We start from the raw sequence: 57,239 nt of genomic DNA on the forward strand, positions 1-57,239 counted from the left end.
AAGGTGAGCCCGGACGAGATCACCGGCGGCACGTTCACGCTGACCAACACCGGCAGCCGGGGCGCGCTGTTCGACACGCCGATCCTCAACCAGCCGCAGGTCGGCATGCTGGGCACCGGCGCGGTCGTCAAGCGCCCGGTCGTCGTGGACACCCCGGAGGGCGAGGTCATCGCGGTCCGCTCGATGGTGTACCTCGCGCTGAGCTACGACCACCGCCTGGTGGACGGCGCCGACGCCGCCCGCTTCCTCACGACGATCAAGCGTCGTCTTGAGGAGGGCCGCTTCGAGGCCCAGCTCGGCCTGGCCTAGTATCCGGCGACACCGCGAAGCCGTCCCGCATCCCGCGGGGCGGCTTCCGGCGTATAAGGGGCTGTGGAGACGATGACGACTGTGGTGACCGGTGCGTCCGGTCTGCTCGGCTCGGCCCTGGTGGGCGCGCTGCGGGACGACGGGCACGAGGTGCGCCGCCTGGTGCGGCGCGAGCCGGCGGCGCCCGACGAGCGCTTCTGGGACCCGGCGGGCGGGGTTCTCGACCCGGCCGCCCTGGAGGGCGCCGACGCCGTCGTCCATCTCGCCGGGGCGGGGATCGGCGACCGCCGGTGGTCCGACGCGTACAAGCGGGAGCTGGTGGAGAGCCGGGTCTCCGGCACGCGGACGCTCGCCGAGGCGCTGGCCCGCACGGACGGCGGGCCCCGTGTCCTGCTGTCCTCCTCGGCGATCGGCTTCTACGGCGACACGGGCGACCGGGCGGTGGACGAGTCCGCCCCGCCGGGAGAGGGCTTCCTGGCCGACCTGGTGCGCGCCTGGGAGGACGCCACGGCGCCCGCCGCGGAGGCGGGCCTCCGGGTGGCGCGGCTGCGCACCGGGGTGGTGCTCAGCGGCCGGGGCGGCGCGCTCGCCCGGATGCTGCCGATCTTCAGGATGGGCGCGGGGGCCGTCCTCGGCAGCGGCAGGCAGTACGTGTCGTGGATCTCGCTGCCCGACTGGGTGGACGCGGTCCGCTTCCTGCTCTCCCGCGAGGACCTGTCCGGGCCGGTCAACCTCACGGCGCCCGGGCCGGTGACGAACGCGGACTACACCGCCGCGCTCGCGAAGGCGCTGAAGCGGCCGGTGATGCCGGTCCCGGCCCCGCGCCTCGCGCTGCGCCTGGCGCTCGGCGAGTTCGCCGACGAGGCCCTGCTCGCGGGCCAGCGGGTGCTCCCCCGGCGGCTCCTCGACGCAGGTCACCGGTTCGCCCATCCCGCCATCGGCGACGCCCTGGCCGCCGTACTCTGAAGAGTCAGTCGATCCGGACACGGAAGTGGTGGGGCATGAGCCGCATCGGGCAGTCGCACATCGTCGCCATCGGGGGCGGCTCGTTCCGGCAGTCGGAGCGGTACGGGTTCATCGAGCCGACCGCGCTGCTGCGCTACGTCCTCGACCTGACCGGGCAGGACCGGCCCAAGCTCGGGCTGCTCGCCACCGCCACGGGCGACGACGCCGACTGGCTGCTGAAGATGTACGGCGCGTTCGCCCGGTGGGACGTCGAGGTCAGCCACCTGACGGTGTTCCCGATGCCGAACGTCGCCGACCCCCGTGAGTGGATCCTGGAGCAGGACGCGATCTACGTGAGCGGCGGCAGCGTCGCCAACCTCGCCGCGCTGTGGCGGCTGCACGGCCTCGACGAGGCGTTCGCCGAGGCCTGGCGGGCGGGCGTGGTGCTGTCCGGGCAGAGCGCGGGGGCGCTGTGCTGGCACGTCGGGGGCAACACCGACTCGTTCGGGCCGAGGCTGCGGCCCTGGTCCGAGGGCCTGGCCCTGCTGCCGTACTCGTGCGGCGTCCACTACAACTCCGACCCGCAGCGGCGCTCGCTGCTGCACGAGTCGGTCGCCTCGGGCGAGCTGCCGGAGGGGTACGCCGCCGACGAGGGCGTGGCGCTGCACTACGTCGGCACGGAGTTCATCCAGGCCGTGACCACCGACCCCCGGGGGTTCGCGTACCGGATCGAGCGCGACGGGCCCGCCGTCAAGGAGCTGCGGGTCGAGCCCCGGCTGCTGACCTCCACTACCCTGTCAGCGTGAAGGGCTTGGCCATCGTCCGCCTGGGAGTGGACGTTCCGTACGAGCAGGCCTGGGCCCTGCAGCGGCGGCTGCACGCCCGCCGCGCGGCAGGCGAGATCTCCGACCTGTGCCTGATGCTGGAGCACGCCCCGGTCTACACCGCGGGCAAGCGGACGCTGCCGCAGGAGCGGCCGGCCGACGGCACCCCGGTCATCGACGTCGACCGGGGCGGGAAGATCACCTGGCATGGCCCGGGCCAGCTGGTCTGCTACCCGATCATCCGGATCGCCGACGTCGTCTCCTACCTCCGGCTGCTGGAGGAGGTCCTGATCCAGGTCTGCGCCGACTTCGGGCTGACCGCGCGCCGGGTCGAGGGGCGCGGCGGGCTCTGGGTCCCCGGCGACCCGTCCCACGGGCTGCCCGACCGCAGGCTCGGCACGATCGGGATCCGGGTCACCGGCGGGGTGACCATGCACGGTTTCGCGCTCAACTGCGTGAACGACCTGAGCTGGTACAACCGCATCACCGGAGACCCCACCGGGGACGACGCGGGTGTCACCTCGCTGTCGGCGGAGACCGGCAGGCGCATCACGGTCGACGAGGTCATCCCCTTCGCCGGAAAGCGCCTCGCCGAGGCTCTCGGCGAGGAGCCGTACGACCTGTACGAGGAGGACCTGGGCGAGGCGGGCGGGCACGCGCCGGGCGAGGTCGGGGCGGGTAATAAGCTGGAATGGTGACGGTCGCTCCGGAAGGTCGAAAGCTCCTCCGCCTGGAGGTGCGCAACAGCCAGGTCCCCATCGAGAAGAAGCCGCCGTGGATCAAGACGCGGCTGCGCAACGGCCCGAACTTCACCGAGATCAAGTCGCTGGTGAAGGGCGCGGGGCTGCACACCGTGTGCCAGGAGGCGGGCTGCCCCAACATCTCCGAGTGCTGGGAGGACCGCGAGGCCACCTTCCTCATCGGGGGTGACCAGTGCACCCGGCGCTGCGACTTCTGCCAGATCGACACCGGCAAGCCCGCGGAGTACGACAGGGACGAGCCGCGCCGCGTCGCCGAGTCGGTCCTCCAGATGGGGCTGCGCTACGCCACGGTGACCGGCGTCGCCCGCGACGACCTGCCCGACGGCGGCTCCTGGCTGTACGCCGAGACCGCCCGGCAGATCCACGAGATGGTCCCCGGCTGCGGCGTCGAACTGCTGGCGCCCGACTTCAACGGCGACCGCGGCCAGCTGGAGGAGGTCTTCTCCGCCCGGCCCGAGGTCTTCGCGCACAACATCGAGACCGTGCCCCGGATCTTCAAGCGGATCCGCCCGGCGTTCCGCTACGAGCGGTCGCTCGCGGTGATCACCATGGCCCGTGAGGCGGGACTGGTCACCAAGTCGAACCTCATCCTCGGCATGGGCGAGGAGCGCGAGGAGATCCTTCAGGCGCTGCGCGACCTCCACGAGGCCGGCTGCGACCTGGTGACGATCACGCAGTACCTGCGCCCCACCCCGCGCCACCACCCCGTGGACCGCTGGGTCAAGCCCGAGGAGTTCGTCGAGCTCCAGCGTGCGGCCGAGGAGATCGGCTTCGCCGGCGTCATGTCCGGCCCGCTGGTCCGCTCGTCCTACCGGGCCGGACGGCTCTACCAGCAGGCGATCGCCGCCCGTGCGTGAGTCTCGTTTTCATTAAGTCAGCTCGGCGTTTGTATCCTTCAGGACATGGCCAAAGACGCAGCGGCTCCGGGACGCCTCAAGCAGATCCGGATGGTCGCACAGATCATTCAACAGGCGAATCCGAAGGGCATGCCGATCGTCTACGCGTCGGCTGCGGGGACACTCGCCCTGTTCGTCGTCATCGGCGTGATCTTCGGCTGGACGTGGATCGTCTTCGGCGTCTTCGCCGCCGTCCTCGTGGGCATGCTCGTCTTCAGCCGGTTCGCGCAGAAGTCGCAGTACTCCATGCTGCACGGCCAGCCGGGCGCGTCGTACGCGATCCTGCAGAGCCTGCGCGGCACGTGGTATGTCGAGGAGAAGCCGGTCGCGGTCAACCGCGACCAGGACATGGTCTTCCGGGTGGTCGGCTTCCCGGGGGTCATCCTGGTCTCCGAGGGCCCGCCGAACCGGGTCCAGCGGATGCTCGTCGCGGAGAAGAAGCGCGTGCAGCGGGTCGCGATCGACGTTCCGGTCTACGACATCCAGTGCGGTGACGCCGAGGGGCAGGTCCCCCTGGCCAAGCTCCAGCGGCACATGATGAAGCTGCCCCGCAACCTCAAGAAGGGCGCGGTGTCCGAGGTCAACAACCGGATGCGCGCGCTCACCCCCGCCGTGCCGATGCCCAAGGGGCCGATCCCCAAGGGCATGCGCATGCCGCGCGGCCCGAAGATGCGCTGACCCGGCCGGAAGACTCGTTCGGAAGACGGCGACACATGGACGTCGGACGGCGGCCGGTCTCCCGGTCGCAGACCTCCCGGGCCAACCGGGGCTGGTGGGACGGCGCGGCCGACGACTACCAGGCCGAGCACGGCGGATTCCTGCGCGACGACGGCTTCGTCTGGTGCCCGGAAGGGCTGGACGAGGCGGGTGCGCGCCTGCTGGGCGAGGTCGCCGGCCGCCGGATCCTGGAGATCGGGTGCGGCGCCGGGCAGTGCGGCCGGTGGCTGCTCGGGCAGGGCGCGACGGTCGTCGGCGCCGACCTGTCCCACCGGCAGTTGCAGCACTCCCGGCGCATCGACATGGCGGCCGGGGTGCGGCTGCCCGTCGTGCAGGCCGACGCCGAGACGCTGCCGTTCGCGGACGGCTCGTTCGACCTCGCGTGCTCCGCCTACGGCGCGCTGCCGTTCGTCGCGGACGCCGCGGCGGTGCTGGCCGAGGTGCGCCGGGTGCTGTGCCCCGGCGGCCGGTTCGTGTTCTCCGTCAGCCACCCCGTCCGGTGGGCGTTTCCCGACGATCCCGGGCCGCGCGGCCTGACCGCCGACCGCCCCTACTTCGACCGGTCGCCGTACGTCGAGTACTCCGACGAGGGCGAGCCGTCGTACGTGGAGCACCACCGGACGATGGGCGACTGGGTCGGCCTGATCACCGGCGCCGGCCTGACGCTGACCGGCCTGACCGAACCCGAGTGGCCGCCCGGCCACGACCGCGCCTGGGGCGGGTGGAGCCCGCTGCGCGGGCGCCTGCTGCCCGGCACGGCGATCTTCCAGTGCACCGCGTCCTTCTGAGCACCGTGTCCTTCTGAGCACCGTGTCCTTACAGAGCACCGTGTCCTTCCAACGCGCCGCGTCGTGAGCGCGGCGGGTCAGAGGAAGTACCGCAGCCAGACGTAGACCCAGGCCATCGTGATGCTCAGCACGGTGACCAGGATGCCGTACCTGGTGAACTGCCAGAAGCCGATGCGGTGGCCGGTCCGGGCGGCGATGCCGACGGCCACGACGTTGGCGCTCGCCGCCACCGCGGTGCCGTTGCCGCTGAAGTCGGCCCCCAGGGCGAAGGACCACCACAGCGCCTGCCCGGTCTGCCCGTCCGGCGCCTGGGCGACCATCTCCTCCACGACCGGCACCATCGTGGCGACGTAGGGGATGTTGTCGAAGAACGCGCCCAGCACCCCGGAGCCGAACAGCAGCGCCGTGGCCGCGAGGAAGTAGTCGTCGCCGAGCGCGCCGACCGCCCAGCCGCCGATCGTCGCGATGACGCCGGTGTGCACCAGCCCGGCGACCATGACGAACAGGCCCATGAAGAAGACCAGCGTGCTCCACTCGACCTCGCGCAGGACCTCCGGCATGTCGGCGCGGGACACCAGCAGCATCACCCCGGCGCCCACCAGGGCGACGATCGACGGCTCCACGTGCACCACGGCGTGCAGGCAGAACCCGGCGACGACCCCGGCCAGCACGATCAGGCACCGCAGGAGCAGGCGGGGGTCGGTGATGGCCCGCCGTTCCTGCAGCGCCATCACGGCGGCCACGCGCTCCGGGTCGTAGCGGAACGACCTGCGGAAGAGCACGCGGGTGAGCAGCACGAACACCACGAAGACGACGACCACGATCGGCGCCATGTGCGCCAGGAAGTCGTTGAACGTCAGCCCGGCACGGCTGCCGATGATGATGTTTGGGGGATCGCCGATGAGCGTCGCCGCGCCGCCGATGTTGGACGCCAGGACCTCGGCGATCAGGTACGGCTGGGCCGGGATGCGGAGCCGGTCGCAGACGACCACGGTGACCGGCGCGACGAGCATGATCGTGGTGACGTTGTCCAGGAACGGCGAGGCGACGGCGGTGATGACCATCAGCATGACCATCAGCCGGTAGGGCCTGCCCCTGGATCTCTTCGCCGCCCAGATGGCGAGGTAGTCGAAGACGCCCGTCTGCTTGACGACGCCGACGATGATCATCATGCCGAGCAGCAGGAAGACGACGTTCCAGTCGATGCCGGCGGTCTCGGAGAAGAACACCTCGTCGCCGGGGATCAGCCCCAGGACGGCCATCGCGCCCGCGGCGACGAGGACCACCTTGACCTTGTGCACCTTCTCGGACGCGATGAGGGCGAAGGCCGCCAGGAAGATCGAGAAAGAGGCGACGGCGCTCACGTACGGCGCCCCGGGGGTCCGGCGACGCTCGCGAGGCCGGTGCGGGCGTGATCGGCGGAGGCCCGGCACGGTGTCCCGGCGGGCGGGCGCGACGAGGACGGCGACGGCATGGCGAAGCGGTGGATGACGGAACCTCCGGAGCAGGGACACGCCGCACGGCGCGACGCGACAGCGGGAAGCGACATGACGGCAGGAATCAAGGTGACAGGAAAGCGCGCGGAAGGCGGGACGGCGACGCGGCAGGCGACGTGACAGCCGGGGAAGCCGGAGGCGGCCCCCGCGGCCCGGGGGCTCCGGCCGCGGGGGCCCAGGGGCGCCGCCGAACCCGGCGCTTCGCCGGGCGCGGCGGCCCGCTCGTGGCGGTCAGTCGCCCGGCGGGACGAGTGCCAGGCTGGTGAGCAGCCGCTCCAGCGTGATCGCCCCGGCCAGGGCGCCGTCCCGGTCGACGACCGCGACGATGGGGCTGCGCAGCCGGGTCATGAGGGCGGCCACTTCGAGCAGGGTCGCGTCGAGCGGCACCGTCACCGGCCTGGGCGGCTGGGGCGGCAGGCAGTCGCCCACCGTGATGCCGGCCAGCTCCTGCCAGAAGCGGTCGGCGTGGGCCTCGTCGATCGCCCGGGCGAGCGCCGCGTCCTCCTGGTAGGCCCCTGGGACCGTGAGACGCAGCACCTGCGTGCCGGGCAGCACCCAGCCCGGCCGTCTCCTGTCGTCCACGACGATCAGTCCCGGCATCCGGTTCAGCACCATGATCCGTACGGCCCGGGCGACGGGGTCGTGGACGGTCACCGTCGGCAGGTTCACGACGACTTCGCGCGCTTGCATCAGGTCATCACATCGATCGGGGAGACGGAGGTTCCTTGCGATGGTCATCGGGCCGCCTCGGTGAACGCCGCCTGGGCGAACGCCACCTCGGTGAACTCGGTGAAACGGCGTTCGAGATCGGCGAGCCGATCGAGGACGGGCCTGCTGTGCAGGATGTCGGCGAGCTGGTCGGCCTCGCACTGCTCCAGGCTGATCGCCTGCAGCACGGTGTCGGGCTCGGCGGGGTCGTAGAAGAGGAGCCGCCGGCGGCCGGACTTCTCGACGAGCACCCCGAAGCACCGGCCGTCACGGGTGACGCACTGGTGCACGGTCGCGACGCCGGGCAGGGTGGCGCTGGTCACGTCCATCTCGGATACCTCCCGTCCGTCGTTGCCTGCTGTTCCAGTCTTCGGAACACCCCGGCCGGGGACCATCGGGTCCGGCACCCATATCGGGAGAGGTATGACATGTAGCGGCCCCCGCGAGATGGGGAGCACCCCGCATGGACACCCGCGTACGAGAACGAGCAGGCTGTGAGACGTGAACGAGCCCACTGACCGGCGCACCGACCGGCGCGACGACCGGGGCGACGACCGGGGCGACGACCGGCGGACCGGCCGGCCGGCGGCGGCGCCGCGGTCGCGGCGCCCGGCCCGGGCCCTGTTCTGGCGGCTGTTCGCGATCAACGGACTGGTCTTCACCGCCGGGACACTGGTGCTCGCGCTCTCCCCCGCCACGGTGTCCTCACCGGTCCTGCTCACCGAGGTACCGGTCCTGACCGTGGGGCTGGCCCTGATCATCACGGCCAACGCGCTGCTGATCCGCAGGAGCCTGGCCCCGCTCGACGCGCTCACCACGCTCATGCGGCGGGTCGACCTGCTGCGGGCGGGCGACCGGCTCACCGACAGCGGCAACGGCGACCTCGCCCAGGTCATCGGCACGTTCAACGAGATGCTCGAACGGCTCGAAGCCGAGCGCAGCGCGAGCAGCGCGCACGCGCTGGCCGCGCAGGAGGGGGAACGGCGGCGGATCGCGCGGGAACTGCACGACGAGATCGGCCAGAGCCTCACGGTGGCGCTGCTGGAGCTCAAGCGCGTCGCGGACCGCGCGCCCGAGGATCTCCGGGAGGAGCTGCGCTCCGTGCAGGAGACGGTGCGGGCCAGCCTGGACGAGGTGCGGCAGGTCGCCAGGCGGCTGCGGCCGGGCGTCCTGGACGACCTCGGCCTGCACAGCGCGCTGAGCGCGCTCGGCAGCGACTTCTCCCAGGCGAGCGGGATCCGGATCACCCGCGAGATCGACCCCCGGCTGCCCGCGCTCAGCGAAGAGGTCGAGCTCGTCCTCTACCGGATCGCGCAGGAAGGACTGACGAACGTGGCCAGGCACTCCCGCGCCCGCCGGGCGGAGCTGTCGCTCACCGAGGAGGACGGGCGGCTCACCCTGCGCATCGCCGACGACGGGCGCGGGGGCGCCCGGACCGAGGGCGCTGGCATCCGCGGGATGCGCGAGCGCGCCCTGCTCATCGGCGCCCGGCTGACCGTCGACTCCCCGCCCGGCGGCGGCACGGACGTGCGTCTCGTCGTCCCCCCACAGGTCCCCCCTGTGTCTCGCCGTCCCCCCACACGTCGTCCTCCCCACACGCGGTGAAGGAGAGCTGAGCCGTGGAGAGCGCCAAGACCCGCATCCTGCTGGCGGACGACCACGCGCTGGTCCGCCGCGGACTGCGGCTGATCCTCGACGCCGAGCCCGACCTCATGGTGGTCGCGGAGGCCTCCGACGGCGCCGAAGCGGTCGAGGCCGCCCGCTCCGAGACGATCGATCTCGCCATCCTGGACATCGCGATGCCCCGCATGACCGGGATCCAGGCCGCACGTGAGATCTCACGGCGCGCTCCCGGCATCCGCATCCTGATCCTGTCGATGTACGACAACGAGCAGTACTTCTTCGAGGCGCTCAAGGCCGGGGCGTCGGGTTACGTGCTGAAGTCGGTCGCCGACCAGGACCTGCTGGAGGCCTGCCGGGCGGCGATGCGCGGAGAGCCCTTCCTCTACCCCGGCGCGGTCACCGCCCTGATCCGCGACTACCTCCAGCGCGCCCGGCAGGGCGAGCGGGTGCCGGACAGCATCCTGACGCCCCGCGAGGAGGAGATCGTCAAGCTCATCGCCGAGGGAAACTCCGCGAAGGAGATCGCGGAGACGCTCTACATCAGCGCGAAGACCGTCGACCGGCACCGCGCGAACATCCTGCAGAAGCTCGGCATGCGCGACCGGCTCGACCTGACCCGTTACGCCATCCGGGCCGGCCTCGTCGAACCGTGATCACGGGCCGCGCCGGGTCCCTCGTACGGACCGTCAGAGGGTGACGACCACCGTGCCGGACGCGCGGTCGTGCAGGCCGCGCCGGTCGCGGTCCCAGATCAGGGCGGGTACGGCGAGGCACAGCAGGAGCGTGCGGACCAGCACGCCGAGGAAGCGCGGCCGGCCGCCGTCCAGCGCGGCCACCCGGATGCCGAACAGCCGCATTCCCAGGGTCATGCCGATCGTGCCGAGCAGCAGGACGTACTCCGCGGCGAACACGCCGAGGCCGACCGCGCTGACGTCGGCGCCGCGGACGCGGAGCAGGCCACCGGCGATGGCCCAGGTGCACAGGAGCCAGTCCACGATGACCGCGCCGAGCCTGCGCCCCCAGCCCGCGACCGCGCCCGGGCCGTGCTCGGGCAGGCCGAGCCGCTCGCCGGGGTAGCCGAGGTCGATCCCGGCGGCACGGGTGCCGCCGAGCCAGGTCTGCGTCCAACGCGGCTGCCGGTCACTCATGGTTGACCAGCGTATCGGGGAGGGTCACCGGTCTGGCGTGCGGCCGCGAAGCCGTCCATGATGGGGCAGGTCGAACCCATCAAATGCCCTGTATGGTGGGCCATTTACGACTTAGGCGTTTGGAGGGAACCGTGCGGCCGGCGGACCCCGATGACATCGACGCGCGTTTCGAGGCGCTGGTCGCGCAGTTCGACGAGGACGAGATCCGCAGCATGATCACGGCGGCGGAGCGGGACCCCCTCACCCGCCGGAGGACGCGGCGCCGCCTGCCGGCCGTGCTGGTGGCGATCGCCGCCGCCGTCCTGGTCGCGGGGCTCGTCGTCACCGTACGGCCCGACGCCCTAGAGCGGCTGGGCGTCGGCGGCCAGGCGTCCGGCGACGAGGACCGGTTCGTCACCGGCGCGGTGGTCGCCCGGCCCGGTCCCGTGCTGACGCCGATCCCCGACGGCGAGGAGGGCCTCGCCGACCTCGACCCGGCGCCCGCCGGTCCGTTCACGGGCACCCCGGCCGCCGGATTCGCCGACGGCGAGGAGGGGCTGGTCATGCCGCCCGCGCGGAAGCTGGGCGGGCTCACCGAGGACGAGGTCGGCCGTGCGCTGCTGCGGGTGAAGCTGCTGCTGTCGGCCGCGCACCTCGACCCCGCGACGGTCCGCGGCGGCCGGCCGGAGCGGTTCGCCGCGCTGCTGCACCCCCGGCAACGTGAGTCGTTCCTGGGCGGTCTGGACGAGAGCGGCCCGTCCGGCACCCGCTCGTGGGTGTTCAGCCTCGCGCCCGGCGCCGCCCAGCCGGCCGGGAACGTCGTGAAGGTCTCCGGGGCGACGACGGTCGGCGCGCGGACCGGCGGAGGCGTCACGATCGAGGCCGACTACCTGTTCGTCCATCCCGTCACCCGGCCCGGCGACCCCCTGACCGTGACGAGGGTCGTCGAGCACCACAGGAGCGAGTTCGCCGCCTACCGGGAGGGCGGGAAGCTGGTCGTCTGGCTGGACGGCGACCGGTCGGCGCTGTTCGGCGCGAGCTGCGACACGGGCGACGGGTTCGTCCATCCGTACTTCCCCGGCGACCCGCGCGAGGCGCGGCCCTCCGGCGAGCCCGTCAACCCGTACGACCGCGCCTCCGCGGTCTCACGGCGACCGGCATGTCCGGCCGCGTATGCCACCTGACCTGCGAGAAGGCCGTACGATGGAGGCCGGGGACGAGCGAGGCCGGTGTTAACGCGGCGGCCGCCCGGGTAGCGCTTTCCCTTAACACGCGCGAAACAATCGAGACATGGGGCGGAAACGGCATCGGCCTATTTTCGGGTTGCGCTAGCCCGTGCCCCTGGGAGGTTCGAGAGTGTTCAACTCCGCCGATGACGTCCTCAATTTCATCCGGGACGAGGGTGTGCAGTTCGTTGACGTCAGGTTCACGGACCTGCCGGGCACGACGCACCACTTCACCTTCCCGTCTGAGAACTTCGGTTCGAATGTCTTCACCGACGGCCTGATGTTCGACGGATCGTCGATCCGTGGTTTCCAGGCCATCCACGAGTCGGACATGCTGCTGCTGCCCGACCCCACGACGGCCGTGATCGACCCGTTCCGTCAGCACAAGACGCTGAACATCAACTTCTTCGTGCACGACCCGCTGACCGGCGAGGCCTACAGCCGCGACCCGCGCAACGTCGCCCGCAAGGCCGAGGAGTACCTCAAGGGCACGGGCATCGCGGACACCGTCTACTTCGGCCCCGAGGCCGAGTTCTACATCTTCGACGACGTCCGCTTCGAGACGCGGCAGAACGCCGGTTACTACTACATCGACTCCATCGAAGGCGCCTGGAACACCGGCAAGGCCTCCGAGGGCGGCAACCTGGGTTACAAGCCCCGTTACAAGGGCGGCTACTTCCCGGTCCCGCCGATGGACCACTTCACCGACCTGCGCTCCGAGATGGTCCGCAACCTCATCGAGGCCGGCATCGAGACCGAGATGCAGCACCACGAGGTGGGCACCGCCGGCCAGGCCGAGATCGACTTCCGGTTCGGCACGCTGCTCGAGACGGCCGACAAGCTGATGCTGTACAAGTACATCATCAAGAGCACGGCCATCCAGGCGGGCCGCACGGTCACGTTCATGCCCAAGCCGATCTTCGGTGACAACGGCTCCGGCATGCACTGCCACCAGTCGCTGTGGAAGGACGGCGAGCCGCTGTTCTACGACGAGGTCGGCTACGCCGGTCTGTCGGACACCGCGCGCTACTACATCGGCGGCCTGCTCAAGCACGCCCCGTCGCTGCTGGCCTTCACCAACCCGACGGTGAACTCCTACCACCGCCTGGTGCCCGGCTACGAGGCCCCGGTCAACCTGGTCTACTCCCAGCGCAACCGCTCGGCCTGCGTCCGCATCCCGATCACCGGGTCGAACCCCAAGGCCAAGCGCATCGAGTTCCGGGTGCCGGACCCGTCCTGCAACCCGTACTTCGCCTTCGCCGCCATGCTGATGGCCGGCATCGACGGCATCCGCAACAAGATCGAGCCGCCGGAGCCGGTCGACAAGGACCTGTACGAGCTTCCGCCCGAGGAGGCCCGCAACATCCCGCAGGTGCCGGGCTCGCTGGAGAAGGTGCTCGACGCGCTCGAGGCCGACCACGACTACCTGCTGGAGGGCGGCGTCTTCACGCCGGACCTCATCGAGACCTGGATCTCCTACAAGCGCGAGAACGAGGTCGACCCGATCCGCCTCCGCCCGCACCCGCACGAGTTCGAGCTCTACTACGACGTGTGATCCGCTGAGCCGCCGACCCCGGCGGGAAGGGCCGTACGGCCTCTGCCAGGGTCACGACCGGCGCACTCGCGTCCGCAGGAACGGCCATCGGCCGGCGCCCCACCACGGCGCCGGCCGATGGCCGTTCTCATGCGCAAGAGCACGGGAACTGCGATGCTGTCCAGGCCCGACGCGGTCTCGATTGTCTGTACCGATATCGCGCGGTACTGTCTCGCGGGCGGTCGTCCGAGCCGCCTGCGCCGACCAGGTGGCCCTAGTGAACCTTGTGTGAGGTGCCGTCCATGACTGCCGGGCAGTATCCCCGCCTGGCGGATGTGTTTTCCGGGCTCACCGCTGAAATCATCGCTCTGCTGCGGGAGCAGAACGAGAACGACTCTCTTGTGGACGTGGTTGAGGATCTGCCGTTCTACGGCGTGTGTACCTGTAGCTTCACGTGCACAAATTTATTGACGGCTCCGCCGGGTTCCTCGGGCGCCTGGATTGTGCGATTGGAACGCGACGGTGAGGACGTCATCTGGCTGAGCTTGGCCCCCACCGGGACGACGATCACGGCCATCGAGGTTCTCGACGGACGTGACCTCGGTCCGGCAAGCCGACGGCGAAGCGTTCCGTCAGTGATGATTTCCCAGGCGATCGCCCACGAGTGAAGGAAAGTCAGGGCGCATCGGCCGTTCTCATGCCCGCCGGTGCCATCATGATCGGGTGCATCAGGCGTGGAACGCGTGGGGGCCCGTCGTCGTGGCGGCTGTCGTGGCCCTGCCTGCCGCGGCTCTCCTCGCGTTCGTGCTCGCACGCCTCCGGGACCGGAGGGGGCATCCCTTCCCCCGCCGCACGGCCGTCGCGGATGTCGCCATCGTCGCGGGAACCGCTCCGTGGATCTGGATGATCCTCACGCCCGGGGCAGGCCAGGGCGTGCAATTGATCCCCCTCGTCGATCTGGCGGATCAGATCACGCGGATGGCGCCGGGGGCGGCGTTCGTACAGGTCGTGGGCAATCTCCTGGTGTTCGCGGCACTCGGTGCGATGCTTCCCGTCCGCTCGGCGCGCTTCGCCTCGCTCGCCGCGGTCGCCGCCGTCGCGGCCACCGCCTCGCTCACCGTCGAAATCCTCCAGCACGCCCTGCGGCTCGGGCGGGTGAGCTCCGTGGACGACGTCATCCTGAACACGGCCGGGGCCGTGCTCGCGGCCCTCGCCACCCGCCGATGGTGGATGCCTAAGCGAACGGCGGGCGAGAGCGCGGTCAGGCCGCCTGGTCCGGGAGGCGGTAGACGGACACGTGGGAGGGTGACTCGGCGGTGAACTCGGCGCCGGCCCAGTCCGCGTGCCTGGACTCCAGCTCGAAGCCGGCCAGCTGGGCCATGAGGTCGAGCTCGGCCGGCCAGATGTAGCGGTGCGGGCTGCGGAACAGGGTGGCCTGCCTGCTCTCGTCGAACGTGAAGTGGTGCGACACGAGGTGCTGGCGCAGCACGTCGTAGGTGTCCAGACCGATGTAGCCGGGCTCCGAGTGCCACACCACGGCCTGCCGCCCCGACGGGAGCGCGCGCAGCTCGGGCACCCAGAGCTCGATCACGAACCGGCCGCCGGGCACGAGGTGACGGGCGGCGTTGCGGAAGCACGCGACCTGCTCGGCCTGGGTGAGCAGGTTCGAGATGGTGTTGTAGACGAGGTAGACGAGCGTGTACTCCCCCGGCGCGACGGCCGTCGCCATGTCGCCGACGATCACCGGGATGGCCGCCTCGTCCGCCTTCGTCCGCAGTTGCTCGATCATCGGAGGAGACAGTTCGATGCCGGTGACAGGCACTCCCCGCCCGGCGAGCGGGACGGCCACGCGCCCGGTCCCGATCGCGAACTCGAGGGCCCGTCCGTCCCCCGCGAGTTCGGTGAGTCGGTCCACCGCCGGCCCCAGGACCTCGGGCGCGAACATCCCCCGGCCCGGCGTGTCGTAGCGTCCGGCGGCCTCGGCATCCCAGATCTGCTCTTGACGCATGCGCTCCACCATCGCCCTGGGATATTCGTACCGTCCACTGATTTTCCGGGCCGCTGAGAAAGGACGACGTGCGGGCGACGGTGCGGCAGGACACGGAAACGGGCGGCGACCGTACGCGCTGGAGCCGATGGCTGCTCGCGGCGCTCACCATTCCGGTGATCACCACCGCGATCGTGACCCTGATGGCCGCGACGCCCCCCGGCGGCAGCTTTCCGCTGGTCCTGGCCGCGATACCCGCCTGGCTGCTGTCCGGGCTGCTATGGCTCGGGGCTCTCCTGTTCCGGGGCTACCGGCGGACCCCCTGGGTCCTGGCGCCGCCCCTCGCCGCCCTTGTCACCTTCGCGCTGGTGGCCCTCGACGTACCGATGAAGGCGGCCTTCCTGGTCTCCGAACCCGCCCTCACGAGATACGTCGAGTCCGTGCCCGGCGAGAAGCGCTGGGAGAGCACGCGCGATCACGTCGGGCTGTTCACCGTGAGCCGATTCCTGCGGCAGGACGGCGTGACCGAGCTGGTGACGGCCGATTCCGGCGGCTTCCTGGAGGAGTGCGGATTCGCCTATGTCCCGCAGGGAGCCGCCGGACTTCTCGACTTCTCCACTGTCGACCGCCTGACCGACAGGTGGTATGCCGTGTGCATCGACTACGACTGAACCGGCGCCGCCGTGCCGGTCAGGTGGGCTGGCCGATGGGCCGCACGACGACCGTGTTGACGTCGACGCCGCCCGGCTGCGCGACGGCCCACACGATGGCGTCGGCGATCTGGTCGGCGGTGAGGAGACTCCCCTCGGGCAGAGCGCCCAGCCCATCCCAGAACGGGGTCTCCACGCGGCCCGGAGCGATCAGGGTGACGCCCACACCGTCGGCGGTCACCATGCGCCGGGTGTTCTCGGCCAGGCCTGTCACCGCCCACTTGGTCGCGCCGTAGATGTTGCCCGGGGTGTTGACGAACCCCGCGACGCTGCCGACGAGGACGATCCGGCCCTTCGACCGCTTCAGTTCGGGCAGCGCGGCCCTGATCAGCAGGGCGGGCCCGAGCACGTTGGTCAGCACCATCTCCCGCCACCCGGCCGGGTCTCCGTCGGCCAGGGTGTCGTGGGTGGCGAAGCCCGCGTTGGCGATGGCGGTGTCCAGGCGCCCGAACTCCTTCACCGTCGTCTCGACGGCGGACAGGACCGCGTCGTGGTCGGACGCGTCGGCCGGGATCGTCAGCAGGCGGCCGGGGTCGCCGATCGACTCGGCGAAACGCCTCAGACGGCCCTCGTCGCGGCCGGTGACGCTCACTCGGTGCCCCCGGTCGAGCAGGCGCCGGGCGGTCGCCGCCCCGATGCCGCTACCGCCCCCGGTGATCAAAGCGACAGGAGAGTCCGTCATCCGTGCCCCCATGGTGATCGATGCGTCGCGAGCGTGTTCGCGCCCGATCCGGCATTCCATCACCTGGAGCCCGCTCCAGGTCAACTCCTCACGAAACGACGCTCGTGTCGCGGTAGGTCCACATCTCGGCGAGCAGGCCGTCCTCCACGCGGACCAGCCAGATGAGCCGGGTGCTCGCCGTCCCCTGGCCGGCGGTCGGTGAGGATCAGCCGGACGAGCCCTGGGATCGGCTGCGCATGCCGCTGACGCGGCGCAGGATGTCCCACCAGAACGGCGCGCCGAACAGCACGGCGACGAGGGTGAGCAGCAGGCCCGGCCAGTGGCCCGGGGTCGTGAGACGCCGCCACCAGTCCTCGCCGTGCCACTCCCAGGCCGGGCCGCCGGCGTCCATGCTGACGCTGACCGGGGCGTGCGTGAAGATCTTGACGAACGCCGGGGTGCTCAGCACGTCGGTCACGCACGCGTAGGTGTCCTGGGCGGGCGCGCACCTCTCACGCAGCGGCTCCAGTGCCTCCGGGCCCGACTGGGCGAAGGCGGTCACCTCGCTGCGGTAGGCGTTGTCCTGCAGCAGCGTCTTGCCGTACTCCAGGGAGTCCAGGCCGAACAGCAGCGTGACGAGGAGGCCGAGCGCGGCGATGACCCAGCGCACGTAGCGGCGGTAGAGCAAGGTGAGCCGCTCCATCTCCCCGTCGAACCAGTCCTCCACCCCGCGCCGGAACGCCTCCAGATCGTGGCTGGCTCTGTTCCACACCGCCTTGAGCGGCCGGGAGAGCGGGCTGTTGAGCGCGTCGAGGTCGCGCATGAGGGCCTCGACGCCGCCGTGCTCGGTGGCGATCTCCAGGACGGCGACGGCGAAGCGCGCCGGAGGGATGTCGGCGATGCTCGTCCGGCCGCGCTTGGCGTGATCGATCTCCTGCAGGCGCTCGTGGAGCAGTTCGGCCATCGACTTGCCCTCGCCGGGCAACGCGACCCCGACCCCCGCCGCGCCGTCCGCCGCCGCATCGACCATCCCGCCGACGGCGGCCCCGTCCGCCACGCCCGCGGCCGCCTCACTCGCGTCCAGGGTGAGTACGGCCCGCTCCAGGGGATCGGCCTGCTCGGCGGAGTGCGCGGGGTCCACCGTCGCACCCGCAGAGCCCGCAGCGCCACCAGCAGTGCCGCCCGCCGCCGGGCCGCCGTCCGACGGCCCGGTGGTGGCCTGCTGTACGACCGTCTGGTCGGCGGCCGCCTGCTCCGCGGCCATCATCTGCTCGGCGGCGACCGTCCCGGTCGCGGGGGCGAGCGGCGGGCTCTGCGCGGGCGGCGGCTCCTGGCTGAAGGCGGGCCGCGGGTCCCGGCCGAACGGCAGCCGCGCGAACACCCCCAGCACGGTCGCCGGCAGGCGCGAGCGCCCCTCCCCTGGCGACGGCGCCGCCGTGAGCGGCGTGCTGATCCGGCGCACGAGCCTCTTCAGGAGGTCCACGATCCGGTCGAGCCGGGAGGTCCCGTCGGCCGTCTCCGCGCCGTCGAGCGTGTCGCGGAGGTAGGCCCACAGGAACTTGCTGCGAATGCCGAGCAGCCTGACGATGCCCTCGTTGATGCCGCTGACGAGAAGCGACAGCAGCAGGAAGGCCAGGATCAGCCCGATGGCGAGATCGGCGTAATACGAGATCAAAGAGATCACCCGTCCCCGTTGATACACCGTCACGGGCTGCGATGGCAACGCTCCGATGCGCACACATATGGGTCATATCGCCGCAAGCATCGCCTGAGGGCGGTAATCCCCTACCGCGGGCTCGTAGCCGTCGAGGTGCCCGTAGCCGTGGCGGTACCCCCGCCCCCTGTGATCCCCGCGGACCGCACACGCCCGCCGTGATCCGTCCGTCAGGTCGCACGCCTGCGGCCGTACGCCCAGATACGCGCCCCCGGAGACGGCCGCGCCGGCGCCGAGGAGCGGATTGCCCAGGCGCCGGCGCGGACTGTGAGATCAGGAGGCGGTGCAGGTCAGGGATGCCGGAGCGCCGTTGCTCCCGCTGGAGGAGCCGGTGAAGCCGAACGTGGTCGAGGCTCCGGCTCCGAGGGCGCCGTTGTAGGAGACGTTGCTCACCGAGACCGCGGACCCGCTCTGGGACAGGGTGCCGTTCCAGACCTGGGTGATGGTCTGGCCGCTGGGGAACGTCCAGCTCACCGACCACGAGGTGGTGGCGGCGGCGCCGGTGTTCCGCACCGTTACCTCGCCCTGGAATCCGCCGGGCCACTCGTTGACGACCCGGTAGGCGGCGGCGCACCCCCTGCCGCCAGGCGACTGGCTCGGAGATTGGCTGGGAGACTGGCTCGGCGACTCACTCGGAGACTGACTCGGAGACGGACTCGGAGACTGACTCGGCGAGGACGAGGGAGAGGCCGACGGCGACGGTGACGGCGACGGCGACGGCGACGGCGACGGCGACGGAACGGTCTCGTTCTTGATGTCCTGGTAGGCCGCCTCAAGCCCGGCGGCGGACATGACGGACCGCGCGCCGGTCGGCCAGTTGCCGTTGGTGACCGTGGTGTTGCCGTAGACGGTGTTGCCGCGGTCGCCGTTCGTCACGTCGGTGGAGCTGCTGGACGCCCAGTTGTTGGTGACCGTCAGGGCTCCGGTGTTGTTGCCGCCCTGGTAGTTGCCGTGGGCGAACATCCACCAGCTGCCGTCGAAGACGTTGTTCGTCGCCGTGATGGAGCGGGATCCCTCGTCGAAGTACAGGCCGAACTGGCCCGTGCCCGCCCTCAGGCAGTAGTTGCCGCTGATCTGACCGCCGGGGTTGGCCGACAGCGTGTAGACGCACGCCCCGTCGTTCATCTGCTGCATGACGTCGTGCACGTAGTTCTGCGTGATCTTGTTGTTCGACGCGGTGGTCGCCGTCGAGTACCGCGGCTGGTAGTTGTACAGGCCCCGGTTGGTGTAGTCGGAGCTGCCGCCCGCATCGTTGGAGCCCCATCCATACCCGAAGGCGACCCCCAGGTACGGCATGTTGTAGATCTCGTTGTGCGAGATCGTGGCGTTGGTCACATAGGTGGGCAGGAACGAGGTGATGCCCCGGTAGTCCACGCCGATGTCGTGCACCAGGTTGTTGGTGAAGCTGAGGTCGCGGTTGACCATCCGGGAGTCGCTCGGATGGTGCGCGTCGGCCTGCACGCCGCCCGCGACCACCGCACCCGCCGCGCTGTACGCGAACACGTTGCCCGTCACCGTGATCGAGCTTGCCCCCAGGCCCACGCCGGACGCGTGGGCGTTGGCGTCGTTGCCGATGCCCAGCGCCGTCTGGCCCAGGTTCAGGAACCGGTCGCGGACGAAGCTGATCGTGTTGGCCGCCGACACCTGGACGGCCGCGGGCATCTGGTTCCAGTGCGGACGCACCGACTCGAACTGGGTGCACCCATACTGGCAGGACGACAGCGCGTTGCTCGGCCAGTTCCAGTCGCCCGAGATGTACGCCCCCGTCTGCTGGTCGGCGTACCCCTGGTTGCTGCTGGGCCCCAGCCAGCTCGTCCCGGCGAACGTGATGCCGGAGAAGGTGATGTGGTGCGCGGGCGCGGCGTAGGTGCCGCCGAGCTGCACCAGCGACTGCAGGAGGGGAAGCTCCACGTCCGCGGTGCTCATGTTCTTCCCGGACGGCGGGATGTAGTACAGCACCCCCGTGCCGGTGTTCAGGTACCACTCGCCGGGCGAGTCCAGGAACTCGTACGCGTTCTCCAGGTACATCGGTCCCTTGCGGTAGGGGTTGACGATGGTGTCGTACCCGAAGGTGTTGTTGTTCCAGGCCGGCTGCTTCATCGTGATGAAGTTGCCGGAGATGCTCTGCACGGGCACGTACCGGTCGGTGAACGAGCCGATGCCCTGGAGCTCGATCCGGCTCTGGCCGGCCAGGTTGTTCAGGTAGCTCAGCGCGCTGTTGCTGAACCGCAGGCCGGTGCCGGTGGCGGTGAAGTCGGCCCGGTTCACCGTGGTACGGGCCCGGGTGGCCATGCGGCCGTCGACGTACAGCTGCCGGGTGTCGATCCCGGTGCCGACGCTCGCCTTCCAGATGTTCTTCCCGGAGTCGGCGACGGTCCATCCGGTGACCTGCCTGGCGCCGCTGATGACCGGGCGCGCCCCCGGCTCCGCCTGCCAGACGACCCGGTAGCCGTTGCTTCCGGAGTCGGCGGCGGTGAACCTGAGCGGCGAGGTGCGCCGGTACACGCCGTCGGCGAGCTGCACGACGATGTCGCCGGACATGGAGCCGTTCTGCGACCGGACCGCCGTCTGCGCCGCGTCCAGGGAGCACGGCTCGGCGGAGGAGCAGGCGCTGCCGGTTCCGGAGGGCGACACGTACAGGGTCGTCGTGGCGGCGAGAGCCGGGATCGCCGGGGCGGCTGCGGCGACGGCGGTCGCCGCAGCCGCCGCGGCGATCCCCGTCACGAGCGGTCTCAGCACCGCTGCCCGAGGGGAGAAGCCGTGTCGGCGCGGCTTGTCACGATGGTTCACGTGTTCTCCAGGGAGTGCTCGACGCGTCTCGTGATGGGCCGAGGACGCCGGACAGGCCAGCCAGGCGAGTGCGCGCGAAGCCTCCGCCCGCGGTCGCCGTCCTGGCCGGGCCACCGGGGGCCCAGTGGCTTGAGTACTAATTACCGTGTGATCAGCGAAGTCAGTCAAGGCGCTTGTGCATGCCTATTTTCGGCACCGCGCGCCGAGGCGCGCCGTCCGGACGCGCTCTACCTCCACCAATATCGCGATCCACCTCAGCGTTCGTCCCTCTCGGTCCACCACTGGCAGGCGATGAGTCGTACTCATCGAGGCTCCCAGCCGGGGACTCCGGTATGAAAGAAACCTGAAACGAAGCCGCGGTCGTGCGGTGCCACGGCATGCCGGACCGCCGAAGCCGGGCCGCGCACGCCGGCCCGGCGGGAGAGCGGGCCGAGAAGGACCCGGAGAGTCGCCAGGGATCTGGACAAGGGCGACCGCGACCGCGCCCGGCGGGTCCCGGGAGACGGGGGACCAGCCGGGCGGCGGGGGTCAGTCAGCAGCGAGGGGTCAGCCCTCGTAGAAGACTCGCTCCACGACGGTCCTGGCCCGCCGGGTGGCGCGCCGGTAGTCCTCCACGAAGTCCTCGGTGCCCTCCGGCGGGTAGCCGAGGGCCCGCGCGAGCAGCAGCCGCTCCTTGACCAGGGTAGGGATGCTGTCGGCGGCCCGGCCGCGCACCAGCATCAGCGCGTCGCGGATGCGCGAGGCGAACAGCCACGCCTCCGCGAGCACCGCCTCGTCGGCCGGGTCCAGCAGGCCCTCCGCCGCCGCGGCGCGCAGCGCGTCCAGCGTGCGGGTGGTGCGCAGCGCCGGTACGGCGCCCGCGTGCCGCAACTGGATGAGCTGGGCCACCCACTCCACGTCGGTCAGCCCGCCCCTGCCGAGCTTGGTGTGCAGGGCCGGATCGGCGCCGCGCGGCAGGCGTTCGGCCTCCATCCTGGCCTTGAGCTTGCGGATCTCCCGTACGGCGTCGACCGATATGCCGCCCTCCGGGTAGCGCATCGGATCGACGAGGGCCGTGAACTCCCGGCCGAGGTCGGCGTCACCCGCGCAGAACCGGGCGCGCAGCAGCGCCTGCGCCTCCCAGTGCGAGGCCCAGCGGTCGTAGTAGGCCTTGTAGGAGGCGATCGTGCGGACGAGCGGCCCCTGCCGTCCCTCCGGCCGCAGCCCGGCATCGATCTGCAGCGGCGGGTCGGGGGCGGGCCGCGCGAGCAGCCTGCGCGTCTCCTCGGCCACCGCGTGGGCCGCGTCGGTGGCGTCCCGCTCGGCCACGCCGGGCAGCGGCGCGTGCACGAACATCACGTCGGCGTCGCTGGCGTAGGAGCTCTCCAGGCCGCCGAGGCGGCCCATGGCGATCACGGCGACGCGGGTCGGGAACGGCTCGCGCCGCTCCAGCGTGACCTTGTTGATCGCCGCGGTCAGCGCCGCCTGGATCGTCACGTCGTTGAGCGACGAGAGCGCCTGGCCGACCTCCTCGATGTCGATCAGGCCGGACAGGTCGGCGCAGGCCGTACGGAGCAGTTCCCGGCGGCGCAGCGCGCGGGCGGCGGCGACGGCGGTCTCGGCGTCCTCCGCGTAGCGGCCCACCGCCGCGGCCGCCTCGCCGGCCAGCGTCGCGGCCGGCCGGACGGCGAGCTCGGCGGGCGAGCCCAGCATGCCGACCGCGTCCGGGGCGTGCAGCAGCAGGCCGGTCACGTACTTGCTGGTGCCGAGCAGGTGGGCGAGGCGCTCGGCCACGGCGGTCTCGTCCCGCAGCAGGCGCAGATACCACGGCGTGCTGCCGAGCTTGTCGCTCACCTGGCGGAACCCGAGCAGGCCGGCGTCCGGGTCGGGGGCGTTGGCGAACCAGCCGAGCATGACCGGCAGCAGCGTGCGCTGGATGGCCGCGCGGCGGGAGACGCCGCTGGTGAGAGCGGCGATGTGCCGTAAAGCGCCCTCGGGGTCGGCGTACCCGAGCGCCTGGAGCCGCGCGGTGGCGGCGGCCGCGGACAGGCGGGTCTCGGTCTCCGGCAGGCGGGCGACGGCCTGCAGCAGCGGCCGGTAGAACAGCTTCTCGTGCAGCCTCCGCACCTCCAGCGCGTGCCGCTTCCAGGTGGTGGTGAACTCTCCCACCGGGTCGGTGATCATGCCGAGCCCGCGGCCGATCCGCCGCAGGTCGGCGGTGTCCGACGGCACCACGTGCGTGCGGCGCAGCCGGTGCAGCTGGAGCATGTGCTCGACCTGCCGCAGGAAGGTGTACGCCTCGGCGAGGGCCTTGGCGTCGTCCCGCCCGACGTAGCCGCCCCGCGACAGGGCGGCGAGGGCCGACAGCGTCGCCCTGCGGCGCAGCAGCGGGTCGGAGCGGCCGTGCACGAGTTGCAGGAGCTGGACGGCGAACTCGATGTCCCGCAGCCCGCCGGGCCCCAGTTTGATCTGCCGGTCGGCCTCGCTCACCGGCACGTGCGCCTCGACCCGGCGGCGCATGGACTGCACGTCCTCGACGAAGTTGGGCCGCGCCGCGGCCTGCCACACCAGGTCGTTGACCGCGGCGACGTACTCCTGGCCGAGGTCCAGGTCGCCGGCGACCGGCCGGGCCTTCAGCAGCGCCTGGAACTCCCAGGTCTTGGCCCAGCGGCGATAGTAGGCCAGGTGGCTTTCCATGCTGCGGACGAGCGGGCCCATCTTGCCCTCGGGACGCAGGTTGGCGTCCACCTCCCACAGCGCGCCCTCGCGGGTGCTCGCCGAGCAGGCCCGCATCATGCCCTGCGCGAGCCGCGTCGCGATCTGCAGCGCCTTGGTCTCGTCGACGCCCTCCTTCGGCTCGGCCACGAAGACGACGTCGACGTCGGAGATGTAGTTCAGCTCGCGCGCCCCGCACTTGCCCATGCCGATGACGGCGAGCCGCACGTCGCCGGCGTCCGCCACCTCCGCCCTGGCGATGGCGAGGGCCGCGTCGAGCGCTGCGGCGGCCAGGTCGGCCAGCGCGGCGGCGGTCTCCGCGAGCGTGCACTCGCCGGTCACGTCCCGCGCGGCCAGGTCGAGCAGCCTGGTCCGGTGGGCGACGCGCAGCGCGTCCATCGCCTGGGCGGCCACGCCCGGTTCGGCCGCGCCCGCCGTGGCCCCGCCGGCCACCGGCTCGGCGGCGTCCGGGTCCGCCCCGACCGCCAGCAGCAACTCCTCGCACAGCTCACGGGCGCCGGGCCACTGCGGCGACCCGGCCACCGTCAGGCAGTCCGGGTGCCGTACGACGTGCTCGCCGAGCGCCGCGCTGATCCCGAACACACCGAGCAGCCTGCGGCGCAGCGCGGGATCGGCGCGGAACGTGCCGAGCACGCTCGGATCCCGCTCGACCAGGCGGCTCAACGTGGTGAGCGCGAGATCGGGGTCGGCCGCCCTGACCAGGTCGTCGAGCAGCGCGAAGTCGCCGACCGCCTCGGGGCCGAGGTCGTCCAGCAACCGTTCGGCCCGCGCGCCGTCGGCGAATCCCAGTGCGGCCAGGCGCCCAGCCGTCGTCTGTATCCGCGGCGCCGCGTTCACCGTTCCTTCCTCCACCCCGACGTCGATCACGTCGGTCCCCCGAGACATGCCTTCCCAGTAACCGTACACAGGGATGGACGCCTCCTCGCAGAGATCGGTCCCCCCTCGGGACCCGATTCCCGAACGGACGCCTCCCGGCGTCCACTGATGTCGCAGCTCGGCGCGTGCCGGGCTCGCGCACACGGTAACCCGGTGGGTTGTGCGGCGTCCTTAGCGGTTTCTCTGCGTAATCGGCGCATCACGCGGTTTGCCCGCGTCCCTTTCCCATGCCTCCCGCGCGGCGGGACGGCAGGTCAGAGCCGTGTCACCTGGGCCGCGAACGCCTCGGCCAGCGGCCTCCAGGTCTGTTCGAGCTCCCGCCCGGCCGCCGTGACCTGCATGGTCAGCTCCGCCGCCGCCTCGGGCGCGAGCTCGCCGCTCCCGGCCCAGGAGGCGAAGATCTCGGGCGTGGCCTCGGGGTGGAACTGCACCGCCCAGGCATGGTCGCCGAGCCGGTAGGCCTGGTTGGCGTACCGCACGCCGGTCGCGAGGCGCACCGCGCCGGGCGGCAGGGTGGTCATCGCGTCGTAGTGGTACTGCACCGTCCGCAGAGGCGCCGACCGCAGGTGCTCAGATCGCAGGGGCTCAGATCGCAGGGGTACCGTCCCGCCGGTCGGCGCGGACAGGAGCGGGTCGTCCGCCGCCTCGGGCAGCGGTTCGATCTCGCAGAGGCCGATCTCCGGGCCCGCGTCGCCGCGCTCGACGGTCCCGCCGCAGGCCAGGGTCATGAGCTGGGCGCCGAGGCAGATGCCGAGAACCGGGACGCCGCCGTCCACCGCGCGCGCGAGCAGGTCCCTGGTGGCGGGCAGCCACGGATACCCCTCGTCGTCCCACGCGGCGGCGGCGCCGCCGAGGACGAGCAGCCCGCCGCCCGCGGTCGCGGGCACCGCCTCTCCCTTGTACGGCCGGACGACCTCGACGCCGACGCCGGCGGCCTCCAGCCAGCCGGCGAAGTAGCCCAGACCGGCCTCGGCCTCGTGCTCGATGACGAGCAGACGTTCATCCATAGCGCGCAGCTTAAAGACGCATGACAGGACAGGCGATACCTGGGTCGCACGCGCACAGCCGCCGCACCCGGACGACCACGGCGGGGTCGTCGCCCGGCCGCACGACCGCGGGCGCGGGAGTAACGGCCGGTCCCAAGATGAGTAGTGACTGCTCTATCCGTACGTGCCGGAGGGCCCCGACGCTGATGCGTGCAGACCCCGAGCCGTCCGAGATGAGGCAGAAGTGTCCGAGAACGACGATGTCAAGGTCCCTCAGCCGGGACAGAACCAGGCGCCCTTCCCGCCGGTCGTGCCCATCGGCGTGAACCACAACGAGATCGCGATCGAGGCGTGATCGGCCGCGGAGGAGCGATCGGACCCTCCGGTGACGGAGATCCGATGAGGCGGAAGAGACTGACCCGGCGCGACTTCGGCCGGGTGGCGGGGCTGGCCGGGCTCGGAGTGGCCGGAGGCGTCCTCCTGCCCGGGACTCGGGGGACGGCGCACGCCGACACCTTCGAGCCCGAGTTCCCCAGGCCCGTCTTCAAGGTGACCGGCTCGACCGATCCCGGGCTGGACGCCTTCAACCAGGCCATGAGCAGGTTCATGCAGGACCGGAACATCTCCGCCGGTTCCCTGGCCGTCAGCCGCAACGGCAAGCTGGTGCTGGCCCGCGGATACAGCTTCTCGCGCAACCTGCATTTCACGGTCGAACCGACCGCGCTGTTCCGGCTCGCCAGCGTCAGCAAGCCGATCACCGCGGCGGCCGTGCTCAAGCTGGTGCAGGCCGGAAAGCTCAGCCTCGACGACAAGCTGACCGACCGGCTCACGCTGACACCGCCGCCAGGCAAGACCGCCGACGCCCGGCTGGCGAACGTGACCGTGCGCAGGCTCCTCCAGCACCTGGGCGGCTGGGACAGAGCCCTCACGCCGGACCCCATGTTCCTCGATTCCGTCATCTCGAGCGAGCTCGGCGTGCCGCTCCCGATCAGCCGGTCCAACATCATGCGGCGCACGACCGGCGTACGGCTGGACTTCGACCCCGGGGCCAGGTATGCCTACAGCAACTACGGCTACATGCTGCTCGGCCGGATCATCGAGAAGGCCGGGGGGATGCCGTACGCCACCTACGTCCAGGAGAAAATCCTCAATCCCCGGGGCATCACCAGGATGCGCCAGGGCCGCTCCCTGCCCGAATACGCCGCCCCCGGAGAGGTCTCCTACGAATCGAAGCAGGAGGCGGTCTACGTCTTCGACTCCTCCGGCAGTCTGGTGCCGTCCCCCGACGGCGGCTTCAACCTGGAGAACATGGACGCCCACGGCGGCTGGCTGGGCAGCGCGGTCGACGTCGTTCGGTTCGGCGACCTGTTCGACCAGCGCGGGATCAGGTACGACCCCGTCCTGGACAAAATCACCTTCCCGACGCTGGAAGGCGACTCGATCGACCAGGCGTTCGCCCAGCCGGAGATCGGGGTCCAGCCGGGCGGGTGGTGGTACGGGTGCGGCTGGGTCGTCCGCAACGCCGGAGGCGGCATCGACGCCGCCCACAACGGCAGCCTGCCCGGCACGACCACCCTGCTCGTACGCCGCCACGACGGCCTCAACTGGGCCGTCCTGTTCAACCGGAGGCGTGACGACGACACCGAGCTCGAATTCGACGCGTCCATCGACACCGCCCTGCGCCAGGCGGCCAACGCCGTGACGTCGTGGCCCTCGGTCAACCTGTACCGGGACTACCTCTGACCGGTGCCCCTACCGGCTCTGTGCCCGGCTGGGTCCGCCACCGAGCGAGGAGGCGAACCTGCCGGGACACGCCCCGGCCGCCGCACACCCCGGCCGCCGGCGCCCGGGTCAGGCGCGGCATGCGCGGTTCCGTACAGTCCGTTCCATGAAGTTCGACGAAGTCGCCGTCCCCGGCGGGCGGCTGCGGATCGCCCGGTTCGGCGACGGCCCGCGCCTGATCATCGCGGCGCACGGCATCAGCGCCTCCCTCATGGCCTGGCGGGCGGTGGGCGACGCGCTGCCGCCCGGCTGGTCGCTGGTCGCCGCCGACCTGCGCGGCCGCGGCCACAGCGCCGGCCTGCCCGGCCCGTACGGCCTGGACCGGCACGCGGAGGACCTGGAACTGGTGGCCCGGCACGTCGGCGCGGACGGCACCAGCGTGCTCACCGGGCATTCGATGGGCGCCTACGTCGCCGCCCTGCACGCCGCCGCTCGAACCGCCGCCGCTCGAACCGGGGCCGCGCGGGATGGAGGGTGGCGTTATGCCCGGGTCGTGCTGGTGGACGGCGGCCTGCCGCTGCCGCTGCCGCCGGGCGCGGACCCCGACGAGGTGATGGCGGCGACGCTCGGCCCCGCCATCGCCCGGCTCTCCCGGACCTTCCCGGACGTGGAGGCGTATCTCGACCTGTTCCGCGCCCACCCCGCGCTGGCCGACGGCTGGTCCCCGGTCGTCGAGGAGTACGTCCGCTACGACGCCACCGGACCGGACGGCGCCGTGCGGTCGCGCGTCCGCGAGGAGGCCGTACGGCAGGACGGCCGCTGGCCCCTGACGAGACACGCGGAGCTCGGCGCGGCGCTGAAGGCGATCGAGCCCGCGCCGCTCCTGCTCCGCGCGCCCAGAGGGCTGCTGAACCAGGACGTCGGGCTGCAGCCCGACGATCTCACCGCGCGGTGGAAGGCGGAGCTGCCGGGGCTGCGCGACGAGGTCGTCCCCGACTGCAACCACTACACGATCCTGTTCGATCCCCGCTGCGCCGCGCTCGTGGCCGCCCGCCTCACCGCCGGCTGATCACTTGGGGATGATCCAGGTCGCCCGGGCGGCGGCCACCAGCGTGCCGTCCACCTCGTAGACCGCGCTGGTGCCGAAGATCTTTCGGCCCTCGCGGCCGGTCGCGCGGGCGACGACGGAGTACCTGCCCATCGGATAGACCCGGCGGAACACCTGCCCGGTGAGCCGCCCGAGGAGCGGAGGCCGGGCGGGCTCGGCGCCGGTGAACGCGCGGTGGTGCGCCCACCCGGTGGCGCAGTCGAGCGCCGCCCAGACGATCGAGCCGGGGACCACACCCTGCTCGTCGGTGACGTTGAACGGCACCCGCCATCCGGCGGCCACCAGGTCGGTGCCGTCCACCGGACCGGGGAAGATCCGCAGGCCGTCGCCCGGCTCGCGCAGGCCGCAGGCGAAGCAGCCGGCGATGGCGTGGCCGTGCAGTCCGGGGAAGCCCGACTCCGCCCGCGCCGCGTCGGTGAACGACACGAACGGCGGCGGCGTCAGCGGCTCCGCGACGGGGATGGCCTCGGCGAGATGGCTCTCGCCGACGCTCAGGACGACGGCGTTGCCGACCTGTTCGAGCGTCAGCCCGGTTTCGAGCGGGACCGGTCTGCGGAGGGTGACCTCCACCGGAGATTCATGACCGGCCCCCGTCAGCGTGCCGGCGAGGGTGCCCGCGATCCATCCGCCGTTGGCGGTGCCCTCGGGCCCCCGGAAGCGCTTCGGTACGGTCAGAACGGTCTGCAGTCCCGCAGCCGCCGTCATATGGCCACGTCCTCCCTGAGTCACGTCGATACGGCTCACCCGTAAGGGTCGCAACAAGTGCGCCGATTTTACTGTTCCGGCATACGAAACAGTTAAACGGACGGGAGTGTCAGGAAGATTTGCAACCTGTAACGTCGCCGTGACGCCGGGACGGCGCGGCGGCTACAGCACCGGCAGGTAGCGGCCGAGCTCGTACTCGGTCACCTGGCGGCGGTACTCCTGCCACTCGGAGCGCTTGTTGCGCAGGAAGTAGTCGAAGACGTGCTCACCGAGGGTCTCGGCGACGAGCTCGCTGTGCTCCATCGCCGCGATCGCCTCGTCGAGCGACTGGGGCAGCGGCTGGATGCCGAGCGCGCGCCGCTCCGAGCTGGTGAGCGCCCACACGTCGTCCTCGGCCCCCGGCGGCATCTCGTACCCCTCCTCGATGCCCTTGAGCCCGGCCGCCAGGATGACGGCGAAGGCGAGGTAGGGGTTGCAGGAGGAGTCGAGCGACCGGAACTCGATGCGGGTGGAGCCGCCCTTGTGCGGCTTGTACATCGGCACCCGCACGAGCGCCGAGCGGTTGTTGTGCCCCCAGCAGATGTACGCGGGGGCCTCGCCGCCGGCTCCGGCGATCGCCTCGGCGCCGCCCCACAGCCGCTTGTAGGAGTTCACCCACTGGTTGCACACGGCGGTGATCTCCGCGGCGTGCCGGAGCAGGCCGCCGATGAACGACCGGCCGATCTTCGAGAGCTGGTAGTCGGATCCGGGCTCGTAGAAGGCGTTGCGGTCGCCCTCGAACAGCGACATGTGCGTGTGCATGCCGGAGCCGGGGAAGTCGGTGAACGGCTTGGGCATGAACGAGGCCCACACGCCCTGCTCCAGCGCCACCTCCTTCATCACCAACCGGAACGTCATGATGTTGTCGGCGGTGGTGAGCGCGTCGGCGTACCGCAGGTCGATCTCCTGCTGGCCCGGCGCGCCCTCGTGGTGGCTGTACTCCACCGAGATGCCCATCGACTCCAGCATCATGATCGCGTTGCGGCGGAAGTCGTGGCCCGCGCTGTGCGGGGTGTGGTCGAAGTAGCCGCCCTCGTCTATCGGCTCGGGCCTGCTGCCCTTCTCCGGCCGGTTGCGCAGCAGGAAGAACTCGACCTCGGGGTGGGTGTAGAAGGTGAACCCCATGTCGGCCGCCTTGGCCAGCGTCCGCTTCAGCACGAAACGCGGGTCGGCGTGCGACGGCGAGCCGTCCGGCATCAGGATGTCGCAGAACATGCGGGCGGCGCCCGGCGTCTCGCTGCGCCACGGCAGGATCTGGAACGTCGAGGGGTCGGGCTTGGCCAGCATGTCCGACTCGTAGACCCGCGAGAAGCCCTCGATCGCCGAGCCGTCGAACCCGATGCCCTCGGCGAAGGCACCCTCCAGCTCGGCCGGCGCGATCGCCACCGACTTCAGGAAACCGAGCACGTCGGTGAACCACAGCCGGATGAACCGGATGTCTCGCTCTTCGAGCGTGCGGAGGACGAATTCCTGCTGGCGGTCCAAGGCGTACCTCTCGGAGTTACAGAACGGCGTGTCTACCAGTTTGCCTCGTTCGTGTTTCACAGGGGTTACGAGGGGGTGTGAGAGCGAACCAACCGCCCCCGCGCGTAGTCGTTGCTCATTGATCCGGCGTTGATCCGTCGTCCAGTGAGCATCGACCCGCGCGTTCTACGGTCCCCGCATGCCGGTGCACGACCAGAAGGAGTTCCCGCCCGTGGCACGACCGCCGCTCGACACGCGCGCCCTCGACTGGTCCGGCCGGGTGCGGGCGTACGGCCCGGCCGTCGCGGTGGCCATCGCGTGCGCGGCGGTCGCCCTGGAGATCGGCGACATCTGGGTGACCGCGCAACTGCCGCCGTCCCCCTACAACCCGCTGCCGTTCGCTCCGGAGGACGTGGCCGGCACCACGTTCCCGATCTTCGGGGCGCTGCTGGTGATCTCCCGGCCCCGGCTGCTGCTCGGCTGGCTGCTGTGCCTCGGCGGCCTGGGCTCAGCCGCCAACATCCTGGCGGCCAACACGGCGGCCCTGCTCGTCCTGAACGGGGGGCATCCGCTGGTCCACCCGCTGTGGGTGTTCGCCGACGGGGTGTGGAACCTCACGACGTACGCGCTGGGCGTGCTGCTGCCGTTGCTGTATCCGACCGGGCGGATCCTGTCCAAGCGCTGGTGCGTGCCCGGGGCGATCACCGCGACGGCCCTCGGCCTCGACTGGCTGTGCTCGTGGATCGCCCCGTCGAGCGTGCGTACCGGCGGCAACGCGCTGGAGGTGGCGGCCTTCGCGCCGTACTACGCGCAGACCCGCCAGGGCCTGCACATGGTCGTCGCGGTGGGCATGGCGCTGGCGTTCTCCTCGCTCGTCGTGCGGTTCCACCGGGCCGACGGGATAGAGCGCCGGCAGATCCTCTGGCCGCTGGTCGCCATGGCCGGCCTGGTCGTCCCGTGGGTGATCGGATATCCGGTCTGGTGGACGGCCACGCTGACGCTGCCCCTGGTGCCGGCCGCGATCGCGGTCGCCGTGCTGCGCTACCGCCTCTACGGCATCGACACGCTGATCAGCCGCGCCCTCGTCGGCGCCGGCCTGGTCGGCGTGGTCGCCGCCGTCTACGTGCTCGTGGGCGCGGGCTCCAGCCTGGTCCTGTCCGGCGTCGACCGGTTCGCCGGGCTGGCCGCGGCCCTGTTCGCCGGGGCGTTCTTCCATCCGATCCGCCGCGGGCTGCAGCGCCTGGCCGACCACGCGTTGTACGGCAGGGGCGGCGACCCGCACGCGCTGGCCGCCGGGCTGCGGCGGCGGCTGCCGCACGCCGACCCCGCGCACGCCCTGCTCGCCGCCCTGGAGGTGCTCCGCGACGGCCTGTCGGTCACCGGCATCGCGGTGGAGATCGACGGGAAGACCACGACCAGCGGCCGGGTGGGCCCGGTGGCCCGCGAGATGCCGCTGGTGTGGCACGGAGAGCCGGTCGGCCACATGCTGATCGGGCCGCCGGGCCGCCGCCGGTTCCCCGCCGCCCACGACGAGCGGGTGATCGCGGTGCTGGCGCCGTACGTCGCGGACGCGGCGCACACGGTACTCCTGACCACCGCGCTGCAGCGCTCCCGCGAGCGCATCCTGACCGCCGGGGAGGAGGAGCGGCGGCGGCTGCGCCGCGACCTGCACGACGGGCTCGGGCAGACGCTGGCGTCGATGGCGATGACGCTCAACGCGGCGCGGGTCAGCCTGGAACGCTCCCCCGACGCCGCCGACACGCTGCTCCGCGACCTGCGCGAGGGCATGGACACCGTCACCGCCGACGTCCGCCAGCTCGTGTACGGCCTGCGTCCCCCCGCGCTCGACGACCTCGGGCTGGCGGGAGCCGTACGGGCCCTGGTCGAGGAGGCCCGGCCGGGCCTGGCGGCCGGGGCGGAGTCGGCCGCCGAGGTCGAGGTGACCGGCGACCTGGCCGGGCTGCCCGCCGCCGTGGAGGTAGCGGCCTACCGGATCGTGCAGGAGGCGCTGACCAACGTGCGCAAGCACGCGCGGGCGCGGCGCGTGCGGGTGGTCCTGCATCGGAACGGTGAGCTGCGGGTGACGGTGGCCGACGACGGCGTGGGGCTCCCGGCGAACCGCAGGGCGGGCGTCGGCCTGTGCTCGATGGCGGAGCGGGCGGCCGAGCTGGGCGGCACCTGTGCCGTCGCCTCCGAGCCCGGCCATGGCACGACCGTCACGGCCCGCCTGCCGGCCGTACCCGGGCAGTCCCTCGGCGGCGCGTGGTCCTGACGGCCACGCCGAACCGGCGGCCTGCCCCTGAACGGCGGGCACAGACCGGCGGGCACAGACCGGCGGGCACAGACCGGCGGGCACAGACCGGCGGGCACAGACCGGCGGGCACAGACCGGCGGGCACAGACCGGCGGAGCCGGATCAGCGGGCGGCGGTCAGCGCGTCCCCGACCGGCGTCCGCCGGTAGAGCACCTCGCGGCCGAGCCGCTGCCGCGTCACGAGCCCGCCGCCGGACAGCACGGTGAGGTGCTGGCTGACCGCGCCGGGCGTGAGGCCGAGCCGCCGGGCGAGCCCGGTGGTCGTGCCGGGCTCGGCCAGCGCGGTCAGCACCTGGGCCCGGGTGCGGCCGATGAGCGCGGCCAGCTCCGGGGCGCAGGGCACGCCGGCCGACCACAGCGTGCCCACCCCGCGCGCCGGGTAGCACAGCATGGGCCGGTACGGCTCGTACATGACGGCGACGCCCGGCGAGGAGAAGGCGCTCGGCACCAGGACGAGGCCGTCGCCGCCGAGGTCGCCGTCGTAGGCGCATCTCCTGGCCGTCACCAGACGGTCGCCGTGCCAGGCGACGTCGGGGTGCAGGTCCGCGAACAGCTCACGCACTCCCCCGGCTGCGAGCCTGCGGGCGCGCCACATCACGTCCGCCTCCAGCAGCGCGCGGACCGCCGGCCAGAACTCCTCCAGGGCGACCGTCCAGTACCGCCCGAGCAGGTCCGCCACCCGCCGTACGCCCGCGGCGGGGTCGGCCGTGAACCGCGAGAGGGCCGCGGGGTCGGGCGTCTGCACCCACGCCGCCTCCTCGTACGCCGTGCCGGGAGGCGTGGCGCGGACCCGCTCCAGCTCGCCGAGGAAGTCGGGCAGCGGCGTGTCCGGCGGCGGCGTGAGGAAATCGGGCAGATAGCCGCTCAACGGCACCAGCGCGAACAGGTCGGTGAGGTCGAGCCCCCGCAGGCGCGGCTGTACGGCCCGCAGCCACGGCAGGTGCGGCGAGTGGCGGGCGGGGGCCCGCAACACCCGGAGGCTCGCCACGAGCTCCCACATCGGGGAGAAGGCGAACCGCAGCCGCGCCACGTCGTCCGGCGTGAACCGCCACTCCACCGGCACCGCGCCCCCATGTTTCAGCCAGGCCTAAAACATTCGCACGGCGGACTCCGGATGTCCAACAGTGATCGGCGTGACAACCGTTTCCGGCAGGGCGGACAGGACAGGCGGGACGGGGTTCCTCCGGTCGAGGGCCGGCGGCCTGCCCCGGCCGTTCTGGGTGCTGTTCGGCGGCTCGTTCGTGAACCGTCTCGGCACGATGGTGGAGCCGTTCATCGGCGTCTACCTCACGCAGGCGCGCGGCGTGCCGCTGGCCACCGCCGGACTGGTGATGACCATGTTCGGCGTGGGGTCGCTGCTGGCGCAGCCGGTCGCCGGATGGCTGAGCGACCGCTTCGGGCGCCGGGTCACCCTGACGGGCGGGATGGTCGCGACGGCCGTCACCATGCTCGCGCTCGGCTACACCACGAGCGTGCCGGGGCTCGTCGCGGGGATGCTCGTGCTGGGGATAGTGGTCGACGCCTACCGCCCGGCGTCGCAGGCGATCGTCGCCGACCTGGTGCCGCCGGAGGACCGGCCCCGGGCCTTCGGGCTGCTGTTCTGGGCCGTCAACCTCGGGTTCGCGGTGGCGATGGTGGCCGGCGGCTGGCTCGCCCGCTCGGGCTTCACGGTGTTGTTCTGGGTGGACGCCGTCACCTGCCTGATCTTCGGCGTCCTCGTGTGGAGAGCGATCCCCGAGACCCGCCCGGCCCGTGAAGACACGCCGCCCGGCCGGTTCGCCGACGTGCTGCGCGACCGGGTCATGCTCGCCTTCGTGCTGGCCAACCTGGCGTACGCGCTGGTCTACCTGCAGGCCTACAGCACACTGCCGCTCGCGATGACCGGGCAGGGCCTGCCGACCAGCGCGTACGGCATGGCGATGGCCGTGAACGGCCTGCTGATCGTGGTCGTGCAGCCGGTCACGACCACCTGGCTGGCCCGGTTCGACCCGTCCAGGGTGCTGGCGGCCGGGTTCGCGCTCGTCGGGCTCGGGTTCGCGCTGACCTCCCTGGTGTCGTCGGGGGCCGGGCACGCGGCGACCGTGGCCGTCTGGACGCTCGGCGAGGCGCTGACCGCCGGGATCCCGGGAGCCATCGTCGCGACGCTCGCCCCCGCCCATCTGCGGGGACGTTACTCCGGCCTGTACGGACTGTCGTGGTCGGCCGGCGCGCTGCTCGCGCCCCTCGTCGGCACCCGGCTGCTGGCGGACGCGCCGGGCCTGGTCTGGCCGGTGCTGGGCGGCCTCGGCCTGCTCGCGGCGGGAGCCCAGCTTCTCCTCGGCCGCGCGGTCCGCCGCCGCTCCGCCGCCTGACGAAAGGGCCGCGTCCCGGCCGGCGGCGTCCCGGTTTTCTGTTCCAGGGCGGAACGGGACAGGACATAATTCGGTCCAGAATGGAAGAGAACCCCCCTGCCTTCCCCGCGCGCACGATGGCGTACGCGATGGCGGCCGTCGCGCTCGGACTGACTCTCCTGGGGGTCGTGGTCCAGCTCCGGCTCCCCGCCGAATGGCAGCCGCACCCGGCGATCCCGCCCGACGCCGGCATCGCCCTCACGTTCCCGGCCACGGGGGCGTTCCTGGTGTCCCGGCGGCCCCGGCTCATCATGGCCTGGCTGATGTGCGCCGGCGGGCTGCTGGGGTCGGTGAACGTCGCCTTCACCGCGTTCTCGTTCTACTGGGCCTCGCAAGGTGAGATGGGCGCGGCCATCGCCGCACGCGCGGTGTACCTCGTGGGCTGGGCGGTGGCGGGCCTGATGCTCGCGGTCCTGCTTCCGCTCTACTCCCCCGACGGCCGGCTCCCCTCACGCGGGTGGCGGGCCGTCGTCGTGGTGGGCGTCCTCACCACCGTCTTCCTGATCGTCATGGGCCTGGTGCGGCCCGATCCGGATCCCGCGGACTACCCCTGGCCCGAGGTGATCCACAATCCGCTGGAGATCAGGGCTCTCGCCCCCTACTACCAGTCGCTCTGGTTGGCGCCGCAGGTGCTCGTCCAGGTCTGCGTGGTCGCGGCGCTCGCCTCGCTCGCGCTGCGCTTGCGGCGGGCCGACCCGGCGACGCGGCGGCAGATCGCCTGGCCGCTCCTGTTCTTCGCCGTGTACGTCCTGTTGTACCTGCTGGGAGCGTCGGCGTCGGTCGCGGCCACCCTGTGGACGGCGCTGATCCCGCCGTCGATCCTCTTCGCGGTCCTGCGCTACCGGCTGTACGGCATCGACACCCTCATCAGCCGGACGTTCGTCAGCGTCGGGCTGCTCGTCGTGGTCGGCGCGGTGTACTTCGGCGTCGGAGCCGCCTCCAGCCTGTTCGTCTCCGGATACCACCAGGTGGCCGGGCTCGCGGCGGCGCTGTTCGCGGGCGCGTTCTTCCAGCCGCTGCGCCGCGCCCTGCAAGGCGTCGTGGACCGCGCGCTGTACGGGCCGGTGGGCGACCCGGCGCTGCTCGCCGAGCGGCTGACTCAGGAGGTGCGGCGGGCCGACCCCGCCGACGCGCTCGCCTCGGTGGTGACGGTCGTGCGGGACGGCCTCGCCGTGGAAGGGGTCGCCGTCGAGATCGCCGACGGCAGTCCGCGGTACGTCGAGAGCGGCCACGTGGGGCCCGAGCCCCGCGAGGTCCCGCTGGTCTGGCACGGCGAACCGGTGGGCCGGCTGCTGGTCGGCCCGCCGGGCGCCCGGAGGTTCGCCGCCGCGCACGACGAGCGGGTGCTCGCCACCCTGCTCCCCTACGTGGCCGACGTGGCCCACGCCGTACGCATGGCCGCCGACCTGCAGCGGTCGCGGGAGCGCATCCTGGCCGCCCGCGAGGAGGAGCGCCGGCGGCTGCGCCGCGACCTGCACGACGGGCTCGGCCAGACCCTCGGGGCCATGGCGATGACGATCAACATCGCGCGGATGAGCCTCACCCGGTCGCCCTCCGCCGCCGACGGCCTGCTGCGGGACCTGCGGGTGGGCATGGACGCCGTGGCCGGCGACATCCGCGAGCTCGTGTACGGCCTGCGTCCGCCCGCCCTCGACGACCTCGGGCTGGCGGGAGCCGTGCGCGCCCTCGCGGCGGAGACGCTGCCCGCCGGCGGCTCCGGGCACGAGGAGGACGCTCCGGCGCCGGTGGACGTCACCGTACGGGCCGAGGGCGACATCGCCGGGCTGCCGGCCGCCGTGGAGGTCGCGGTCTACCGCATCGTGCAGGAGGCGCTGAACAACGTACGCCGCCACGCGCGCGCCACCCGGGTCCAGGTCGAGATCACCCGGACCGGAGCGGTGGCGGAGACGGGACCTGGAGCAGAGGCGAAGGCAGGAGCGGGGACGGGGACGGGGGCGGGACCTGGAGCCGCGGCGGCAGAGGTGGAGGCAGAAGCGGGGGCAGGGCCTGGAGCGGAGGCAGAAGCGGGGGCGGAGGACGGCGGCGGCGAGCTGCGGGTGCGGATCACCGACGACGGCATCGGCCTGCCCGCCCACCTGCGCGCGGGAGTGGGCATGTCCTCGATGCGCGAACGCGCGGCGGAACTCGGCGGCAGTTGCACGGTCACCGCACCCGACATCGGCGGCACGGTTGTCGAGGCCCGCTTCCCGCTCACCTCCTGACGCCCCGAACCGCCTCATTCCCTGCGTTGCCCGCATTGCCTGCCCCGCGCGCTGCCGGGCTCTCGTGCACGTCCGCTCCCGCCGCACCGCCTGAACCTCATGCCCGGCGACGGGAGCCCCCCGGGTGCCCTCCGCCTCCAGTGCCTGCATCCGGCGTTCCGGGGGGTGTGAGCAGGCATGTCATGACCTCGTGACACAACCGAAAGGCGCGCGGCGCGTCTTCGGGGGTCGCTGCCCTTACGCTTACCCGTGCGATGGTGATTTTTCGTGCTCTGGGGCCGTTCGAGGCTATTTCCGATGGCGAGACGCTCGATCTGGGCGGGCAACGGCAGCAGGCCGTGCTCGCCCGGCTACTCGTGGCCGTAGGGCGCGCGGTGCCGGTGAGCGCGCTCATCGACGAGCTGTGGCCCGGCGAGCCGCCCGCCCAGGCGCTGTCCACCATCCAGGGGTACGTCTCGCGGCTGCGGCGGGCGCTCGAACCCGGCCGCGCGCCGCGCGAGGAGGCGGGCATCCTGGTCTCGGCTCCCCCGGGTTACGCGCTGCGCGCCGGTGTCCAGGACGTGGACTCCTGGCACTTCGAGCACCTGGTCAAGAGCGACCACGACGGACCGGCCGCGACGCTGGAGCGGATGGAGACGGCCCTCGGCCTCTGGCGGGGGCCCGCGCTCGCCGGGTTCCAGGAGCTGATGTGGGCGCAGGCCGAGGCGATGCGGCTGGACGAGCTGCGTCTTCTCGCCGTGGAGCGCCGCGCGGACGCCGCCCTGCGGCTCGGCCGCACCGGCGCCCTGATCCCGGACCTGGAGGCGCACGCCTCCGCGCACCCGCTGCGGGAGGAGGCCTGGCGGCTGCTCGCGCTCGCGCTCTACCGCGCCGGGCGGCAGGGCGACGCGCTCGGCGCGCTGCGGCGGGCCAGGGAGGCGCTGCGCGACGAGCTCGGCCTCGACCTCGGCCCCACCCTGCAGCGTCTGGAGCAGGACATCCTCGCGCAGGCGGGGCACCTCGACGCCCCCGAGGCGGGCCCGGCCTCCGGCGTGTCGCCCGGAGCGCGGGTCACTCCTCCCGCGCCCGACACGCCGCGCGGAACCGAGCCGGCGCGGGCCGGCGCGCGTGCCCTGCGCGTGCTGATCGCCGACGACCAGGCGCTGGTGCGCACCGGCCTCAAGGTGATCCTCGACAGCGAGCCGGGGCTCGACCTCGTGGGGGAGGCGGAGAACGGCGAGCAGGCTATCGCGCTCGTCCGCGACGCGCGGCCCGACGTGGTGCTCATGGACATCCAGATGCCGCGCCTGGACGGCCTGGCGGCGGCCCGGCGGATCCTCGCGGCGGAGGCCCCGCCGAAGGTGATCATGATGACCACCTTCGGCACCGACGAGAACCTGTACGCGGCGCTGCGGGCCGGGGTGAGCGGTTTCGTGCTGAAGACCTCGGCGCCCGAGCAGCTCATCGCGGCGGTCCGGGCGGCCGTCGCGGGGGACGCTCTGCTGGACCCGGCGGTCACGACCCATCTCATCTCCGCCTTCGCCGGGCGGCGCGACCCGTCGGCGCCGGAGGGCCTGTCCGACGCCGACGTCGACCTCATCAAACTCGTCGCCCGGGGCTTCACCAACCGGCAGATCGCGATGACACTCGACGTGCCGGAAGGCGAGGTCGCCGGCGACGTGACGGCGCTGCTGCGCGCGCTGGGGCTGGTCGACCGCGCCCAGTTGGTGGTCCTCGCGTACGAGAGGGGTCTGGTCAGCCCGGGAACACCCGGCGCCTGAACTACTTATCGTCAGTTTGACGACAAAAAACCGGACACCTTAGGGTGGGGGCGTGGCTCAACTGCGTATCGCTCTCGCCCAGACCAATCCCGTCGTCGGAGACATCGCCGGCAACGCGGAGACCCTCGTCGAGTGGACCCGCCGGGCCGCCGGGCGCGGCGCGCACCTCGTCGTCTTCCCCGAGATGTTCCTGACCGGCTACCCGGCCGAGGACCTGGTGCTCCGCTCGTCGTTCGCCGAGGCGTCGATCGCGACGCTGTCCGAGGTGGCGGCGCGGCTCGCCGACGAGGGGCTCGGAGACCTCCCCGTCGTGGTGGGATACCTCGACCGCGCCGACCTCGCCCCTCGCGTCGGGCAGCCGAAGGGCGCCCCGCTCGACGCCGCCGCCGTGCTGCACCGCGGCCGGGTCGTGGCGAAGTCGGCCAAGCACCACCTGCCCAACTACGGGGTGTTCGACGAGTACCGCTACTTCGTCCGCGGCGACCGGCTGCCGATCTTCCGGCTGCACGGCGTCGACGTCGCCGTGGCCCTTTGCGAGGACCTGTGGCAGGAGGGCGGGCCGGTCTCGGTGGTCGCCGAGGCGGGCGCCGGGCTGCTCGTCGTGCCCAACGGCTCGCCGTACGAGACCAACAAGGACGACGTGCGGCTGGAGCTGTGCGCGCGGCGGGCCCGCGAGGCGGGCTGCGCCCTCGCGTACGTGAACATGGTCGGCGGCCAGGACGAGCTGGTCTTCGACGGCGACTCCCTCGTCGTGGACGCCTCCGGCGCGCTCGTCGCCCGCGCGTCCCAGTTCCGCGAGGAGCTGTTCGTCACGGACCTGGAGCTCCCGGAGGCCGCGGTCGAGCTCGGCGAGCCGAGCCATGACTCCTACGACGCCCACGACGGGACGGTCATCACGGTCGAGCGGGTGCTGCTGTCGGCCGACCCGGTCGAGCCGTACGAGCCGGAGCCCCCGGTCGTCGCCGAGCGGCTGGACGACCTCGCGGAGATCTACCACGCGCTGGTGACCGGAGTGCGCGACTACGTGCGGAAGAACGGCTTCAAGTCCGTCATCCTCGGCCTCTCCGGCGGCATCGACTCGGCCCTGACCGCCACGATCGCGGCCGACGCCATCGGGCCCGAGCGGGTCCACACGGTGCTGATGCCGTCGCGGTACTCCTCGGACCACTCGATCACCGACGCCGAGGAGCTGGTGCGCCGCCAGGGGGTGAACGCGCAGGTCGTGCCGATCGCCGACATCGTCTCGGCGTTCGAGAAGGAGATCGCTCTGACCGGCCTGGCCGCGGAGAACCTGCAGGCCCGGGTGCGCGGCATGCTGCTGATGAGCCTGTCGAACGAGCACGGCCACCTCGTGCTGACCACCGGCAACAAGAGCGAGCTCGCCACCGGCTACTCCACCCTGTACGGCGACTCGGCGGGCGGCTACGCGCCGATCAAGGACGTGCTGAAGAGCGTCGTCTGGAAGCTCGCGGAGTGGCGCAACGCCCAGCCGGGGGTGCCGCCGATCCCGGAGAACTCCATCACCAAGGAGCCGAGCGCGGAGCTGCGGCCCGACCAGCGCGACACCGACTCGCTGCCGCAGTACGAGGTGCTCGACAGCCTGCTGCGCGACTACGTGGAGCGGGACATGGGGCGGGACGAACTGATCGCGGCCGGGCACGATCCCGAGCTGGTGACCAAGGTGATCCGCATGGTGGACCTGGCCGAGTACAAGCGCCGCCAGTACCCGCCGGGGCCGAAGATCACGCCCAAGAACTTCGGCCGCGACCGCCGCCTGCCCATCACCAACCGCTGGCGCGAGCGCCTCTAGTCGCCCGCCGCGCGCCCCGCGGGTCCGCGGCGGCCTCCGGGGGCGATGGTCCTCCCGGCGATGCCGGACAGGGTGTCGTCGCCGCCGATGTCGGACGGAGGCGGCCAAATGGTGCCCGGCCGCCGTTCCGCGCGGCCGGGCGTGGCCGGCCGCGCGGGGGTTCACTCAACGGGCCGTCCGGCGGGTCACTCGGCGGGGCGGGGGCGGAAGCCCTTCAGCGCCTCGTCGACGATCCGCTCGGGCAGGTCGGCCGGGGAGTGCCCGTCGGACCACTTCGTGAGCCACACCATGGCGCCGCTGAGGAGCGCCAGCGCCATGTCGACGTCGAGGTCGGCCCGCAGCTCACCGGTGTCCATGCCACGGCGCAGGACGGCCGCCACCACCGCTCTGCGCGGCTCCACGGCCAGCTCGCGGAACCGCTCCGCCAGCCGGGGATGCCGCTCGGAGTCGCTCATGGCGATGTTCATGATGCAGCGGGTGCGGAGGTGGCGGGTCTCCTCCTGGATCACCCGGAGGTAGGTCACCAGGTCGTCCCGGACGGTCCCGCCCTGAGGCAGCGGGATCGGCGGCTTGAGCGTCGCCAGGGCGTCCACCACGAGGTCTTCCTTGTTGGACCACCTGCGGTAGATCGTGGTCTTCCCGACACCGGCGCGGCTCGCGATCGACTCGATGGACAGCTCCGACACGCCGATGCCCTCGCCGAGCAGGTCAAGAGTGGCCTCGATGATCGACCGATCCGCCTTCTCGCTGCGCGGGCGGCCCGCCGGGCGGGCCGCCCCCTCAGCCGTCTGCTGCGTATTCATGGCCTGTTCAGACTACCGCCGCTTCCTTTTCGGTCCCGGCCTTGTCGGCCGCGACGTCGACCCGGGTCTTACCCGGCATCCAGCGGGCCACCACGAGGGTGCCGAGGAGGGCGACGAGGGCCGAGCCGAGAGCCGCCCAGTGGATGCCGGTGACGAACGCGGCGTTGGCCGTGTCGAGCAGGCCCGCGCCCCGCGCGCCCAGGTGTCCGGCGACCCCCGCCGCGCCCGAGATGGACTCGGTGACGACGTGCCGGAGCTCCTCCGGCAGCGCGGTGACCTTGTCCTGCATGTCGTTGCGGTAGCTCGCGGACAGGACCGCGCCCAGGATGGCGATGCCGAGCGTGCCGCCGACCTGCCGGACGACGTTGCTCATCGAGGAGCCCACACCGGCCTTCTCCCGCGGCAGCGCGTTCATGATGGCCGTGGTCGCCGGGGGCATGATGTTGGCCATCGCCACGCCCTGGACGAACGTGAGGACGAGCAGCAGCCAGATCGGGGTGTCCACCTGCACGAAGGCGTAGGAGGCGAGGGCGAGCGTGATGACCAGCATCGCGACCGTGCCGACGGCCCGCGCACCGTACTTCTGGACCATGCGCGCGCTCTGCGGCGCGAAGATCAGCTGGGCCGCGGCGAACGGGAGCACGAGCGCCCCGGACTGCAGCGGCGAGTATCCGCGCACGATCTGCCAGTAGAAGGCCAGGAAGAACATGACGCCCATGGCCGAGAAGAACACGAGGCCGACGCTCACGATCGCGGTGGAGAACCCCGCGTTGCGGAAGTTCCGCACGTCGAACGCCGGGTGCTCGATGCGGCTCTCGTACCACACGAACGCGGCGAGGATCGCGAGCCCCAGCAGCGACGGCGCGATGACCGAGACGTCCGCGACGGTGCCGAGGTCGCTGATCCGGACGATGCCGTAGACGAGGCTGATCAGACCGGCGATGGACAGCAGCACGCCGACCGGGTCGAGGCTGTTCTTGCTCGGGTCCCTGGAGTCGGGGACGAGCGCGGCGATGAGCACCAGGCCGATGATGACGATCGGCACGTTGACGAGGAAGACCGAGCCCCACCAGAAGTGCTCCAGCAGCACGCCCCCGGTGATCGGGCCGATCGCGACGGCGATGCCGACGCCGCCCGCCCAGATCCCGATCGCCTTGCCCCGCTCGTGGATCGGGAAGACGTTCGAGATGACCGCCAGCGTGGCCGGCATGATGGCCGCGCCCCCGAGGCCCATCAGCGCCCTCGCCGCGATGAGCTGCATCGGGTCCTGGGCGTACGCGCTGGCCAGGGAGGCCAGGCCGAACAGGGCCATGCCGACGAAAAGCATGCGCTTACGCCCGTAGCGGTCGCCCAGGACCCCGAAGGTGAACAACAGGCCGGCGAACACCAGCGTGTAGGAGTTCATCGCCCATTCGAGCTCGCTCTGGGTCGCGCCCAGGCCGTGGACGGGATCGGCGATCGTCTTGATCGCCACGTTGAGGATGGTGTTGTCGAGGACGACGGCCAGCAGGCTGAACACCATCACGCCGAGGATCTGCCATCGGCGTGGGTGACCGGTATGCGCTTCCAAGGAATCCCCCATGACTGCGGTACGCATGATTTCGATACGCTTGAGTTTCGCAACGCTAGCGTAGCGCTAGGCGGTTCCGATACGCAACGGCACCGTTTCATAATCGCCCGATGCCTCCGTACCAAGCGCCCGGGGGCGGGTTCTATTCCCCGTCGGACGCGCGCAGTGAGGTGGCGGCCTCCGCCCCAGCGACGGCGCCGCCGGCGCCGGGGACCTCCAGGGCGGCTCCCGCCTCCGGAACCGCCGCCTCCGGAAGGGCCGCGCCCGGAAACATCGCGCCCGGAGCCGTCGCGCCGGGGACGGAGACCGGCGCCCTGCGCCAGACCAGCACGGCGATCACGGCCGGCACGAGACCGGCCACTCCGGACGCGGCGAACGCCCAGGCGGGGCCGTAGGCGTCGAGGATCCCGCCGGCGATCGGCCCGGCCAGGGCGCCGCCGATCGTCAGCGAGGTGCCGTGCAGGCCCATCGCCTCTCCCCTGGCCGCCGCAGGGACGCGCCGGTTGACCGCGTCCACCGTGGACGACAGCGCCGGGGCGCACAGCAGCCCGGACGGCAGCAGCGCCAGGCACAGCCACCACCAGCCGCCGCCGACCAGGCCGACGGGCACGGTCAGCGCGCACAGGCCGCCCGCGAGCAGCACGGGCGAGAGCCCCCGCGGCAGCCCGCCGTACACGAAGCCGCCGACCAGCGAGTAGGCGCACCACAGCGCGACGACCAGCCCGGTCCAGGCGGTCGCGTCACCGGCCTTCAGCATCGCGACGACGGCCAGCTCGGTCGTCGTGAGCACGAAGGTGAGCCCCGTCACCATCCCGAACAGGGCGAACAACGCGGGCCGCAGCCACTGCCGCCGGGGGACGGCCTCCTCGTGCCCCGCGGCCTCCTCCGCGGAGCGTGTGGGCGGGTCGAGCAGGTAGAACGCCACCCCCGCGCCGACGAGCCCGGCCGCCACGCCGTACATCGTCGCGGTGCTGCCGAACGCGGTCACGCACGTGACCGCGAGAGCGGGCCCGACCATGTACGACAGCTCCACGCCCATAGAGTCGAGGGCGAAGCCGGTCTGGTGGTTCTCCTTGGGCACCATCGCGGCGATGCACTGCCGCACCGCCCCGAAGACGGGCTGGCTGAACAGCCCGCCGACGAGCGCGCCCGGCAGCAGCACGGCGTACGGCATCGCCGGCGCGGCGCACCACAGGCACAGCTGCACCACCGTCGTGACCGCCATCACCGGGCGCAGCCCGCGCCGGTCGACGAACCTTCCGACGAGCGGCGAGCCGATCGCGGCGCCCGCCATGGACGCCGCGCCGATGAGGCCGGCCTGGAGGAAACCCAGCTTCTGGTGGTTCACCACGTGCAGGGTGAGGGTCATCCCGGTGCCGGTCAGGGGGATTCTCGCGATCATGCCGACCAGCAGCAGTGCCCGCACGCCCGGCAGGGCGAGCACCCGCCGGTAACGATCAAAAGCCATTGTGGTTGCTTACCTCCGCAGGCATTGTGCCTGGTGGGTCCGACAAGTTCGCCGCCGGGGCCCCACGCGCCCCACTGGTCGCACCCCTGGATTACGCCGCCGATCCGGGGTGTTCCATGCCATGTCGGCATGCAATGATCGGACTGTCCGGGGACGCCACAGGGGCGCCACGAGGCCAGGAGGTAGCCATGTCCTCTGTTTCCGCTGTGTCCACTTCCGCCTTGTACGGCGGCGCCGCGGGTCGCAGGGTCACCGTCCGCGACATCGCGGCCGCCAAGGAGCGGCACGAGAAGTGGCCGATGGTCACGGCGTACGACGCCATGACGGCGAGGGTGTTCGACGAGGCCGGGATCCCGGTGCTGCTCGTCGGCGACTCCGCCGCGATGGTCGTGTACGGCTACGACTCGACGCTGCCGGTCACCGTCGACGACCTGATCCCCCTCACGGCCGCCGTGGTGCGCGGCTCCTCACGCGCGATGGTCGTGGCCGACCTTCCGTTCGGCTCCTACCAGGCCTCGCCGCAGCAGGCGCTGGAGACCGCCGCCCGCTTCATGAAGGAGGCCGGCGCGCACGCCGTCAAGCTGGAGGGCGGCCACCGCGTGCTCCCGCAGGTGGAGATGCTCGTGTCGGCCGGCATCCCGGTCATGGCCCACCTCGGCCTGACCCCGCAGTCGGTCAACGCCTTCGGCGGCTATCGCGTGCAGGGCCGCGGCCAGGCGGGTGACGAGCTGATGGCCGACGCGAAGGCGCTGGAGCACGCGGGCGCCTTCGCCGTCGTGCTGGAGTGCGTGCCGAGCGACCTCGCCGCGCGGGTCACCACCTCGTTGAGCATTCCCACGGTCGGCATCGGCGCCGGGCCCTGCACGGACGCGCAGGTGCTCGTCTGGCAGGACCTGATGGGCCTCACCCCTCAGCCGGCCAAGTTCGTGAAGAAGTACTTCGACCTCGCGGGCGAGATGGACCGCGCCGTGCGCGCCTACGCCGACGAGGTCGTCTCCGGCGTGTTCCCCACGCCGGAGCACAGCTACCGGTAATCCCCCGCGAGCCGCCTCACGGGACGCCTCGCGAGCCGTCTCACGAGCCGGTCAGACGGCGTCGAGCGCCTGGGCGAAGTCGGCCCACAGGTCCTCCGGGTGCTCGATGCCGACGGCCACCCGCACCGTGCCCTCGCCGATGCCGGCCGCGGCCAGTCCCGCGGCGTCCACGGTGCGGTGCGAGGTGGTGGCCGGGTGGAGGATCAACGTCTCGACGCCGCCGAGCGACGGCGCGAGCAGCGCGAGCCGTACGTTCCGCATGAACGCCTCGCCGGCGGCGCGTCCTCCGGCGAGGTCGAAGGAGAACACCCCGCCGAAGTCGGGCAGGAGCTTGGCCGCGAGGTCGTACGACGGATGCGACGGCAGGCCCGGCCAGTGGACCGCGGCCACGGCCGGGTGGCCGGCGAGCCGCGTCGCGAGCACGCGGGCGTTGGCGCAGTGCCGCTCCATGCGCAGCGGCAGCGTCTGGATCCCCCGGAGGGTCAGCCACGCGGCGAACGGGTCGGTCGTCGCGCCGAGTTCCACCGCGTACGACCACACCCCGCGGTGCAGGTCGTGGTCGGCGAAGACGGCGATCCCGCCGAGGACGTCGGTGTGCCCGGACAGGTACTTCGTGACGGAGTGCACGACGACGTCCGCGCCGTGCTCGATGGGCCGGCACAGGATCGGCGAGGCGAAGGTGTTGTCTACGACGGTCAGGATCCCGGCCTCGCGCGCCGCCGCGCACATGCCCGGCAGGTCCGCCACCTGCGTCATCGGGTTGGCGATGGTCTCCAGGTACAGCAGCCGCGTCGTCGGCCGTACGGCGGCGCGCACGGCGGCGGGGTCGTCCTGCGGCACGTGGGTCACCTCCACGCCGAAGCGCCGCGCGAGGTCGGCCAGCACCTGGGCGGTGGCCCCGTAGAGCGCCGACTGGGCGATCACGTGGTCGCCCGACTTCAGCAGGCCGAGCAGCACGGCGTTGATGGCGCCCATGCCGGAGCCGGTGGCCACGGCGGCCACGCCGCCCTCCAGACCGGCCACCGCCTCCTCCAGGGCGCGCACGGTGGGGTTGGAGAGCCTGCCGTAGACGTACGCTCCGTCGGGCCGCCCCATGCCGTCGGCGAAGACGGCCGGGTCGTCGAAGACGAACCCCGAGGTCTGGTAGATCGGCATGGAGATCGGAGTGCTGCCCTCGGGCACGGGCCGGGGCAGGTGGACGACACGCGTTTCCGGATGCAGGGAGCTCATGTCGTCCAGAATGACCCACAAAGCCACTCTTGTCAGTTTGGCCCGCCGACGACGGTTAAGCGGCGAGCGGAGTCCGGTCCCGTCGCCGCCGCCCACGGCGAGGATGAGGGAATGGACATCAGCTTCCTCCTGGTGCACAGCCCCTCCGTCGGTCCCTCGACCTGGGCACCGGTCGCCGAGGCCCTCCGGGCGCGGGGCCACCTCGCGGTCGTGCCGCCGCTGACGGACGTGACGGCCGGCCCGCCGCCGTACTGGCCGGGCCTGGTGCGGCAGGTGACGGCGAGCGCGCCACGCGGGCCGCTGGCGGTCGTGGCGCACAGCAACGCCGGGCTGTTCGTGCCGCTGATCGCCCAGGCGCTCGCCGGGCAGGTCGCCGCGTGCCTGTTCGTGGACGCCGCCCTGCCGCCGCGCGACGGCACGTGCCGTGCGGCGGAGCCGGAGCACCTCGGCTTCCTGCGCTCCCTCGCCGACGACGCGGGCGTCCTGCCGCGGTGGACCGACTGGTGGCCCGAGGAGGACGTCGCCGCCCTCCTGCCCGACCCCGTGACGCGCCAGGTGGTCGTGGCCGAGCAGCCGCGCCTGCCGCTCGCGTACTACCAGGAGGAGATCCCCGTGCCCGCCCGCTGGGACCACGTCAGGAGCGGTTACCTGTGGTTCGGGGACGCATACGCCGCCCTGGCCGGGGAGGCCGGCGAGCGCGGCTGGCCGGTCGAGCGCATCCCCGGCGAGCATCTGCACCAGCTCGTCGCCCCCGAGGCGGTGGCCGACTGGCTCGTCGCCACCGCCGCGTGACGTGCGTACGCCCTCAGCGGGCGCCGAGCGGGCGAGGGAGCCGGATGACGACGAGGCGGTTCGGCACGCCGCTGTCCACCAGCCTGCCGTCAGGGCCGAAGTCGCCGAGGCCGAAGTCGTTGTCGTTGGCCAGGGCGATCGTGCGGGGGTCGAGCACCGCCAGCCCCTCGATCTTGCCGGGCAGCGACGGCACCAGCGCGTTCGGCTCCAGCACGAGCGACTTGGCGGGCAGCCTGAGATCGGACGCGCCCGCCCCCTCCTCCAGCGACGGGCTGGTCTTCGGATCGTCGTAGGGCCCGCCGAGCAGGTTCGCGGCCCTGGTCAGGTCGATCGAGTACACCCGCGCCACGTTGTCGGTGCGCTCGTCGACGAGCAGGCGGCCCCGGCCGGCGTACGCCAGGCCGGAGATCTTCATCTCGCTCTGGTCGCCGTTCACCTTCGGGTCGAAGGTCGTGACGTCCTCGAACCGGTACGGATACTCCGCGGTCACCTTCCGCCGGCGCAGGTCGAAGGCGAGGATGCGCCCGATCCGCGACTTCTTGGCGGCCTTCTTGTCGGGGTTGGCCAGCGGGCTCTGCACGGCCAGGTAGAGCGTGCGCTCGTCCGACGAGATCGCGAGGCCCTCGAAACCGCGGTTCTGCTGCCGGCTCGCCAGGATCGCGGGCAGCGTCTCCTGCACCGGATAGTCCGCGCCGGTCAGTCCGAGCCCCGCCGGAACGTGGCGCTCCAGCACCCGGCCGTCGCGCGACACCCGCACCAGCGACGGGCCGTACTCGTCGACCAGCCAGAAGTCGCCGTCCCGGGTTCGCACCAGGTCCTCGACGTCCAGGCCGCTCGGGTTGTACGGCAGGGCCGTGCGGCCGTCCCAGGTGTACGGCGTCTCGTCGTGTCCCGCCTGGTTCGACAGGCCGGTCACGGGCCTGCCCGAGGAGCCGACGATCGGGATGTACTGCTTGATCGTGGCCGTGCCGCGCGCGAGGGCGACCCGGACGATCGCCGGCGTGAACTCGGGCACCGGGAAGGTGCGGCGCTTCTCTCCGTCCACGGTCGGCTGGCCGTTCGGCCCGCGGTCCGTGACGAGCCAGAACTCACCCGCCCGGCCGGCCGGGAACAGGCCGCTGCCGGCCCCGCCGAACCGCACGCCGTGGTCGTCCGCGATGGACGGCTGCACCCGCTTCAGCGCGGGAGCGGGCAGCGTGACGTCGGTGACGACCACGGGGCCCCTGGCCGGGGTGGCGGCGACCGTACCGGTGGCGGTGAGGGTGAGCGCGGCGGCGACGGCCAGACCGGCGAAGAGGTGACGTGGCACTGGAGACCTTTCAGACAGCGGTGACAGCGCCCGAAGGTAGCGAACGACGACGTCTCCGCCGTGAAGATCAGATGACGCCCGGATGGCTATACGTCGGTGACCCGGATGCCGGCGTGGGCCTTGTACCTGCGGTTGACCGAGATGAGGTTCGCGGTCAGCGCCTCGATCTGGTGGGCGTTCCGCAGCCGTCCCGCGTAGACCCCGCGTGCGCCGGGGATGCGGGCGGCGAGCGCCCGCACGACGTCGGTGGCCTCCCGGTCGTCGCCGAGCACGAGGACGTCGAGGTCGATCTCCTCCACCGAGGGGTCGAGCAGCAGCACCGCCGACACGTGGTGGAACGCCGCGACCACGCGGCTGCCGGTCAGCACCGCCGCCGCCTGCTGGGCCGCGCTCCCCTCCTCCACGGGCAGCGCGTACGCCCCCTGCTTGTCGAAGCCGAGCGGGTTTACGCAGTCGACCACGATCTTTCCGGTGAGCGGCTCGCGCAGCGACTCCAGCAGGGCCCGGTGCCCCTCCCAGGGCACGGCGACGATCACGACGTCGGCCTCGGCCGCCACGTCGGCGTTCGCGGCCCCCCGCACGCCGATCTCCCGGGCCGCCTCCCCCGCGCGCTCGGCGCTGCGCGAGCCGATCAGCACGGTGTGACCGGCGAGGGAGAACCGGCGGGCCAGCCCCTTGCCCTGGTCTCCGGTGCCGCCCAGGATGCCGATGGTCAGCCCGGACACGTCGGGAACATCTGTGGTCTGCTCTGCCATGAGTCAGATCATGCCAGCATGCCGGGGCCGGGAACCGCCCGGGCGGAGCGCGTCCGGGGACGTGGACGGGCTCAGCAGTCGCCGATGGCGGGCAGCCCGGCCACCCGGGTCGCCAGCCAGGCCACCGCCAGCGGGGCGCCCTCCACCGCGCCGAGCACGTGGCTGCCGGCCGGCAGGCCGGTCCACAGGACGTTCGCCCCACGCGCGCAGTACTCCCGCCGCAGCGTCCGGCCCAGCTCGTACGGGATGATCTCGTCGCCCTTCGCGTGGTACAGGAACAGCGGCGCCTTCGGCGCGGACGCGCCGAGGCGGTTCTCGGCGAGGCGGGCCCGCCACTCGGGCAGGTCCAGCACGTCGGTCGTGGTCAGCTCCGACAGGCGCCGTCCGCCGAGCTTCGCCCGCAGGTCGCCCACGCAGTCGTCCCGCGCGTCGCCGAACAGCGCGGCGCCCTCGGGGGTGAGTCGACTCTCCAGGCGCAGCTCCGGATAGGCGGCGTCCAGCCCGAGGCCCGCCGCGGCGGCCAGCCCGAAGTCTCCCGTGCCGTCCAGGTGATCGGCCACCGCCCGCAGGTCGGCCGGGACCCCGCCCGCGGCGACTCCCCTGAGCCGCAGTTCGGGCGCGTACGACGGCTGGAGCTGGGCCGCCCACGCCGCCGACGAGCCGCCCTGCGAGTAGCCCATCACCACGACCGGCGCGGTGGCGGACAGGTTGGCGTCCGGCACCCGGACCGCGGCCCTGATCGCGTCGAGCACGGCGTGCCCCTGGGAGAGGCCCGCCATGAACGTGTGGTCGCCCGGCGTGCCGAGGCCCTCGTAGTCGGTCACCGCGACGGCCCAGCCCTTGAGCAGCATCAGGCTCATGATCGCGAGCTCGGCCTCGGTGCCGCCCGCCATCGCGGCGGACGGGGCGCACTGGTCGCCCAGGCCGTGCGTCCCGACGGCGTAGCCCACGACGGGCCGCCGGCCCAGCGGATAGGGGGCGGCCGGCACGAGGAGAGTGCCCGAGACGACGTTCGGCTCACCCGTCGCGGAGGTGGATCGGTACCGGAGGTGCCACGCCTTCACCGGCACCTCCAGCAGCCTGCCCGGGGCGAGATAGACGGTGGTCGCGCGGGCCTCGACGACGTCCCCCGCGGAGGTCGCGCGAGCGGTGCCGCCCAGCGCGGGCAGCAGGAGGAAGACCCCGATCATCGACACGAGGGCGCGCACGCGCAGGTTCATCGAGCCGCCTTCCGGTGGGGTGTGCACAGGACGATCTCAGCGCCGTGGGCTGATCGTCATCCTCCGGTAACGGTGTGTCAAGAACCGGATCGGCGGGACTTCACTCGTGTCTGTCAGGCACCATGACGGTCATGGACGCCGCATCGGTGAATCTGCTGCGGGAGGTGCTCGCCTCCACCGGCTGGCTGGAACGCACTCGTGAGCTCGGCCTCGCCCTCCGGGCCACCAGGTCGCCCGGAGGGCTCCTGGTCGTCGGCACCCCCGAGGACGAGCCGTGGCACGTCACCGCCCATCTCGCCGACGAGGCCCGGCTGTCGGGCCTCGCCCAGCTCTCCCCCACGCTCGTCCGCTGGGCGCCGCCGCCCGGCGCTCCCCCTCATCTGCGCGTCGGGATGGACCGGCTGCGAAGCGCGGGGCGGGGCGAGACGCTCTTCGTGGTCGCCGAGGAGCGGGCGCCCGTGCCGCTGCTGGAGCGCGTGGACGACGCCCGCCGCACCGGCGCCACGATCCTCGCCGTCGACGGCGGAGACCCGGAGCTGGAGTCGCTCGCCCACGACGCGATCGCCGTGCCACCCGAGGGGGGCGTGCTCAGCTTCGACGCCGCCCAGCATCTCGTGAGCAGCGCGGCCGGTGAGGTACGCCGGAGGGCCGGCCTGCGGGAACGCCTGGCCCTGCTGGCCGACCGCATCACCGGCCCGCGCGTGAGCGACTGACGCGAGCGGCGGATCATTGGGCCATGAGCACTTCTCCGGACGGAGGGCAGTCCTGATGTCCGCCTTCATCACGATCATCGGCACGGTGGGGGCCGTCGTCCTGCTGGCCGCGTACGCCATGGTGTCGTCGGGCCGGATGTCCGGGGACGGGCTGCCGTACCAGCTCCTCAACCTGGGCGGGGCGGCCGCGCTGATGGTCAACAGCGCCTACCACTCGGCCTGGCCCTCGGCGATCCTCAACCTGGTGTGGAGCGGGATCGGCGTGTGGACGCTCAGCCGGCTCGTGGCCCGCCGCGCGGCGGGGCGCCGGGCGGCCGGGTCCGCGGGCGCCGCGCCCCCGGCCGGCGCGGTTCAGACAGGTGAGGTCCAGGCAGGCGGGGTGCAGGCAGGCGGGGTGCAGGCAGGCGCGGTCCACGTCCAGGCCGCCGACACCCCGGCCGGCTGAACCCGCGTACGTCAGGGGGTCACTCGTCCCACTCCTTGTCCTGTTCCTTCCACTTCTTGTTGCGCTCGGCCGCCGTCTGCAGGGCGTGGGAGGCGGCGTCCTGGGAGTCGTAGGGCCCGAGCCGGTCCTTGTTGGGGCAGCCCTTCTCCGGCTCGACGGTCATGTGCTTCAGGCAGAACCACCATTGATCGCTCACGGCACTAATCGTGCCCAGCGGAAGCGCAACTAGACTTGGCGGCATGTCCACGCTGCTGCGCCCCGGGCGTATCTCGCCCACCCGCAAGGTCCCCGCCCACATCCCCCGCCCCGAGTACGTGGGCAGGGCCGAGCCCAGGAAGGGCGACAGCGACGTCCAGACCCCCGAGACCATCGAGAAGATGCGGATCGCGGGCCGGATCGCCGCGCAGGCCCTGGAGGAGGTCGGCAGGCACGTCGCTCCCGGCGTGACGACCGACGAGCTCGACCGCATCGGCCACGAGTTCCTCTGCGACCACGACGCGTACCCGTCGACGCTGGGCTACCGCGGCTACCCGAAGTCACTGTGCACGTCGATCAACGAGGTGATCTGCCACGGGATCCCCGACGACACCGTCCTGCGCGACGGCGACATCGTCAACGTGGACATCACGGCCTTCATCGGCGGGGTGCACGGCGACACCGACGCCACCTTCCTCGTCGGGGAGGTCGACGAGGAGTCGCGCCTGCTGGTCGAGCGGACCCGCGAGGCGACGATGCGGGCGATCAAGGCGGTCGCGCCGGGCCGGCAGCTCAACATCGTCGGCCGGGTCATCGAGGCGTACGCCAAGCGCTTCGGCTACGGGGTCGTCCGCGACTTCACCGGCCACGGCATCGCGACGTCGTTCCACTCGGGGCTCATCGTCCCCCACTACGAGGACACGTCGCTGTCGGTGACGCTGGTGCCCGGAATGACGTTCACGATCGAGCCGATGCTCACGCTGGGCACGATCGACTACGAGATCTGGCCCGACCGCTGGACCGCCGTCACCAAGGACCGCAAGCGCACCGCGCAGTTCGAGCACACGATCGTGGTGACGGAGACCGGCCACGAGATCCTGACCCTGCCCTGAGGCCCGCCCTGCGTGCGGGCGCGTGGATCCCGCGTGGTCAGCGGGACCGGTCGCGCCGGTTCAGCTTGGCCAGGTAGTCGTTGTAGGCGTCCAGCTCGGCGTCTCCGGTGCCGCCGCCCGGCTTCGCCGCGGCGGCGTCGGCCCGGCGGTCGGCCCGGCGGGCGACCCGCTCGTCGTCGCGCCACCACTGGAAGCCCAGCGCGAGCAGCACGATCAGGGTGGGGATCTCGCCGAAACCCCAGGCGATGCCGCCTCCGGTCTGCTGGTCGGCCAGCGCCGAGGCGCCCCAGGTGCGGCCGAGCTGGTCGTAGTACGCGCCGGCCAGCACCGTGCCCATGCTCATCAGGGCGATGCCGAAGAACGCGTGGAACGGCATGGTCACCATGAGGAGCAGCAGCCGGCCGGCGTGGGGCAGCTTGTGCGGCGCCGGGTCCACGCCGATGATCACCCAGAAGAACAGGGTGCCGCTCAGCAGGAAGTGCGTCGTCATCGCGATGTGCCCGAGGTGCTCCTCCATCGCGGCGGCGAACAGCGGGGTGAAGTACAGCGCGAACGTCGACACCACGAAGATCGCCGTGGCGATCGCGGGGTGGCTGACGAACCTCATCACCCTGCTGTGCAGGATCACCGTGATCCACTCGCGGGGCCCGCGGTCGCCGCGCCGTACGGCGGGCCTGAGCGCGCGCAGCGCCAGCGTCACCGGCGCGCCCAGCACGAAGAAGATCGGGACCAGCATCGACAGGATCATGTGCTCGGTCATGTGCACGCTGAACAGCACGGGCGCGTACCGCGCGATGCCGCTCTGGGTGCTGAGCACCAGGATGACGACGCCGAGACCCCAGCTCACCGTGCGGCCCACCGGCCACTTGTCACCCCGCCGGGCCAGCCGCACGACCCCCGCGCCGTACAGCCCGGCCAGGGCCGCGGCGAGCACGGCGAAGAACAGGTCGAACCACCACAGCGTGAACAGGTTCCCCAGGGACAGCGGAGGCGGGAGCAGGTAGCCGAGGAGCTCGAACGCGCGGTCGACCGGCGTGTTGACGGGCGGCGGGGCGGTCCGGGAGAGCGCCACGCCGACCCCCATCGTCGCGCCCATGAGCATGACCTCGCCGAGGGCCAGGCGCAGGAACGCGTGCGGCTCTCCCGCCGACAGCCTCGGCAGCGTACGGCCCCGGTGGCTCCATCCCAGGTACCCCAGCGCGGCGAACGCCGCGACCTTGGCGATCAGGAGCAGGCCGTAGGCGGAGGTGAACAGGTCGCCGATCGTGGCCAGGCGCGAGGCGCCTGCGGCGACGCCGGAGAGGCCGACCCCGATGAAGCACCACAGCGCCATCCGCGAGAAGCGCGCGGCGGCGACGTCGATCTGCGCCTGCCCGCGGAGCGCGTGGACGCAGATCGCGGCGAGCCCCCCGACCCACAGCGCCAGGAAGAGCAGGTGCATGCCGACGGAGGTGGTGGCCAGCCCGTGGTTGGGCGCGGAGGAGGAGTGCCCGGTCAGCGCGGGCGGCAGGAGCGTCACCAGCGCGAAGACCAGCAGTCCCGCGGCGGCGCCCGCCGTGATCGCGCCCCGGGCGAACAACGCGATGGCGACGGCGAACAGCACGACCAGGGTCAGCGCGATGCCCTGCGGCACCTGGCTGGCGTAGCTGGTGAGCTCGTTGCCGGCGAGGATCTCCCCCACCGGCGCGCCGAGGGTCTCCGACAGGCTGAAGACCAGCGCCACCGCCGCGGCGACCGCCCAGGCCAGGGCGGACCACGAGGCGCCCTTCACATAGCTCTGGGCCGGCCTGCCGAGCAGCCCCTTGTCACTGGGCAGGAAGGCCGCGGCCACGGCCAGCAGTCCCACGGTCAGCACGCCGGAGACGTCCATCGCGAGCTTCGACAACGGAAGCATCCAACGCGTCAGCGTGCCCTCGTCGGGCAGGCCGGGGATGATCCGGGGGGTCGCGGCGCCGCCGAGCACCATCGCGACCACGAGCGCGCCCGCCGTCGCGCACAGCGCCGCGACGGTCAGGCGCACGACCCTGCTCACGGCTTCTTCCGCAGGCTCAGGAACATGCCGATGCCGATCCCGGCGATGCCGAAGACCACGGCCCAGAACCAGCCGGGCACGCCGCCGCCCTCGCTGTCGCCGGCCTGGGACGCCTGCGCAGCCTCGGACGTCGTAGCGGCCGACGCGACGGGTGCGGCGACCGTGTCCTGGGGCTCGGCCACCGAGGTCGCGCTGCCCAGCGCCTGGTCACCCACCACGGTGAAGGGGATCTCCCCCTCCAGGGGGTGACCGTCGGGAGAGACCACCCGCCAGGCGATCGTGTACCGGCCCGGCGGTACCGCGTCGGCCACCGCCTCGGTGACCTTGGGGCCGTTGACGGCCGGAGCGCCCTTCTCGTAGCGCTTGCCGTCCTCACCGCGGACGACCACGACCGGGAAGCGCACGGAGTCCGCGAACTCCAGGGTGACCTTGGTCAAGGTCTTGACCTGGGCGTTCTTCTGCGGGTCGCTGCTCTTGAGCGAGGTGTGCGCCTGGGCCGGCAGGACCGGGGCCGCGCACAGCAGGAGCGACACCAGGAACGCGGCGAGGCCGGCGAAGGCGGCGAGGATGGGTCTCTTCATGACAGTCCCAGGCTACCGACGCGTGTGCCCGGTCCACACCCCGCACCGGAAGACGGGGACGACCTGTCATGTCCCCTGCTCAGGGGCCCGGCCGCACAGACGGATCCGGGCCGGAGCGCGACGCTCCGGCCCGGTGGGTCAGGTCTGCACGGTGCCTATATGTGAGGCCCCGTGGACGAGCGGTGTGCGGGGACGCCTGTCACAGCCCGGCGCAGGCGAGGGCCCGCTGGTAGGCGGCCACGCTCTGCCGGTCGTCACCGATCCGCCGACGAAGCTCCGCGATCGTCATCCAGTCCTCGGTCGTCTTCCGCGTGGGGAGCGCGTTCTCCAGCCAGCGACTCACCGTGTTCAGCTCCGCCGCCGCCTCGTCGTCCTCATGAAGCAGGAAACGCGCCTGACTGAGCAGCAGGGCGGCCCGTGTCTCCAGCCACCCCGAGGTGCCGCGGACCAGGTCCACGGCCGCCTGTGCGTACTCCACGGCCTGCTCGGGATGCTGGAGGACGATCTCCGCCCAGGCGAGATCGAGGGCGCCCTGGGCTCTGTCGAAGGCGCTGGTCGCGCTGGCCTCCATCTCCCGCTGCGCCCTGACCAGGAGGTCGCGCGCCTTCTCCGACTCCTCAGGGTGCAGCCTGAGGACCATGTTCGCGTGCGTCTGCCGGAGACGAGCGAGGTTGCGCGGCTCACCGGTCTCGGACTGGATCGCCAGCGCACGCTCGATCAGGGCAAGCGCTTCCTCCCCGCGTCCCGCCCGCTCGGCCACATGGGCGGCGTTCCAGGACGACGCGACTGCTGCCCGCGGGGTGCCCAGGACCTCCGCAGCCGCGATCAGTTCGGCCGCGAAGTGCCCTGCCCGCAGCATGTCGCCGCGCGCCATGTAGACGCTAAGCAGGGTGGCGCCGAGTTCGACCAGAGCGTCGCTCCATCCGGATCGGGCCAGCGTCTCCAGCGCGCGCTCGCCGACCTGGACGGCAGCGGAGTAGTCGCCCCGCTCGCGATGGCACCGGCACAGCGCCAGGGCTACGGCTATCTTGCGCTCCGGCGCCATCGTGTCCACCTCGGACTTCCCGAGCTCCTCGAGCGTGGAGATGGCCTCGGCGAGCTCGCCACATGCCTCGGAGGCCAACGCGTAGCCGTAGCGGGCCTCGACGCGGAGCGAGGCCAGACCCAGAAGGTTGCCGTCAGCGAGCAGTTCGGCATACCGGCGGCGCGCCTCGGCGACTTCACCGTTCTCCAGTGTCATGCGGGCGAAGCTGAGGCCGACTTCCAGGTCTTGC

50 protein-coding genes (2 of these 50 cut by a window edge) are annotated in these 57,239 nt (G+C 72.2%); 26 read left to right on the plus strand and 24 right to left on the minus strand.

What is annotated here, in order from left to right; all coding sequences use genetic code 11:
- From sucB to HHX40_RS01830, 7 genes are all read left to right on the plus strand, one after another.
- Positions 1–309, plus strand: the 3' portion of a protein-coding gene (gene sucB, locus HHX40_RS01800) for a 2-oxoglutarate dehydrogenase, E2 component, dihydrolipoamide succinyltransferase (RefSeq protein ID WP_154956631.1). The gene continues 1,182 nt to the left of window position 1, outside the view; 309 of the gene's 1,491 nt are visible here — the last part of the coding sequence; its start codon lies beyond the left edge, outside the window; the stop codon is at positions 307–309.
- A 72-nt stretch (positions 310–381) separates the two neighbouring features.
- Complete coding sequence (locus HHX40_RS01805) at positions 382–1,275, plus strand: TIGR01777 family oxidoreductase (RefSeq protein WP_182879156.1); 894 nt, start codon at positions 382–384, stop codon at positions 1,273–1,275.
- Positions 1,276–1,310: 35 nt separating this feature from the next.
- Positions 1,311–2,060: a peptidase E gene (locus HHX40_RS01810; RefSeq protein ID WP_182879157.1), complete on the plus strand. Its 750-nt coding sequence runs from the start codon at positions 1,311–1,313 to the stop codon at positions 2,058–2,060.
- The gene (gene lipB / locus HHX40_RS01815) at positions 2,057–2,776 is read left to right on the plus strand and encodes a lipoyl(octanoyl) transferase LipB (protein WP_182879158.1); all 720 of its coding nucleotides are present in this window, start codon (positions 2,057–2,059) and stop codon (positions 2,774–2,776) included. The genes HHX40_RS01810 and lipB overlap by 4 nt, the downstream gene beginning before the upstream one ends.
- Positions 2,773–3,696 carry a lipoyl synthase gene (gene lipA / locus HHX40_RS01820; protein ID WP_117410554.1) on the plus strand — a complete coding sequence of 308 codons (924 nt, stop codon included), beginning with the start codon at positions 2,773–2,775 and terminating at the stop codon, positions 3,694–3,696. The genes lipB and lipA overlap by 4 nt, the downstream gene beginning before the upstream one ends.
- Positions 3,697–3,741: 45 nt before the next feature.
- Positions 3,742–4,413 carry a DUF4191 domain-containing protein gene (locus HHX40_RS01825; protein ID WP_117410555.1) on the plus strand — a complete coding sequence of 224 codons (672 nt, stop codon included), beginning with the start codon at positions 3,742–3,744 and terminating at the stop codon, positions 4,411–4,413.
- Between the two features lie 35 nt (positions 4,414–4,448).
- Positions 4,449–5,240, plus strand: a complete 792-nt coding sequence (locus HHX40_RS01830) for a class I SAM-dependent methyltransferase (RefSeq protein WP_182879160.1) — start codon at positions 4,449–4,451, stop codon at positions 5,238–5,240.
- A gap of 77 nt (positions 5,241–5,317) precedes the next feature.
- Here HHX40_RS01830 and HHX40_RS01835 read toward each other — a convergent pair whose 3' ends face one another.
- From HHX40_RS01835 to HHX40_RS01845, 3 genes are all read right to left on the minus strand, one after another.
- Positions 5,318–6,604, minus strand: coding sequence for an ArsB/NhaD family transporter (locus tag HHX40_RS01835; RefSeq protein WP_182879161.1), 1,287 nt, complete (start codon positions 6,602–6,604; stop codon positions 5,318–5,320).
- Between the two features lie 363 nt (positions 6,605–6,967).
- Positions 6,968–7,426 (minus strand): CBS domain-containing protein, encoded by a 459-nt coding sequence (locus tag HHX40_RS01840; RefSeq protein ID WP_182877245.1) that lies wholly within the window; start codon positions 7,424–7,426, stop codon positions 6,968–6,970.
- A gap of 44 nt (positions 7,427–7,470) precedes the next feature.
- The gene (locus tag HHX40_RS01845) at positions 7,471–7,773 is read right to left on the minus strand and encodes a hypothetical protein (RefSeq protein ID WP_182879162.1); all 303 of its coding nucleotides are present in this window, start codon (positions 7,771–7,773) and stop codon (positions 7,471–7,473) included.
- A gap of 172 nt (positions 7,774–7,945) precedes the next feature.
- On the opposite strand from HHX40_RS01845, the gene HHX40_RS01850 reads away from it, so the two are divergent.
- Complete coding sequence (locus HHX40_RS01850) at positions 7,946–9,049, plus strand: histidine kinase (RefSeq protein WP_182879163.1); 1,104 nt, start codon at positions 7,946–7,948, stop codon at positions 9,047–9,049.
- A gap of 14 nt (positions 9,050–9,063) precedes the next feature.
- A complete protein-coding gene (locus HHX40_RS01855) occupies positions 9,064–9,720 on the plus strand; it encodes a response regulator (RefSeq protein ID WP_117410561.1) in 657 nt (218 codons plus the stop codon).
- A 33-nt stretch (positions 9,721–9,753) separates the two neighbouring features.
- Here the strand turns inward: HHX40_RS01855 and HHX40_RS01860 are convergent, their stop codons facing one another.
- Entirely contained in the window at positions 9,754–10,215 is a 462-nt protein-coding gene (locus tag HHX40_RS01860) for an RDD family protein (protein WP_182879164.1), read from the minus strand.
- 131 nt (positions 10,216–10,346) lie between these two features.
- On the opposite strand from HHX40_RS01860, the gene HHX40_RS01865 reads away from it, so the two are divergent.
- From HHX40_RS01865 to HHX40_RS01880, 4 genes are all read left to right on the plus strand, one after another.
- A complete protein-coding gene (locus tag HHX40_RS01865) occupies positions 10,347–11,378 on the plus strand; it encodes a hypothetical protein (protein WP_117410563.1) in 1,032 nt (343 codons plus the stop codon).
- Between the two features lie 172 nt (positions 11,379–11,550).
- Positions 11,551–12,975, plus strand: coding sequence for a type I glutamate--ammonia ligase (gene glnA / locus HHX40_RS01870; protein ID WP_117410564.1), 1,425 nt, complete (start codon positions 11,551–11,553; stop codon positions 12,973–12,975).
- A gap of 281 nt (positions 12,976–13,256) precedes the next feature.
- Positions 13,257–13,622, plus strand: a complete 366-nt coding sequence (locus tag HHX40_RS01875; protein ID WP_182879165.1) for a hypothetical protein — start codon at positions 13,257–13,259, stop codon at positions 13,620–13,622.
- A 55-nt stretch (positions 13,623–13,677) separates the two neighbouring features.
- Positions 13,678–14,274: a VanZ family protein gene (locus tag HHX40_RS01880; RefSeq protein WP_182879166.1), complete on the plus strand. Its 597-nt coding sequence runs from the start codon at positions 13,678–13,680 to the stop codon at positions 14,272–14,274.
- Here the strand turns inward: HHX40_RS01880 and HHX40_RS01885 are convergent.
- A complete protein-coding gene (locus HHX40_RS01885) occupies positions 14,216–14,962 on the minus strand; it encodes a class I SAM-dependent methyltransferase (protein ID WP_182879167.1) in 747 nt (248 codons plus the stop codon). The genes HHX40_RS01880 and HHX40_RS01885 overlap by 59 nt on opposite strands.
- A gap of 68 nt (positions 14,963–15,030) precedes the next feature.
- Here HHX40_RS01885 and HHX40_RS01890 point away from each other — a divergent pair, with 68 nt between their 5' ends.
- Entirely contained in the window at positions 15,031–15,612 is a 582-nt protein-coding gene (locus tag HHX40_RS01890) for a hypothetical protein (protein ID WP_182879168.1), read from the plus strand.
- A gap of 19 nt (positions 15,613–15,631) precedes the next feature.
- On the opposite strand, the gene HHX40_RS01895 is transcribed toward HHX40_RS01890, so the two are convergent.
- From HHX40_RS01895 to HHX40_RS01915, 5 genes are all read right to left on the minus strand, one after another.
- Entirely contained in the window at positions 15,632–16,333 is a 702-nt protein-coding gene (locus HHX40_RS01895) for an SDR family oxidoreductase (RefSeq protein WP_182879169.1), read from the minus strand.
- 205 nt (positions 16,334–16,538) lie between these two features.
- Complete coding sequence (locus tag HHX40_RS01900) at positions 16,539–17,987, minus strand: hypothetical protein (protein ID WP_182879170.1); 1,449 nt, start codon at positions 17,985–17,987, stop codon at positions 16,539–16,541.
- A gap of 312 nt (positions 17,988–18,299) precedes the next feature.
- Positions 18,300–20,765, minus strand: a complete 2,466-nt coding sequence (locus HHX40_RS36165; protein WP_182879171.1) for a cellulose binding domain-containing protein — start codon at positions 20,763–20,765, stop codon at positions 18,300–18,302.
- Between the two features lie 597 nt (positions 20,766–21,362).
- Complete coding sequence (locus tag HHX40_RS01910; protein ID WP_182879172.1) at positions 21,363–24,416, minus strand: bifunctional [glutamine synthetase] adenylyltransferase/[glutamine synthetase]-adenylyl-L-tyrosine phosphorylase; 3,054 nt, start codon at positions 24,414–24,416, stop codon at positions 21,363–21,365.
- Positions 24,417–24,661: 245 nt separating this feature from the next.
- Complete coding sequence (locus HHX40_RS01915; protein ID WP_182879173.1) at positions 24,662–25,414, minus strand: type 1 glutamine amidotransferase; 753 nt, start codon at positions 25,412–25,414, stop codon at positions 24,662–24,664.
- Between the two features lie 378 nt (positions 25,415–25,792).
- Between HHX40_RS01915 and HHX40_RS01920 the strand changes: the two genes are divergently transcribed.
- Both HHX40_RS01920 and HHX40_RS01925 read left to right on the plus strand, forming a co-directional pair.
- Positions 25,793–27,136 carry a serine hydrolase domain-containing protein gene (locus HHX40_RS01920; protein ID WP_182879174.1) on the plus strand — a complete coding sequence of 448 codons (1,344 nt, stop codon included), beginning with the start codon at positions 25,793–25,795 and terminating at the stop codon, positions 27,134–27,136.
- Positions 27,137–27,281: 145 nt separating this feature from the next.
- Entirely contained in the window at positions 27,282–28,184 is a 903-nt protein-coding gene (locus tag HHX40_RS01925; RefSeq protein WP_182879175.1) for an alpha/beta hydrolase, read from the plus strand.
- Here the strand turns inward: HHX40_RS01925 and HHX40_RS01930 are convergent, their stop codons facing one another.
- Both HHX40_RS01930 and glnA (HHX40_RS01935) read right to left on the minus strand, forming a co-directional pair.
- Positions 28,185–28,928 carry a hotdog fold domain-containing protein gene (locus tag HHX40_RS01930; RefSeq protein ID WP_182879176.1) on the minus strand — a complete coding sequence of 248 codons (744 nt, stop codon included), beginning with the start codon at positions 28,926–28,928 and terminating at the stop codon, positions 28,185–28,187.
- 162 nt (positions 28,929–29,090) lie between these two features.
- Entirely contained in the window at positions 29,091–30,452 is a 1,362-nt protein-coding gene (glnA, locus tag HHX40_RS01935) for a type I glutamate--ammonia ligase (RefSeq protein ID WP_138461265.1), read from the minus strand.
- A 178-nt stretch (positions 30,453–30,630) separates the two neighbouring features.
- On the opposite strand from glnA (HHX40_RS01935), the gene HHX40_RS01940 reads away from it, so the two are divergent.
- Positions 30,631–32,703 carry a sensor histidine kinase gene (locus tag HHX40_RS01940; protein ID WP_182879177.1) on the plus strand — a complete coding sequence of 691 codons (2,073 nt, stop codon included), beginning with the start codon at positions 30,631–30,633 and terminating at the stop codon, positions 32,701–32,703.
- 143 nt (positions 32,704–32,846) lie between these two features.
- On the opposite strand, the gene HHX40_RS01945 is transcribed toward HHX40_RS01940, so the two are convergent.
- Positions 32,847–33,806, minus strand: a complete 960-nt coding sequence (locus HHX40_RS01945) for an ArsR/SmtB family transcription factor (protein ID WP_310737900.1) — start codon at positions 33,804–33,806, stop codon at positions 32,847–32,849.
- Positions 33,807–33,876: 70 nt separating this feature from the next.
- On the opposite strand from HHX40_RS01945, the gene HHX40_RS01950 reads away from it, so the two are divergent.
- The 4 genes from HHX40_RS01950 to HHX40_RS01965 all read left to right on the plus strand — a co-directional run bounded on the left by HHX40_RS01950 (position 33,877) and on the right by HHX40_RS01965 (position 40,925).
- On the plus strand, positions 33,877–35,094 hold the full coding sequence (locus tag HHX40_RS01950) for an MDR family MFS transporter (RefSeq protein WP_182879178.1): 1,218 nt from the start codon (positions 33,877–33,879) through the stop codon (positions 35,092–35,094).
- 80 nt (positions 35,095–35,174) lie between these two features.
- The gene (locus tag HHX40_RS01955; protein WP_182879179.1) at positions 35,175–37,355 is read left to right on the plus strand and encodes a sensor histidine kinase; all 2,181 of its coding nucleotides are present in this window, start codon (positions 35,175–35,177) and stop codon (positions 37,353–37,355) included.
- Between the two features lie 254 nt (positions 37,356–37,609).
- Positions 37,610–39,115: a BTAD domain-containing putative transcriptional regulator gene (locus HHX40_RS37510; RefSeq protein WP_182879180.1), complete on the plus strand. Its 1,506-nt coding sequence runs from the start codon at positions 37,610–37,612 to the stop codon at positions 39,113–39,115.
- Between the two features lie 52 nt (positions 39,116–39,167).
- Positions 39,168–40,925 (plus strand): NAD+ synthase, encoded by a 1,758-nt coding sequence (locus HHX40_RS01965; protein ID WP_182879181.1) that lies wholly within the window; start codon positions 39,168–39,170, stop codon positions 40,923–40,925.
- Positions 40,926–41,110: 185 nt separating this feature from the next.
- Here the strand turns inward: HHX40_RS01965 and HHX40_RS01970 are convergent, their stop codons facing one another.
- The 3 genes from HHX40_RS01970 to HHX40_RS01980 form a co-directional block, all read right to left on the minus strand.
- Positions 41,111–41,728 carry a TetR/AcrR family transcriptional regulator gene (locus tag HHX40_RS01970; protein ID WP_182879182.1) on the minus strand — a complete coding sequence of 206 codons (618 nt, stop codon included), beginning with the start codon at positions 41,726–41,728 and terminating at the stop codon, positions 41,111–41,113.
- Between the two features lie 7 nt (positions 41,729–41,735).
- Positions 41,736–43,250 carry an MFS transporter gene (locus HHX40_RS01975; protein ID WP_182879475.1) on the minus strand — a complete coding sequence of 505 codons (1,515 nt, stop codon included), beginning with the start codon at positions 43,248–43,250 and terminating at the stop codon, positions 41,736–41,738.
- Between the two features lie 190 nt (positions 43,251–43,440).
- The gene (locus HHX40_RS01980; RefSeq protein ID WP_182879183.1) at positions 43,441–44,766 is read right to left on the minus strand and encodes an MFS transporter; all 1,326 of its coding nucleotides are present in this window, start codon (positions 44,764–44,766) and stop codon (positions 43,441–43,443) included.
- 206 nt (positions 44,767–44,972) lie between these two features.
- Here HHX40_RS01980 and panB point away from each other — a divergent pair, with 206 nt between their 5' ends.
- A complete protein-coding gene (gene panB / locus HHX40_RS01985; RefSeq protein WP_396699252.1) occupies positions 44,973–45,800 on the plus strand; it encodes a 3-methyl-2-oxobutanoate hydroxymethyltransferase in 828 nt (275 codons plus the stop codon).
- A 51-nt stretch (positions 45,801–45,851) separates the two neighbouring features.
- Here panB and HHX40_RS01990 read toward each other — a convergent pair whose 3' ends face one another.
- A complete protein-coding gene (locus tag HHX40_RS01990; RefSeq protein ID WP_182879184.1) occupies positions 45,852–47,030 on the minus strand; it encodes a trans-sulfuration enzyme family protein in 1,179 nt (392 codons plus the stop codon).
- Between the two features lie 111 nt (positions 47,031–47,141).
- Here HHX40_RS01990 and HHX40_RS01995 point away from each other — a divergent pair, with 111 nt between their 5' ends.
- Positions 47,142–47,822 (plus strand): alpha/beta hydrolase, encoded by a 681-nt coding sequence (locus HHX40_RS01995; RefSeq protein WP_182879185.1) that lies wholly within the window; start codon positions 47,142–47,144, stop codon positions 47,820–47,822.
- Positions 47,823–47,835: 13 nt separating this feature from the next.
- Here HHX40_RS01995 and HHX40_RS02000 read toward each other — a convergent pair whose 3' ends face one another.
- The 3 genes from HHX40_RS02000 to HHX40_RS02010 form a co-directional block, all read right to left on the minus strand.
- The gene (locus HHX40_RS02000) at positions 47,836–49,131 is read right to left on the minus strand and encodes an esterase-like activity of phytase family protein (RefSeq protein WP_220498535.1); all 1,296 of its coding nucleotides are present in this window, start codon (positions 49,129–49,131) and stop codon (positions 47,836–47,838) included.
- Positions 49,132–49,217: 86 nt separating this feature from the next.
- Entirely contained in the window at positions 49,218–49,886 is a 669-nt protein-coding gene (gene npdG, locus HHX40_RS02005) for an NADPH-dependent F420 reductase (RefSeq protein ID WP_138461274.1), read from the minus strand.
- A 71-nt stretch (positions 49,887–49,957) separates the two neighbouring features.
- Positions 49,958–51,106 carry a lipase family protein gene (locus HHX40_RS02010; RefSeq protein WP_182879186.1) on the minus strand — a complete coding sequence of 383 codons (1,149 nt, stop codon included), beginning with the start codon at positions 51,104–51,106 and terminating at the stop codon, positions 49,958–49,960.
- Positions 51,107–51,237: 131 nt separating this feature from the next.
- On the opposite strand from HHX40_RS02010, the gene HHX40_RS02015 reads away from it, so the two are divergent.
- Together HHX40_RS02015 and HHX40_RS02020 are read left to right on the plus strand one after the other, a co-directional pair.
- A complete protein-coding gene (locus HHX40_RS02015) occupies positions 51,238–51,819 on the plus strand; it encodes a hypothetical protein (RefSeq protein ID WP_138461276.1) in 582 nt (193 codons plus the stop codon).
- Positions 51,820–51,874: 55 nt separating this feature from the next.
- A complete protein-coding gene (locus tag HHX40_RS02020) occupies positions 51,875–52,264 on the plus strand; it encodes a CBU_0592 family membrane protein (protein ID WP_182879187.1) in 390 nt (129 codons plus the stop codon).
- A 19-nt stretch (positions 52,265–52,283) separates the two neighbouring features.
- Here HHX40_RS02020 and HHX40_RS02025 read toward each other — a convergent pair whose 3' ends face one another.
- The gene (locus tag HHX40_RS02025; RefSeq protein WP_244302012.1) at positions 52,284–52,460 is read right to left on the minus strand and encodes a hypothetical protein; all 177 of its coding nucleotides are present in this window, start codon (positions 52,458–52,460) and stop codon (positions 52,284–52,286) included.
- A gap of 43 nt (positions 52,461–52,503) precedes the next feature.
- Here HHX40_RS02025 and map point away from each other — a divergent pair, with 43 nt between their 5' ends.
- Complete coding sequence (gene map, locus HHX40_RS02030) at positions 52,504–53,352, plus strand: type I methionyl aminopeptidase (protein WP_182879188.1); 849 nt, start codon at positions 52,504–52,506, stop codon at positions 53,350–53,352.
- A gap of 37 nt (positions 53,353–53,389) precedes the next feature.
- On the opposite strand, the gene HHX40_RS02035 is transcribed toward map, so the two are convergent.
- The 3 genes from HHX40_RS02035 to HHX40_RS02045 form a co-directional block, all read right to left on the minus strand.
- Positions 53,390–55,384, minus strand: coding sequence for a cytochrome c oxidase assembly protein (locus tag HHX40_RS02035; RefSeq protein ID WP_310737901.1), 1,995 nt, complete (start codon positions 55,382–55,384; stop codon positions 53,390–53,392).
- Positions 55,381–55,965, minus strand: coding sequence for a copper resistance CopC family protein (locus HHX40_RS02040; RefSeq protein ID WP_117410382.1), 585 nt, complete (start codon positions 55,963–55,965; stop codon positions 55,381–55,383). Before HHX40_RS02040 ends, HHX40_RS02035 begins: the two co-directional genes overlap by 4 nt.
- A 199-nt stretch (positions 55,966–56,164) precedes the next feature.
- Positions 56,165–57,239: the 3' portion of a helix-turn-helix domain-containing protein gene (locus HHX40_RS02045; RefSeq protein ID WP_182879189.1), read on the minus strand. 218 nt of this gene lie beyond the right edge of the window; 1,075 of the gene's 1,293 nt are visible here — the last part of the coding sequence; its start codon lies beyond the right edge, outside the window; the stop codon is at positions 56,165–56,167.

Source organism: Microbispora sp. H10949 (genome assembly GCF_014161435.1).
GTDB lineage: Bacteria > Actinomycetota > Actinomycetes > Streptosporangiales > Streptosporangiaceae > Microbispora > Microbispora triticiradicis.

What these genes read in the sequence shown, in the direction of transcription:
- HHX40_RS01975 (WP_182879475.1), bottom strand. Translation starts at nt 43,250, where the DNA reads ATGGTGTTCAGCCTGCTGGCCGTCGTCCTCGACAACACCATCCTCAAC.
- HHX40_RS02040 (WP_117410382.1), bottom strand. Translation starts at nt 55,965, where the DNA reads ATGAAGAGACCCATCCTCGCCGCCTTCGCCGGCCTCGCCGCGTTCCTG.
- HHX40_RS01980 (WP_182879183.1), bottom strand. Translation starts at nt 44,766, where the DNA reads ATGGCTTTTGATCGTTACCGGCGGGTGCTCGCCCTGCCGGGCGTGCGG.
- HHX40_RS01830 (WP_182879160.1), top strand. Translation starts at nt 4,449, where the DNA reads ATGGACGTCGGACGGCGGCCGGTCTCCCGGTCGCAGACCTCCCGGGCC.
- HHX40_RS01915 (WP_182879173.1), bottom strand. Translation starts at nt 25,414, where the DNA reads ATGGATGAACGTCTGCTCGTCATCGAGCACGAGGCCGAGGCCGGTCTG.
- HHX40_RS02010 (WP_182879186.1), bottom strand. Translation starts at nt 51,106, where the DNA reads ATGAACCTGCGCGTGCGCGCCCTCGTGTCGATGATCGGGGTCTTCCTC.
- HHX40_RS01845 (WP_182879162.1), bottom strand. Translation starts at nt 7,773, where the DNA reads ATGGACGTGACCAGCGCCACCCTGCCCGGCGTCGCGACCGTGCACCAG.
- HHX40_RS01885 (WP_182879167.1), bottom strand. Translation starts at nt 14,962, where the DNA reads ATGCGTCAAGAGCAGATCTGGGATGCCGAGGCCGCCGGACGCTACGAC.
- HHX40_RS01910 (WP_182879172.1), bottom strand. Translation starts at nt 24,416, where the DNA reads ATGTCTCGGGGGACCGACGTGATCGACGTCGGGGTGGAGGAAGGAACG.
- HHX40_RS01920 (WP_182879174.1), top strand. Translation starts at nt 25,793, where the DNA reads ATGAGGCGGAAGAGACTGACCCGGCGCGACTTCGGCCGGGTGGCGGGG.
- map (WP_182879188.1), top strand. Translation starts at nt 52,504, where the DNA reads ATGTCCACGCTGCTGCGCCCCGGGCGTATCTCGCCCACCCGCAAGGTC.
- HHX40_RS01875 (WP_182879165.1), top strand. Translation starts at nt 13,257, where the DNA reads ATGACTGCCGGGCAGTATCCCCGCCTGGCGGATGTGTTTTCCGGGCTC.
- HHX40_RS01895 (WP_182879169.1), bottom strand. Translation starts at nt 16,333, where the DNA reads ATGACGGACTCTCCTGTCGCTTTGATCACCGGGGGCGGTAGCGGCATC.
- HHX40_RS01840 (WP_182877245.1), bottom strand. Translation starts at nt 7,426, where the DNA reads ATGCAAGCGCGCGAAGTCGTCGTGAACCTGCCGACGGTGACCGTCCAC.
- HHX40_RS01805 (WP_182879156.1), top strand. Translation starts at nt 382, where the DNA reads ATGACGACTGTGGTGACCGGTGCGTCCGGTCTGCTCGGCTCGGCCCTG.
- HHX40_RS01860 (WP_182879164.1), bottom strand. Translation starts at nt 10,215, where the DNA reads ATGAGTGACCGGCAGCCGCGTTGGACGCAGACCTGGCTCGGCGGCACC.
- HHX40_RS01925 (WP_182879175.1), top strand. Translation starts at nt 27,282, where the DNA reads ATGAAGTTCGACGAAGTCGCCGTCCCCGGCGGGCGGCTGCGGATCGCC.
- HHX40_RS01940 (WP_182879177.1), top strand. Translation starts at nt 30,631, where the DNA reads ATGCCGGTGCACGACCAGAAGGAGTTCCCGCCCGTGGCACGACCGCCG.
- HHX40_RS01955 (WP_182879179.1), top strand. Translation starts at nt 35,175, where the DNA reads ATGGAAGAGAACCCCCCTGCCTTCCCCGCGCGCACGATGGCGTACGCG.
- HHX40_RS02020 (WP_182879187.1), top strand. Translation starts at nt 51,875, where the DNA reads ATGTCCGCCTTCATCACGATCATCGGCACGGTGGGGGCCGTCGTCCTG.
- HHX40_RS02015 (WP_138461276.1), top strand. Translation starts at nt 51,238, where the DNA reads ATGGACGCCGCATCGGTGAATCTGCTGCGGGAGGTGCTCGCCTCCACC.
- HHX40_RS01810 (WP_182879157.1), top strand. Translation starts at nt 1,311, where the DNA reads ATGAGCCGCATCGGGCAGTCGCACATCGTCGCCATCGGGGGCGGCTCG.
- HHX40_RS01930 (WP_182879176.1), bottom strand. Translation starts at nt 28,928, where the DNA reads ATGACGGCGGCTGCGGGACTGCAGACCGTTCTGACCGTACCGAAGCGC.
- npdG (WP_138461274.1), bottom strand. Translation starts at nt 49,886, where the DNA reads ATGGCAGAGCAGACCACAGATGTTCCCGACGTGTCCGGGCTGACCATC.
- HHX40_RS01970 (WP_182879182.1), bottom strand. Translation starts at nt 41,728, where the DNA reads ATGAATACGCAGCAGACGGCTGAGGGGGCGGCCCGCCCGGCGGGCCGC.
- HHX40_RS01825 (WP_117410555.1), top strand. Translation starts at nt 3,742, where the DNA reads ATGGCCAAAGACGCAGCGGCTCCGGGACGCCTCAAGCAGATCCGGATG.
- HHX40_RS01995 (WP_182879185.1), top strand. Translation starts at nt 47,142, where the DNA reads ATGGACATCAGCTTCCTCCTGGTGCACAGCCCCTCCGTCGGTCCCTCG.
- HHX40_RS37510 (WP_182879180.1), top strand. Translation starts at nt 37,610, where the DNA reads ATGGTGATTTTTCGTGCTCTGGGGCCGTTCGAGGCTATTTCCGATGGC.
- HHX40_RS01990 (WP_182879184.1), bottom strand. Translation starts at nt 47,030, where the DNA reads ATGAGCTCCCTGCATCCGGAAACGCGTGTCGTCCACCTGCCCCGGCCC.